A 56,693-nucleotide genomic window follows, 5' to 3' on the forward strand; every position below is an offset into this window, starting at 1 on the left:
ACAATCCGGTGATCATAAGATAAAGCGATATACATCATCGGACGGTTTTCGAAACGCTCTTCATCAATTGCGACAGGGCGCAGTTGAATCTTATGCATGCCCAATATACCGACTTGAGGGCTGTTTAAAATCGGAGTCGACATCAGCGAACCGAAAGTCCCCCCGTTTGTAATCGTGAAGGAACCGCCCTGAAGCTCACTAAGGGTTAATTTATTGTTTCTTGCTTTTTTCGCAAGCTCGCCGATTTCCTTTTCGATTCCTGCAAATGTCAGACGGTCCGCATCCCGTACAACAGGAACGACAAGGCCTTCATCAGCCGCAACAGCAATCCCGATATCGTAGAATTTCTTAACGATGAGCTCATCGCCTTGAATTTCCGCATTCAAAAGCGGATATTTTTTCAGCGCAGCGACGACTGCTTTCGTGAAGAAAGACATAAAGCCGAGCTTCACTTCGTTTTGCTCAAAGAATTGATCTTTGCGGCGTTTTCTGAGATTCATGACAGCCGTCATGTCTACTTCATTAAATGTAGTCAGCATTGCTGATGTCTGCTGTACCTCTACAAGGCGTTTTGCAATCGTTTGTCTGCGGCGTGACATTTTTTGCACATCGACAGGTTTGTCAAAGCTTTGCTGTGCTTTTTGAGCCTGAGGCTGCTGTTTTTGCTGAGGAGCCGGTTTTGATGCCGGTTTTTCGTACGCTTCGACATCCTGCTTGCGCACTCTTCCAAGCGGATCTCCCGTTGGAACCTGAGACAGGTCAATTCCTTTTTCTCTAGCCAGCTTACGGGCTGAAGGAGAAGCGATTGTTCTGGACTTTGCTTCGGTTTGCGCTTCCTCGCTCACCTCTTGCGCCGCTGGTTCGGCCTGTTTCTCTTCTTTCTCGCTATTTTTGCTTTCAGCTTTATCTGAAGGAGCAGGGGCAGAACTTTCACCCGCGCCTTCTGAAATCGTACCGATAATTTCTCCGACCTGGACGGTATCACCCGAATCTTTCAATACCTCTTGAAGTACGCCCGATTCTTCTGCTGTCAATTCAACATTTACTTTATCCGTTTCTAGTTCAAGCAGATATTCACCCTGTTCTACATAGTCACCAGGCTGCTTTAACCATTGGGCTATTGTTCCTTCTGAGATTGATTCTGCTAATTCAGGTACCTTAATTTCCGCCATTTTTTCATTTCCCCCTTAGTTTTTGCGAGTCAAGCTATCAGATACAATACGTTCCTGTTCTTTTTTATGAACTGTCGGATCTCCTTCTGCAGGGCTGGATCGTCTTCTTCGTCCAATATATTGAACGCCTACTCCCTTTGGTGCAATTTCTGTCAAATACGGGCTGATATAACTCCAAGCCCCCATGTTCTGCGGTTCTTCCTGCACCCAAACGATTTCTTTCAGGTTCGGAAGTTTTGCAAATAAATCTTTGATTCCTTTTGCCGGGAATGGATACAGCTGTTCAATTCTCGCAATGTGAAGCCATTCTTTACCGTCTTCTAACTTGTTGAAATGGTCGCTGATGTCTATGGACACTTTCCCGCTGGATAATACAAGTCTGGTTACTTTTTCATAGTCATGAGAAAGTCCGGACTGTTCATAAACAGGCTGGAAGCGGCTTTCGCTGAGCTCCTGCACTTCCGAAACCGTATTCGGATTACGGAGAAGGCTCTTTGGCGTCATAATGACGAGCGGCCTGATTTCTTCACGAAGCAGCATTTTGGCCTGTCTTCTTAAAATATGAAAATATTGTGCGGCGCTTGTCAGGTTGGCAACCGTCCAGTTGTTTTCCGCCGCAAGCTGCAGGAACCGTTCGATTCTTCCGCTTGAGTGCTCGGGCCCCTGGCCCTCGTAACCGTGCGGAAGAAGCATGACTAATCCGGATTTTTGGCCCCATTTCGCGCGTCCGGCAGAAATGAATTGGTCAAAATACACTTGAGCAGCGTTGGCAAAATCTCCATACTGCGCTTCCCACATGACAAGCGTTTCTGGTGAATGCACGTTATAGCCATATTCAAAGCCGAGAACCGATCCTTCAGACAGCGGGCTGTTATGAACCGCAAAAGATGTCTCACAGTCAGTTAAGTGATGAAGCGGCACAAATTCTTCGCCCGTCTCACTGTCATGAAGCACAAGGTTTCTTTGGGCGAACGTTCCGCGCTCAGAATCCTGTCCTGTTAAACGAATCGGTGTTCCGTCTTTTAAAATAGATGCAAATGCGAGTGATTCTGCCAAAGACCATTCCACTTTTCTGTCATCATCGAACGCTTTGGCGCGTCTTTCTAAAATGCGCTTAAGCTTGCCGAAAACGTTAAATGACTCCGGCCAGTTGACCAATTCGCCATTCAGCTTGCGGAGCACATCAAAATCAATGGATGTGTCCACATCAGGAAAACCGTTTGAAACAGGCTCTGGAAGTTCAATTTCAGTAGCGGTCGGTTCCTTTTTAGCCGGCACTTTCTGATAAGCATCCTCAATGCGCTTCGTTACCGATTTTTCGATGTTTTGAACAACTTCCTCATCAAGCACGCCTTCTTTCACAAGCTTTTCAGCGAAAATGTGTTTGACGGTCGGATGCTTTCTGACAGCATCATACAGCATTGGCTGAGTGGTAGACGGCTCATCCATTTCGTTATGTCCGTAGCGTCTGTACCCGATCAAGTCAATCAGAAAGTCTTTGTTGAATGTTTTTCGGTATTCTACCGCAAACTTAACAGCTGAAAGACAGGCTTCAGGATCATCCGCATTCACGTGGACAATTGGAATTTCATAGCCCTTCGCCAGATCACTGGCATATTTTGTTGATCTTGATTCAGCGCTTTCTGTTGTGAATCCGATCATGTTATTGGCGATAATATGAATCGCACCGCCTACTTGATACCCTTTTAAAGAACTTAAATTCAATGTTTCAGCGACAATTCCTTCCCCAGGGAATGCTGCATCTCCATGAATTAAAATGGCAAGCGATTTCGTTTCGTCCTGCACAGGGTATCCGCTTTGTGTTCTCGTTTCCTGTGCCGCTCTTGTGCTGCCTTCAACAATCGGGTTGATAAATTCCAAATGGCTCGGGTTGTTTGCTAACGTAATGCGCGCTGATTTGGTTGCAGCGTCTTGAAGCTCCCGATTCGCCCCGAGATGGTATTTGACATCCCCTGTCCATCCGTAGCTGATTCCGATTGATCCCTCAGACGGGACAAGATCTTTATTCGGCGCATGCTGGAATTCGGAGAAAATGATTTCGTACGGTTTGCCGAGCACGTGCGCCAAGACATTCAGGCGCCCCCTGTGCGCCATCCCGATGTTGACACTTGTCGTACCGGATTTGACAGATTGTGCAATAATGTCATCCAGCACTGGAACAAGTGCGTCCAAACCCTCAATGGAAAAACGCTTCTGTCCGACGAATGTGCGGTGTAAAAACTGCTCAAAGCCCTCTACTTCTGTCAGTCTTTCCAGCACAGCCGACAGCTTTTCAGCTGAGTTCTTCTGAAAGAGCTCGCCGGATTCAATCATCTTTGTCAGCCACTCGCGCTCTTTGAAGTCATGCACGTGGTCAAATTCAAATGAGATCGTTCTTTTATACGTATTTCGTAAATACTGAATGGCTTCTAAACCGTTCGTAATGTTTTTAGGAGCGTCTTTGCAAATTACTGACGCAGGTATTGCTTTTATTTCCTCTTCTGTTAGCCCGTAATCGGATAATGGAAAGAGTTCGCTCTTTTTCCCATCCTTTCTGAGCGGATTGACGGAAGCGTTTAAATGGCCATAGGTTCGGATATCTTCTGCAAGTCTGACTGCGGCTGCGATCTTTTGAATCAGATCGGCTGTAACACGTCCCTTTTCTTCTGTTCCCGAGGCCTCTTTTATATCGTTTGGCGGAGCACCGAGCTCGTCGAACATTTCCTTTAGATCCGGGTCAATGCTGTTCGGATCCTGGGTGTACTGATCGTAAAGCTCCAGCGCATAGCCGAGGTTCGGACCGTAAAAATCTTCCCAATTCATTCGTTGTTTCATACTATTTTGAAACATTTGAATATTACCCCCAACTTAGATAATCAAGTGATTGATTCACTATCTTAAAATAACTTTCGAACGATGTGTCCAAAATTATGTAATAAAAACGCTTCCAACGATATTTTACCACTGTTTGCAATTTGATTCTACCTTGATTGTTCACAAAATAGTAAAAAACCTTCATAAAAAACAAAAAATTTAATCATTTGAAAAAAGGAACGCCAAAAAGCATAGGATCAAGAGTTAACCTATGCTTTTATGGAGCAGTTTTTTCAGCAGCGGATACAGAACATCCGGGAGCTGATCGACATTCGGGACGAATATACTGAATTTTCCGTACATATCCTGAATGGTCTTCATCTGTGATTCTTCTATTTCTGTGTTGGAAAGAAAAACATTTATGACTTCTATTCCTCTTTTTCGCGCTTCAATAACCGCTTCACTTGTATCGACTATTCCGTTTTGTTCATAGCCAAACGCGGCCGGCTCTCCATCCGAGAAAACAATTAAGAACTTTTGCGCCTCGCTGCGCTGCAGCATTTGTTTCGTCATCTGGCGGATCGCATAGCCGTCACGGTTATCTTCCTCAGGCTCGAGCTGCATAATGGCAGGCCCGGCATCTTGTCTTAATGACGATTGGAAAGGAATAACCGTATTGAAATAGTTTGGCTGGCTTGTTTCGGTCGCATCGTTTGTGTCTTCCCAGAAACCGACAATCTGATGCGGAACCGCTACCGATTTCAACGCTTCGTGAAACAGCACGATTCCCCGCTTTGTCTCTTCCATTTTGTCGAACATGCTGGCTGAACAGTCGACCAGCAAAGTAAAAGCTGCGTCAATTTCGGAAGACGGTTCTTGCTTTTTGTAGAAGAGGCGCGGATTCCGCTCAGTGAAGTAACGGAGGAGCTTATTGTTCAGCCGACCGGCATGAAGATCTGTTCTCGGCAATGTTTTTTTATGCTCCAGCGTTTTTTGAATCATTTGTTTCAAACGCTTTTGATATGATTCGATCGTTTTTGCCTGCTGTTTATAAGAAAGCGCTTCTTCACTGGTAGCCGGCTTCGGTTCTTTGTAAATCGAAAATGCATATTTATTTTCTTTTCCGTCGGCCATACCCGCTCCGTTTGGCTGGTCTTTCCGGGACTCCAGCGCTTCCAGCTTGGAATAGTCTTTCCGTTTTGTTTGTCTGGCTGATCCTTGGACTGAACCAAGCGCTTGATCTCCATCGTCGCCTTCCCTTGAAGCGTCTTTTCCTACATCTGATTTTGCGCCGTGTTCAATATCAAATTGAAGGAAGCTCTTAGACGGAGCTTCTGTTTCCCGGTGCCACGTCGGCATTTCTTCTTCATGAATATCCTCGTCGCCGTCTGACTTTTTCGGAAGCGTGATGTCATCACTCAGCTTCGGCGCTTTTTTCTCTTCTTCAAACAATGGCTGTTCTGCAGCTTTTGCGTAATCAAGCTCAGGCAAAAAGAAGTAGGTGTTCAGCATGTCTTTGTCGAGCACCTCTTCAAGCCCGTCCATGAGGTCTTCAACAATTTTCAGAACCTGACGTGTCGAATCTGCTTCATACACACGCAAAAGCTGCTGCTCAATAAACGGTCGCATCAGATCGATATCTTCACGCATAGACGGAAGGGTCTCGAGCGGCGATTCCGCTGTTAGCTTGACATAGATTGCGCAAAAGAGGGCATCCGTAAAAATGCTTCGCTCTAAATTTAAAGTCAGCTGGGTGGAGAAGTGTTTTCTGTACATGTCTTTTCGCTTCGCAAATACATGTTTCGTACCCGGACGCTCGTGTTTGATGCATTCTTCAATTCTGATGTCCTCAAGCAGCATAAACAGCTGCTTTGCAAAGCTTTTGAATGTCAGATGCCGATGAATATCATCCAAAAAGCTCGCAAACTCTTGCAAAGAGCTATATCTCGTTCCGACCGAACGCAAGTAGACGTCGCTTTTTAGGCCCGCTTCCATGTCCTCAGCCGCCCTGTCCTTCCAAAAATGGCTCATATAAATTTTCTTTTCAAAAGGGTTGTAATACGACTGAACGCCATACTCCACTTCTACCGCTTCACTCTTGGTCAGTGTTTTGGCCAAATCAGTGAGCATCATAAATAAAAACGAATCGATTGTGCTGTCGTTAAATTTGATAAATTTCATCGAAGCTCCCTCATTCAAACAGAGTTTCAGCGATATTTCGGACTGCCGCCTTTTCCCGGTCATCATCAAGCTTTTCTACAATTCCCCGCTCAATCGCACGGCGCGGCGGAATATAAGCGGCTAAATCACATGTATCAATTAATGCTCTGATGGATGCCGCCTCCTCAGACACCTGGCCGTTATTGGCCTGGACGATCAGGTCAGAGGAAAGCGTGATAAACCGGTCAATCAATTTCTCATCTTTCAGGGCTGACTGAGACATGAGCACTTGTTTTAGCAGCTCGCCTTTAATATAAGGTACATCAATGATGACAAAACGGTTTTTCAATGCTTCATTCAGCGGAACAGTTCCGACATAGCCTTCATTGATGGCCGCAATGACTCCGAACCCTTCTTTAGCCCGAATGACCTCGCCTGTAAACGGATTTGTCATCATTTTTCTGTAATCTAATACACCGTTTAAAATGGGCAGTGTTTCCGGCTTTGCCATATTGATTTCATCTATATAAAGAAAATGGCCTTCTTTCATAGCTTTTGTGACAGGCCCTGAAACAAACTCGATCGTTGCCTGGCCAGATTGATTTTCAATCGTTTTATAGCCGACTAAGGCTTCAGCGTCCAAGTCCACTGAACAGTTGACACTGTGCATCGGTTTATGAAAATAGCCTGACAATGTTTCTGCCAGCTTTGTTTTTCCTGAGCCAGTAGGCCCTTTCAGCAGGACATTTTTTCCCATGGCTAATGCGATGATGGCGTCAAATAAAATCGCTTCATCCTCCGCCTCATAGCCTGGCGTTCCGATAAGCGACTGAAATTCAGGGGAAATCGGCTGGTCTTTATATAATAAAAGCTTTTGTTGTATCTCTTCAGGCAATGTTACGTGCTGTATTTGAGTTGTCATAGTCTGGTTCCCTTTCCTGTTCATATTCCATAAACGAGTATACTAAAAAAGCCCCTGTATACTCAATACAAAAGGGCTTGGATGATTTTACTGCTTCTCGTTATTTCCGGAAAGGGCTCCGCAGACGATACGCGCACCTGAATTTCCGCTAGGATTTGTTAAATAATCGTCGGCATGTTCATGAATAATAAACGCACTCCCATCATGATCGAGGATATTTAGCTTACTTCCTATTTTCAGTGAGGTGTCCGGCGCATTCATTATGACATCTACTTTTCCATCGGCACCAACTTCAAGGTTTGGCAGATCTCCGGCATGATTCCCCATCGGATTGTTGAAGCCGTGTTCTTTGTTCAGCGGATTAAAATGGCCTCCCGCTGATTCAAAATCCGGCCTGACACATGAACCTTTCTCATGAATATGAAAACCTAGTGAAGCGCCGGGACGCAGGCTGTTAGCTGAAACGTGAATATCGAGGCCTTCGTCATCTGATTCTTTGATTTCTATAAAACCGACTGCTTTGCCTTCACGATTAACCAGCTGGACATGGTGACCAAACGCTGACGTTTCAATCACTTCTTTTTCCGGCACCCGATCAGGAGGATCATGAGGGTTTTTTTGTCCGCATCCCGCAACTCCCAGAGCCGTCAGCAACATCAACAGCAAGAGACGGTACATACTGTCTCCCCCTTGTTTTTTCTAACAGTGTGGTCAATCATTGTCTGATCTAAACAAAAAAGCCTATAAAAAGGCTTTTTACAGCGTGTCGGATAAATCCTCGCATTCATTGCGGCCCTGCCGCGAGCTCAGTCGCTACAATCTAGAGACCCTGCTCAAACGCCTGTGTCACACCGTATCGTGCGGAAGTCGCCTCCGATGCTCACGCTTCAAGGGTTTTCAATTACGATGAAAAGATGACAACATCCTAAACCGAAAACGTTTTAGGATGTTGTCCATACTCGTTTTTAAAAATAGCTTCTTGCGCCCAAATAGCGCTGTTTCCAATATGAATTGCTGAGATTGGAAATGTCGACGCCAGATGAGCTTGCATGAATAAAGTCTCCGCCGCCCAGGTAAACCCCCATGTGAGACGGTCCTGATTTATATGTGGTAAAGAAGACAAAATCTCCAACTGACGGCTGGCTGACTTTTTGCATCACATTCCAATACCCTGCCGTACTTAATCTAGATATCGATGATACTTTGTTAATGAGGTAATAAATGTAACCGCTGCAATCAAAACCGGCAGGCGTGTTTCCGCCCCAGCGGTATGGCACCCCGACATATTTTTTCGCTTCTGTTATCATTCTGTCAATCTTCGAGCCTATTTGAACGTTTGATCCCGAGTTGTCTTTTGGCTTTGTCTGATTTGAATTGTCAGGTTTTGAAGCTCCCGAAATCGTCAGAACCTGCCCGATTTGCAGAACATCAGATGATAATTTGTTTTTATCACGGATGCTTTGCACAGTAACCCCGAGCTGATTCGCGATTTTCCACAGCGAATCGCCTGCTTTCACCTTGTATGTAGCTGTTTTTGAAGAATTGGAGTTTGACGGCTTCTTGGAACCGCTGCTTCCGCTGTTAGATGAACTGTTCCCTTTTATTTTGAGTATCTGCTTAGGGTACAGCGTATCTGATGTTAAGCCATTTAAGGTTTTTAATTCGGCTACTGTCATATGTAAGCTGTTAGCGATTTTCCACAGAGAGTCACCAAGCTTAACTGTATATGTACTTTTTGACGAGCCTGAGGAATTGGAACCGCTGTTTTTTTTCGATCCGTTTGAGCCGCTTGAACTGCTTGTCCCTTTAATCTTAAGCTTTTGTCCGGGCCGAATGAGGTCACTTGTCAGGCTGTTTATACTTTTAAGTTCAGAAACACTCATTTTATGATTTTTAGCAATCATCCACAACGAATCACCATAGGCAACTGTGTATGTTGACGTTTTGCTTGAGTGTGATGGGGATGTCGTGCTTTTTTTGCTGCTCTTAGGAATTTTAAGGCTTTGTCCGGCATAAATCACCGTTGATTTCAATTTGTTTTCGGATTTCAAAGCTGATATCGTCGTATCGTACTGGCGGGAAAGTTTCCAAAGAGAGTCACCGTTTTTCACTTTAATTGTTTTTGCTTCCGCGGGCGCTGCGGCAATCGATGACCCAACAACTGCGGAAACAGCCAAGCCGGCTACAATCTTCTTTTTCATTCAATCAACCTCCTAAACTGTTTATGCGCAAAAACAGTAGTATTTTCTTTCCAAAAATGGGCACACATCAGTTTTATCGTCACTTTTTCAGCAAGTTAAACCCTTTTCAAATAATCGGCAGCCATTTCAGCATCGTTCGACCTTTAGTCCTTCAAACAAACACCTAATATTTTACATGAGCTGCCTATATTTTTTCGAAAGTCTAAGGAACTATTTAAGCGAGGGGTACAAATGATGGGTTTCTTTGATGAACGGAGCAGTTTTGCCTCCTTTCTTGTCTGTTTTTCCTATCAATTCTCTATCGGCGTGTCAAATCCCTTCACGAAAGAATAGAAAGCCTGTCCTATTGTAAGAACAGGCTATTACACTATGCGTTAGCAGATTGCTTTTTGTGTTTCACAAATTCAAGAATACGATCGGCAGCTTTTTTAGAGCCGCCCGCCGCTTGGAGTGATTGTCCAATTTCTTTTGCCTTTTCAGCATATGCACGATTGTTCATTACTTCTTGAATCGTCTCTTTCAGAAGGCTTTCAGATAATTGTTCTTTTTTCAGCACTTTTCCTGTGCCGACTTTTTCCACCTGATTTGCGACGACAAACTGGTCACCTCCCATCGGAATGACAACAAGCGGGGTTTCAAAATACAAACCTTCACTTGTGCTGTTCATCCCGCCGTGAGTCACAAATAAGCTGGCTCTTTTCAGGATCTCTAGCTGAGGGACATACGGGCGTACAATAAAATTTTCCGGAATGTCGTTTAACTCACTCGGTTTCATATGCTTGCCGATGGAAAGCACAACTTTACCGTCAAAGTCTTTACACACTTCTAGGCATTGATTAAAAAACTGCTTTTGATTGTTAAAAATAGTTCCCATTGAAATAAACAGCACGTTTTCATTGTCAATTTGATCAAATGGGATATCTTTGTTTCCGGCTCTTTCCGTAATGGAAGGACCGACAAATACATAGCGATCGCCAAATTTCTCGGCTAATGGCTGAAATTCTCTTGATGTAAAGACAATCGTCAAGTCCCCATCTGCTAAAAAAACATCAAATGGCTTCTTGATCTCTGCTTGAAATTCAGTATTTAAGGTTTCTGAAAGCTGCTGATAAGATTCATAATGAGGCGAATCTTCAAGTGATCCTTTCATGTATGCTCCCATCATTTGCTTCGTAAATTCTTCATTCATTGCAAAGGTTGTACACAATGAAAATCTCGGCAACTTCAACAAATTGGCAATGATTTTACCAGCGAGAAGATGGTGATCATAGATAACATAATCATATGATTCATGTTTGACTTCATCATAAATATGAGTCACGATCTCAATACAGCCTTTCAAAAAGACGCAGATCATTTCTGTGACATCTCTTTCTTCGTCTCCGGTTGCGTTTTTCCCGAAGTGATCCTCCCGAAAATCCTGATACTCACGAAACTCAACATCAAGAGCGTCAATTTTTTCTTTGTATTCCTTCACTGCATAGTAAGTAATTTGTTCTCCCCGGGATTTCAGCTCCTTCATTACACCGATAGACGGATTAATATGCCCTTCACCGGGGAAACCGATCATTAATACGTTAGCCATGCGGCAGCACCCTTCCTATAATAGATGTAATAATTTTATACGGTACTACAAATACAAAATCAGGTAAAGTATTTAACTTAATTAATATTCATCACATATAACTTTTCTACCAGTTTATATTTTCTGATTCAAGCCAAAAAGCATTCAGCGTAAAGTGAATGCTTTAAAAAAGAGGTGGATTCAGTCCTATTGACTCAAGATAGGAGTCATTTTCAGGCCCTTTTATTTATTTTTACGTTCTTGGCGAAATTAATGGATATAATACACCGTCTTTAGCAAACGACATCTTCCCTGTCTCTTCTGAAACAACGAGCACAAGCGCATCCGTATACCCCGACATACCAAGAGCAGCGCGGTGCCGGGTTCCCAAATGGATATCCACTTCCTTTGTTGTCAGCGGGAGGACATTGCCTGCTGAGACGAGTTTGTTTTCTCTCACCAATAAAGCGCCATCATGAAGAGGGTTTCCGGGGAAATAGATGCTCTCAATTAATGAAGCGCTAATTTCCGCATGAAGGGAGGTCCCTTTTTGAATAAAGAGTTCAACCGGGTCCGTTCTTTCTATCACAATTAGAGCACCATGCTTATGTTCTGATAAAGCTTTAATCGCCTTGGCCAGCTCGATGAATGCCGGCGTAAATTGCTCAATGTATGACTGCAAATAAAAGGATGATGCGATGCCCTGCATGTCCTGAAAAATATGCCCTAATTCATCTAACTCACAAAGAAGGCACTGGTCTTTTTCGTGAAGTGTTTTCAAAATTAGCGACGTATCAACCAATATTTCCTCCAAGAATATTTGTATCTTTCCCTTAAATACATTTTCCGACATTTGTTCATAGCGCATGGACCTTCATCTCCTATCAAATTTCCAACTTTTCACGCATGCTTATTTTATTGATGCACATTCTATAGGTAAAGGAGGGATGTAAAGAATGGAAATTCAAAGAATCATTCAGTATATTTTCACCTTTTTAGGCGTGATTTCGCTTTCTTTTATTTATGCCCAAATGTTTAGAAAAACGAAGCCGACAAAAAAAGAATAGGGCCGGCGTTCATTGCTTTTTATACACAAAATGTTATAATTTCTCTCGTTATGAAAAAGAAACGGAGATCAATGTATGAAAGAAACTCAAAACGCCCGGCAAAAGATCAAACAGCTTTTGCACATTTTCATTCCGATATTCATTACCCAGGTAGGGCTTTCTCTTATGACGTTTTTAGATACGGTGATGTCAGGGAGAGTGAGTGCCGCTGATTTAGCCGGTGTCGCCATTGGCTCAAGCCTTTGGACCCCTGTTTATACGGGACTTGCAGGCATTTTAATGGCGGTCACTCCGATTGTCGCTCATTTATTGGGCGCTGAAAAAAAACAGAAGATTCCCTTTACTGTTTTACAGGCTGTATATGTGGCTGCGCTTCTTAGCATCGCCGTTTTAGTGATTGGATATGCTGCAGTTGACCTTATTCTTGGCCGATTACACCTTGAGGCACAAGTGTATGAGGTTGCCAAACACTTTTTAGCTTTTTTATCGCTGGGCATTTTCCCTTTATTTGTTTACACCGTTTTGAGGTCATTTATTGATTCACTAGGAAAAACGAGAGTCACCATGATGATTACACTTAGTTCTCTTCCGATCAATTTTGTATTGAATTACGTATTCATCTTCGGGAAATTCGGGCTGCCGGCCCTTGGCGGCGTTGGCGCCGGACTAGCGTCAGCGCTTACTTATTGGTGTATCTGCATCATCAGTTTTTTCATTATTCATAAATCCGCACCGTTTTCGGAATACGGGATTTTCCTTACAATGTATACATTCTCTTGGAAAGCATGCAAAAATATGCTCAAAATCGGGCTGCCGATTGGGTTTGCCGTCTTTTTTGAAACGAGCATTTTCGCAGCTGTCACGCTTCTGATGAGCCATTTTCATACAGTCACAATCGCGTCCCACCAGGCGGCCATGAACTTCGCTTCACTTTTATATATGCTGCCGCTCAGCGTGTCCATGGCTTTAACAATTGTTGTCGGTTTTGAAGCCGGTGCATCTCGTTTTAAGGATGCACGCTCCTATAGCTTAATCGGCATCATGATGGCAATCGGTTTTTCTTTGTTGACCGCTGCCTGTATCCTTTTATTCAGAGGCCAAATTGCCGGCATGTACACGTCTGACCCTGATGTGTTCCGGCTGACACAGCACTTTTTAATTTACGCACTGTTTTTTCAGCTTTCCGATGCTGTTGCAGCACCGATTCAGGGAGCGCTCAGGGGATACAAAGATGTAAACTATACGCTGGCGGCCGCTTTTGTTTCTTACTGGGTCATTGGCCTTCCTGTCGGTTATGTGGTCGGCACGTATACAAGTCTCGGCGCGTTCGGGTATTGGATCGGACTCATTGCTGGACTCGCCGCCGGAGCAGTTGGACTGTTTTTCAGGCTGGCTAACCTGCAAAAACGTTATTCGCAAAAACAATACATTTAAAAGAGGTGATCAATCATGGCTAAAAATAAGAAATTATACGAATATCTTTCTCAGCATGCGGAGACGATCAGTTCAACATGGTACGAAACAATCGAGGAGGCTGATCCGAATTCCATTTATGCATCAACAGACCCTGCTGTCATTCACAATTTAAAGAACCAGAATCTAGCCTTCAATTATAAGATAAATCGCATTTTCATAGATGATGAGGAGGTATACCTGCCTATACTGAAAGAATGGGCCTTTAAAGTGACACAGGATCAAGAGCATTTAAAGACTCCTATCCACTATATTATCCGGGAGTTTGTCAGAGTGAGAGATTTATATATTTCCTATGTGAAAGAATTTGTCCATCTCAATCAGGACACTGTGAAAGGCGAAGAAGCTGAAGATCTTTATCATTCCCTTATCAAAGCGTTCGATCTTGTGATTCATATTTTTATAGAAGAAATGTACAAAAACACAAGCCTCCAGCTTCAGGCTCAAAAAGACATGATTACTGAATTAAGCGCGCCTGTCATTGTGCTGTTTCACAGCGTCGGATTGCTGCCTTTAATCGGCGATATTGATACCGTACGCGCCAAACTGATTATGGAAAACACCCTGCATCAATGTGCGGAGAAAAAAGTGACGCAGCTGTACATTGATTTATCAGGAGTAGCTGTTATTGATACAATGGTTGCCCACCAGCTGTTCAGCCTGATTGAAGCACTGCGTTTAATCGGCGTTTCCTCCACATTGTCGGGAATCCGCCCGGAAATCGCGCAAACCGCGGTCCAGTTAGGTTTGTCTTTCGAAGAAATTTCCATGAGATCCACCCTCGCGCAAGCGATCGCATCTGACTTAAAACTAAAAAAGGTATAAGGCTTAAGGCCTTATACCTTTTTGATTAATCGTTCCATTGATACGTCCAATATACTTCTTCTTCAAACCATGTTGCCATAATAGGTTCATTGTTTTTCAATTTTTCTTCAAGTTCTCTTAGCATGCCTTCTGTTTGAGTTCTGTGAGCTCGTAACGCATTCAACTTAATATCAGCTACTTCTTTGATATCAAGTACGACATCAGCTTCGCCGAGTACCACTTCTCTGTTGCGAGTAATCGCCATGCAAAGTGTACGCGGACGGTCTTCTTTCTTTTTTCGGTACAATGCACGAATGACCGCTTCCCCGCATGCATCATGGTCAGGATGCACGCCGTGTTCAGGATAAAATGTGACAATTAAACTTGGTTTTACATCATCTATGATCTCTTCCATAATATCAGCTAAATACTCATCGTCTTCAAATTCGAGTGTCTTGTCACGGAGCCCCAGCATCCGCAGGTCATGAATATCCATTTCTTTGCAAGCGTTAATGAGCTCTTGTTTTCTTAAGAGCGGCAATGTTTCCCGATTCGCGAAAAATGGATCGCCCATATTTCTCCCCATTTCACCTAAAGTGGCACAGGCGTAAGTGACGGGAATGTCTTTTTTTCTGTTTAAGGCAATCAGGCCTGCCACTCCGTATGATTCGTCATCAGGGTGAGGCAGGATTACAAGTACGTGTTCTTTCATTATTTTTCACCCTCTTCTTTAAACTGTGAACGGTTTTTCACTGATTTGCAGAGAAATAGCCAGTTTACCGCCCGGCAGGTGTCCGGCCATTAATATACGGTTTTCTTCATCTATCGTGTATTCAGTCAAACCTTCAGCATAAATCCAGCCTTCTTCTGTTTTTAAGCCGACACGGTAAGGCCCGGTTCCTTTGATTTTCGCCTGATGATAGGTGACTTTTGCATTACGAATATATGCAACAACCGTCATGTTTTTTTCGTTTAAGTGTGCTGAATAAGAACCGGTTGTGGTTTCTAAATGGATATATACAGGGCGGTCCGCATATCGTTCTAAAGATGCTTGCACATCTTCTTTTATGATTGCTTTCATTACTGCTCCCCTCTTTCTTCTTTTAAATGCTCTGCACGTTCTGTATGTAATTTGACCAGCTGACATTTCACTGCCGGTTCGAGCCGTGCATTCACAATGCGCTGGATTGCGGCAAAATATTTTTCCAGCATCGGTTTCCGGAGTCTCGGATGTGTTCGTTTATCCAAGAGCTCAAGATCAATCGCCTCTGCTACCGCCTCCGCGTCATCACTTGCGAGAGATCTGTTGTTCCAGAGTGAAGCGTAGGCTTTCACTATCTCTTTATCATTGTCCATCGTCTTGCTCCTTTATGTCTTACATACATGAAATGATTATACATAATATATGCTTCAGCTAAAAGCCAAAGGCCTCAATGGCTTTTTGACGCCCGTTTCCACTTTACTTGTGAAAACGTAAACAAGAGCAGCGCAGCCCATATACAACTGAATGTAAAAGCCTTCGAGCTTGAAAAGGGCTCATGGTAAACAAACAGCCCGATCAGCAAGGTAATGGTCGGTGCAATATATTGCAAAATACCGATCTGATACAGCTGCAGCCGTTTCGCTCCTTCCGCAAACAATAATAGCGGCAAAGCCGTAAACACACCAGCAAAAAAGAGAAGCATCCACATGCCCCCGCTTTCTGCACCCGCTGGCTGAACATGGCCGCTCAGCAGCAAATACCCCAATGCAATCGGCATAATCATAAATGTTTCCAGCGTTAAACCGATGGCGCTCGGCAGGCTGGTTCTTTTTTTGCTTAACCCGTACAGTCCGAAGCTGAATGCGAGCAGAAGCGCGACATAAGGAATGGAGCCGTATTGGAACGCAGAGATGATAACGCCGGCAGCCGCAATCGAAACCGCCACCAGTTGCAGGCGATTCAGTTTTTCCTTTAAAAATAAAATGCCGAGGAGAACGGATACAAGGGGATTAATGTAATAGCCAAGACTAGCCTCAAGCAAAAAACCATGATTGACAGCCCATATGTATACAAACCAGTTAATCGAAATCAGAATAGAAGCGAGAAATAAAGAAAAGATGCCTCCGTTCTTTTTCAATGAGCGCAGCACCTGCCATCCTGTTTTCCATTGCCGCAAGAAAAAAAGTACGATACACATAAAAACAAAAGACCATATCATGCGGTGGGCCAAGATATCAAGAGCCGGCAGCTGTTCGAGAAGCTTCCAATAGAGCGGAAACAGCCCCCACATGATAAAGGAAACGGCTGTGTAGAGAATGCCTTTTTTAGTTTCTGAATTTTGCATTGATATCCCTGCCTTTCTATAGAGCATCTTAGATTATATCACGTGAAGGATCGGGCGGGCATATACTATTTTGTCCGTGAAGAAAGGGTGTGACAACAATGTTTGAATGGAACAAGTACTTTCCTTTCCACAATCAATTTTCCAAGGAAGCATTAAAAAAAGCAGATCCAAAAGAAGTGGAAACGTATGTAAATCGCGTGATGGAAAGCGTGTTCGGCAGTGATTATGCGGCTCAATTTCCTTTCCGCGATCCCCTCCCCAAAAAAGAACAGCACGCCAAATCTGACATTAAATCTGACATAGATCTCTTTGAAACAACAGACCATGTGTTTGTAAAAGTGCCAATCAGTGAAGGCCAGCTGGATCAGGTAAAAGTTAAACACACTTCACACACATTAATGATAGAGAATTTCCCGAATGTAAACCATCCCAAAAAGATAAACCTGCCTTGTTTAGTCAAACGCAAAGGAACAAAAGCCGTCTATAAGGACGGCCTTCTGGAAGTGATGTTCCAGAAGCAGCATGACTACAATATGTCCGAGGTGGAAATATTCCGATAAAAAACGGCCTGCACCGATGCAGGCCGTTTTTGTTAATAGAAACCGGGGTATCCGCCGTATGGCACACCGGCACCAAAACCGTACGGCGCGCCTCCGTAACCGTAAGGGCCAGGCGGATAAGCATAAGGGCGTGGGTAGTTAAACAGTGCACTCCCGAGAAAGCCGCCTAATAAACCGCCGACTAAAGGAGCGCCAAACACAAAAGGACTTCGCGCCGGGTATCCGGCTGCACTTGGATTCCCGCGATAATAAGAATGATGAGGGTACATGATTTTTTCCTCCTTTATGTCTGCCTATATGTAAGGTATTCAACAAAGAAGAAAAACGATTGGGCTATGACCAGAAACCTGTATTGTAACATCATCAGCTCTGTCAAACACACAGCAAAGCCCTGATACTGGGAGAACTGTTGTAAGCGGCGCCCCAGTTAGAAATGTTTTTGGTCATGCTCAAGCCGAAACATACCTTTATCTTTTAAAATCCACCAACATATGCATGACAAGTGATGAAGACCGATTTTATTGATATCCATGTCAACTAAAAATGAAACACAATAAGTGAGACAAACGTAAGTCCTTTTACTTTAATCATGAGAAAACAAAAAAGTGTTGGTTATATAATTGTTACCTTTTGGTCAACTCATCATTCACACTAATTTCCCATCAACGCCTACCAATCATGCTATAGTTCACCTTTTTCCTCTATCACATACCCAAACCACCGATTAGTTATATGTTGATTACATTTTGGTTATATGTTATCGTTTTTATCAAGTAAGCGATTCTTATATCTATGCATTGTCTGAAAGCAAATCAATCAATGTGAAAACAGACAGATTACAACTTCACAAGAGGAGGAATTCACATGCCATTATTACGTTTTGATTTAATTGAAGGCCGTGACGAAAAATCACTGCAATTGTTATTAGATACTGCCCATCAAGCCATGGTCGAAGCGTTTGGCGTTCCGGAAAGAGACCGATATCAAATTGTCCATCAGCATCCGGAAAACGAGCTTATGATCCAGGACACAGGATTAGGGTTTCAAAGAAGCAAAGATCTGGTTATCATCAGTATGACAAGCAAAACAAGAACAGAAAGCCAAAAGGAAAAACTGTATGCCCTGCTGGCTGAAAAGCTCCAAGCCGAATGTGGGATTTCCCCTGAAGATTTAATGGTATCCATTACCGAAAATGGTGACGCAGACTGGAGTTTCGGTCTTGGAGAAGCGCAATTTTTGAATGGAAAACTATAAGATAATGAAAATGGCAAGTTTGCATATCATAACCGGCTCCTTTATAGCAAAAAAAGAGAGAGTTCCAGCAGATACTCTCTCTTTTTTTCGCTCATTTCTTTTTCATCATCAGAACGAAAACAGCCAGCAAGACGGGGATAAGGAGTAATGAAAATGTGGCAGATGGAGCCTGAATTCCTTATTTACATCCAGTTTCGATGCCAATGTCTCTTTAATGAAAGCTAACTGGCTTTTGACCGTGTATATAACATTCAGACAGATAGAGCCCGCTTTGGTGATGTGCATGACGGAATAAATGATTCTATCCATTAACAATAGGTTAGCTGCTAATAACTTTTTCACGGATCGATCTTTTTCAATATTTGTATATCGCCTTCACCTTACCATTACTTTTGCTAATCTGTAGTAAAAGCCACTCTGACAAATATAAAAAGTCATGTAAACGGCATGAATCACCCCTCACATGACTTTACATTGAAACAAAGGCTCTTTCCCGGACGCCTCTTTCCTTATTTCTCTTCTTCGCACACTGTTTCACCGGGCTCGCAAAATTGGTCGGCCCACGCTTGCATCTCTTGGAATACAGCTTGAAGCGCCGTTCCTTTTTCAGTCAGCGTGTAAATAACTTTGACTGGCGTTTCAGGAAGAACCTGCCGCTCGACGATCTCGTTTTGTTCAAGCTCTTTTAGGCGCTCCGCCAGCATTTTTTGGCTGATCATCGGAATTGTTTCCGTAATCTCTTTAAACCGTTTCGGCCCATCCATAAGCACATGGATGATTAGACCGTTCCATCGTTTTCCCAGCAATGAGAAAGCGGATTCCATTTTAGGGCACATTGTATTTCCCACAAGTCCTCATCCCTTCATCTATTGATTGACATGTTTTCCATGATCCATTACAATAATCTTTCAAGTTACATTTAGTAAGCTTCTAACTTTTCTATTATCATACCACGTTTATCCGAAGGAGGAAACACTATGACGAATACTCTGGACGTTTTAAAAGCACGTGCTTCTGTAAAGGAGTATGATACGAATGCCCCCATCTCTAAGGAGGAGCTGACTGAGCTATTGGACCTTGCGACTAAAGCGCCTTCAGCTTGGAACCTTCAGCATTGGCATTTCACCGTATTTCACAGCGATGAAGCAAAAGCGGAACTTCTTCCTGTAGCCTATAATCAAAAACAAATCGTTGAGTCTTCAGCTGTTGTTGCTATTTTAGGCGATTTAAAGGCAAATGAAAACGGCGAAGACGTATATGCTGAATTGGTAAACCAGGGCTATATTACAGATGAAATCAAACAAACTTTGCTCGGCCAAATTAATGGTGCTTATCAAAGTGAACAATTCGCTCGTGATTCCGCTTTCTTAAATGCTTCTTTAGCGGCTATGCAGCTTATGATTGCCGCAAAAGCAAAAGGTTATGACACTTGCGCAATCGGAGGATTTAACAAAGAGCAGTTCCAAAAGCAATTTGATATCAGTGAGCGCTATGTTCCGGTTATGCTCATTTCAATCGGAAAAGCAGTGAAACCTGCCCATCAAAGCAACCGCTTGCCGCTTTCAAACGTTTCAACTTGGCTATAAGGATATGAAAAACCTTAGTCCGCATTCGGACTAAGGTTTTTTTATACAATCGCATCTTTGTACCATTCGCGAGCCTGTTCAGCTTCATGCTGCGTCAGCTGATGGCCCCCATCCTGCCAAAAAACGGAGGCTGACGCCCCGCTGTCACGCAAATAGCGATGAAGCTCATCTGATTCTTCCTTCGTGCAGAGAGGGTCGTATTTTCCGGCACCGATAAAAACAGGAAGTCCTGTCATGTCAGGCAGCTTGATACCACGTATCGGAACCATCGGATGATGGAGAATAGCCCCTTTTAAGATATCTTTATAATGAAAAAGCAGGCTTGCCGCAATATTTGCGCCGTTTGAATAACCGACCGCAATCACTCGGCCACGGTCAAATTGATGCGTTTCTGCTGCCTCGTCGATGAATTCTTTCAGTTCTCTTGTCCGCTCCACGAGATCCTTTTCATCAAAGACCCCTTCACTCAGACGTTTAAAAAAGCGCGGCATTCCATTTTCAAGCACTGAACCTCTGACACCAAGCAAATGGGCATGAGGGTCTATAAACCGTCCTAGCGAAAGCAGATCGTGCTCATTTCCGCCAGTGCCATGTAACAGCAGCAATACGTTGTCAGATGTCCCTTTTTCAAAAATATGGTTCATTGTAAATTCCCCCTTTTATAGTTCAGGCAAAACGTCTGTAATTTGTTTTCGATGTTTCTCCAGCCATTCAGGCAGTTTTAATGAAGTCCCTAGCTCAGCAAACGTTTCATCTGTCATAAAGCCCGGTTCATCTGTGGCGATTTCAAATAAGATACCGCCTTTCTCCCTGAAATAAACGGATGTGAAATATTCTCTGTCAAGGATTTCTGATGAAGGGAGATGATTTTCGGCAAGAATCGGCAGCCATTTCGCCTGTTCCTCTTTCGTTGTCCGAAATGCTATATGGTGCACCGTGCCATAACCTCCCACTCCTCTTTTTTCAGGGTGTAAATGTACGTCAATGATGCCCCCGATGGCCGCTGATGATGTCAGCCTGACAATCTGGTCTTCTACCGCCGCTTTGGTGTATCCGAGGCTTTCGGTTAACAATTGAATCGTCGCCTGCGGGTCATAGGAATACAGCAGCACGCCTTTCATCCCTGTGATCGCTTCATGTTCTGAAATACCGTCAGGCGCCCACCCGCTTTTGCCGCTTTGTTCATCCTCCATGATCGCTAGCGGAAGGCCTTCCGTATCACCAAAAACCAGACCCATTTCACCGAATAACGTTTTCTCCTCGGGATTCAGCCCGTTTTTCTCAAGGCGTTTCCTCCAAAAAGACAGGGAGCCTTTAGGAACTGAAAAGTAGACCCGACCCGCTTGGCCTTTGCCCACCGTTCCCTGTCCGCTTCCCTGGAACGGAAAAAAGGTCATAATGGTACCGGGATCTCCATTATGATTTCCGAAGTAAAAATGATATGTTCCGGGATCATCAAAGTTGACTGTTTTTTTAACAAGCCGAAGCCCAAGCACTTCTGTATAAAACCGCAAATTTTCTTGCGGATCTTTGGCGAATGCTGTGACGTGATGCAAACCTTCTGTTTTCATGTTTCCACTCCTATTTATCTCGACTTCAAGATATTTATTATTTTAAACCTTTATCATGCAGGATGCAAACCATGTGTTTTTGATTGAATAATTAAAAAAATCACTTTTTTCTAATAATGATCTTGTGATCTTTTCTTACAACTGCTATTATAGTGAGCATTATCATGATTCAGGAGGAAAAGAAATGGTTAAAAAAGCATTTATTGTTATTCTCATTCTTTTGCCATTCGTTCAGCTTGCCTTATTGCCGCTTGTGAATCGAATGGAACCGATTATGTTCGGCCTTCCGTTTTTCCACTTCTGGCTGCTGTTGTGGATTATTATTACGCCGTTATGCTCGTTTGGCATATACCAGATGCAAAAAAAAGATGGAGGACTTGAATAATGCAAGGGAATCTGACTGCACTTCTCATTACAGCTATTATCGTATTAAGCGTTGTCTGTATCGGATTTCTCGCTGGAAGAGACAAATCCTCACGCGCCTCAGTGGAAGAATGGTCTGTCGGCGGCAGGCGCTTCGGCGGCCTTCTCGTCTGGTTTTTAGTAGGCGCCGACCTCTATACGGCCTACACTTTCTTAGGATTGACCAGTACTGCTTTTACCGGCGGAAGTGTTGCATTTTTCGCCATTCCTTATTCTGTTTTGGCCTACTTTATCGCTTACTTCTTCCTGCCAAAACTCTGGAATATTGCGAAAATTCACAAATTAACAACACTGGCGGATTACGCCCGGGAACGGTTTGACAGCAAGCTTTTAGCAAGTCTCGTTGCCATTGTCGGTGTGCTCATGCTCATTCCATACATATGTCTTCAGCTGAGCGGCATTCAAGATACGCTCCAGGTTGCCGGCACCGGATATATAAACGTAAAATTCGTTGTGATCATCTCATTTATTCTTGTTGCTCTTTACACATTTTTCAGCGGGATTAAAGGGCCTACATTTACAGCCATCATTAAAGACATTTTAGTGTGGGTCATTATGCTGTTTATGGTGGTGTCCCTCCCTCTCATTCATCTTAACGGCTGGACGCCGATGATTGACACGTTAGTGAAGGAAGCGCCGCAAATGCTGACGATACCGTCAGAAGGGCCAAAAGGCATCCCTTGGTTTATCACAGCATCTATTGTTTCCGCTCTGGCACTTTTTATGTGGGCACATGCCGCTACAGGTGTTTTCACAGCGAAAAGCGCTGATGCAGTAAGAAAAAACAGCATGTTCTTGCCGCTTTATAATATTGTATTAATTTTGGTCATTTTTCTTGGTTTTATCGCCTTTCTTGTCCTGCCGGAAGATACAAATCCAAGACTGGCGCTGCTGCATTTGATTCAAACATCTTACGGCGGTGTGGCGCAAGGTTTTGCATATGCCACAATTGCTCTTGCTTCATTGATCCCTTGTTCTATCATGGCCATCGGAGCATCAAATTTATTTGCCAATAACCTGTATCGGGATTTGATTCATCCGAATGTGTCCCAAAGCAAGCTTACCCTTGTCACACGTTCAATGGTGTTTGTTGTTATCGGCCTTGCGCTTCTGTTTGGCATGCTGTTCCCGACTGCCTTAGTGACACTTCAGCTATTAGGCGTATCAGGCATGGTGCAAATCTTCCCGGCGATTGCTGTCAGCTTATTCTGGAAGCATCAAACGAAAGAAGCGACAGTTATCGGATTATTAGTCGGCCTTGCAGTAACATTTATTGTGTATACCACTCAATCCGCAAATGGCATTTATGAAGGGTTCTGGGGTTTGGCCGCCAACATCATCGCTGTGGTGATTCTGAATCCGCTGTTCGTCAAAAAAGCAGGGTCCAATCCTGTCATTGAAGGTTTATTTGGTAAAAAACAAGAGCCCAATCCAAGTCAGAGAGGCGCATAAAAAACCCCATACGCGGCAGGCGCGTATGGGGTTTTTTACATTTCTTTTTTCAGTGTTTCAATTGCTTTTTCCATTTGCGTATCATTATTCGACAGTTTCTTTTGAAGTTTTGTCATTAATCTCGTTGTTGTCTCGCCAGTCAATACGCCTGTTTCTTTCAGCTTCTCTTTTTTCTGGAACTGTTTGACGACAGATACAAAATCCTGGTCATACGTACTGTTAACTTTTACGTTGTAGCCAAGTGCTTTGAACATTTGCTGAGCGACTTTGACGTTTGTGCCTGAATCACCGGATTTATACGTTTTATCCGCGTCCAAAAACGGCAGCTTCGCGTAATCAGGCAGCTCTGCTTTCACTTGGGGCTTGACCCCTTTTTTATGAATCCATTCACCGTCAGCCGTCAGCCATTTGGCGACTGTCAGTTTGACAGTAGAGCCGTCATCATATTCTTTTGCAGTCTGCACCGTGCCTTTTCCAAATGTCGTTTCCCCGATTAACGGTATGCCTGACGATTCATGGAGGGCAGCGGCCATAATTTCCGCGGCGCTGGCTGTGCCGTCATTGACTAAAACGACGGTAGGTTTGGTTATTGTACGTTCTTTGTCAGCCTTCATGACTTCTTTAGAACCGTTTTTGTATTGAACCTGCATAATGTTTTTTCCTTTATCAATGAACATGTTGCTCATTGTAATCGCCTGTTCCATTAAACCGCCCGGGTTGCCCCTCAAGTCTAAAATATAGCCTTCAGCGCCTTTTTCCTCTAAACTGTCAATGGCGTTTTTCAGCTCTTTTGCCGTTGTTTCAGAGAAAGAAGTAATTTGGATTTCGCCGATATTGTTGTCTTTCATCTCGGAATAGACGGTCTCTACAGGAATGGTATCGCGCTTAATGGAGAGATCGATATGTCCGACACCCGCTCTGTTGAGCTCAAGCTTCACTTTTGTGCCCTTTTTTCCGCGGATTAAAGCGACGGCTTCATTTACATTCATGCCTTTGACGCTTTTTCCGTTCACCTTAAGGATCTGGTCCTTCGGCTTGATCCCCGCTTTTTCAGCAGGTGAACCTTTAATTGGCGACACAATAAGGATTTCACCGTCTTTTTCCTCTACTTGCGCTCCGATCCCTTCAAAGGATGCAGAAATGGTCTCGTCGAATGATTTTGCTTCCTCTTGATCCATATATGTCGAATACGGATCATCCAGAGATTCAATCATTCCTTTAATTGCTCCGTCTACTAATTTGTCATCGTCTGTCTTTTGGTAGTAATCACCTTTGATTTGCTCATACGCTTTATTTAACTTGTCGAACTGACTGTCTCCCGCACGAATTGATTTTTGGCCCAGGATACTGGAATTGCCCGCAATAAATAAAGTAAGCGCCGAAGCGACAACCGCAGTGATCAGCACTATAAAAAACAGTTTAAATTGCCGTTTCAATTAAACACCACCTTTTTCTTCTTACAATATTATCATGGACGAATTCTTATTCGTCAACTCGGAGCAAAAAAGAATGAGAAACGCCCTTCTTTCGCTTTTCATAAACCCTATGTCTTTATATGACATATGATAAAAAAAAAGGAGGATTCGATATTGAGCCGATATTTAGAAATGCTGTCCTTATTCGGTGTCGCAGGAGCGCATCCGGGCGGACTGGCTTTTTCAAAAGCGGTCTTGCAAAAAGCCGCGCCCTCCCCGGATCAGCCGATTCTTGATGCTGGATGCGGAACAGGACAAACAGCGGCTTATTTAGGCCATTTGCTTTATCCTGTAACAGTTGTTGATAAAGACCCTATCATGCTTGAGAAAGCGAAAAAAAGATTTGCAAATGAAGGTCTCGCCATTCCATCATATCAAGCCGAACTGGAACGCCTCCCGTTTTCTTCCGAGTCCTTTTCATGCGTATTGTCCGAGTCAGTCCTCAGTTTTTCCCATCTGTCATCCTCTCTTCAGGAAATGTCAAGAGTATTGAAGCCCGGCGGGATGCTGATTGGTATTGAAGCAGCTTTAAAAAAACCGATGCCGCCCGCAGAAAAAAAGCAAATGATGGATTTCTACGGTTTTACTTGCTTACATGAAGAACTCGAGTGGCATAAACTCCTGAGAACCTATGGCTTTCAAAAAACGGAAGCGATATCACTTCTTCCGGACGACATGGAATTTGAGCCAACCACAGAAATGGATTTATCGCAAACGATTGCCCCTATCTATTACGATACACTTCAAACACATTATGAACTCATGCAGATCTATAGTGAGTACATGGGACATTGTATCTTTATTGCATATAAGTAAAACGGCGTATCACCCCCTGTTTTCGTCCAACCTTTTTATCCTGTCTATCATATGCTGATAGAAAGTCAGTATAGGAGGGAAACAAGATTGGAGAGATATTACCATCTTTGCAGGAACCACCAAGGTAAAGTCGTCAGAATTACTGAAAGAGGCGGAAGAGTGCACGTCGGCAGAATTACCCGTGTCACAAGAGACAGGGTTTATATAACTCCTGCCGGCGCGGGTCCTAGAGGTTTCGGTTACGGATATTGGGGCGGCTATTGGGGATACGGAGCAGCTTACGGTATTTCCCTCGGTTTAATTACAGGAGTGGCTCTGGCTGGTTTATTCTTCTGGTAAACATAGACTTATTGTCTGTGCAAGCGCCAGATTCATCAAACACAATGAAGCCCGCTTATCAAATTGTAAGCGGGCTTTCTATTTAGATTTTCTTCACTTTTTCAAAATACTCTTCCAGCGTTAAATCATTGTCGTGGATGACTTTTGCGGCCTTTTTGCCTACATAGCGCAGGTGCCATGGCTCATATTTGTATTTCGTAACATCTTCTTTATTTTTTGGATAGCGAATGATAAAACCATATTTATAAGCATTATCTTGCACCCATTTTCCATCTGCCGTGCTTCCAAACGCTTCATTAATCTGAAAGCCATTGCTCCGGCTTGAGATGTCCATCGCTAAGCCTGTTTGGTGCTCGCTTTCACCCGGGTAAGCAACCGCTTCCCTTGCCTTCTTTTCCCCTTTTAAGTTTACTTCATTGTTAAAAATGACTTTCTGTCTGTCATACGCGCGGTATCCCGAGACAGCTGCCAGTTCATAGCCTTCCTTTTTCGCAGCATCGAACATCGTCTTTAATGCGCCGGCCGCTTCCTTCCTGATGTAACGTTTTTGAATCTTTTCTTCAAAAGAAAACTCAACATCAGGTATAACAAGATCACTAGGTTCATAGTTTTCAGGCAAAGCGTATTCTTTATTGACCAAAGCGAGTATATTTTCTGGATTTTGAATAGTTTCCAGACCATCTACTTGTTTAGTATCATTGAAATATTTGCTTTCCAATGAAAACTCATTGTCCTGCTTGTTTTCTTTTTTGCTGTCAGCTGTTTTTTGTTCTGTTTGCTTCGTTTCTGCTGTGGTTTTCGTATCCTTTTGAGCATCTCCGTTTGACATGCTGCAGCCGGCTCCGACTAATGCCGTCACACTCAGAGCGGCTGCCAGCGAGAACCACTTACCGGTCTTTTTCATACTCCATTTCCTTCCTTTTATCAATCGTTTCCGCATTCATAAAGAAGAGGCTGCCGGCATCCAGCACGCCTCTTGATTTATTTTATTGTGATACGGAATGTAAAGCCACTTCTATCATATCATGAAATGTGGTTTGACGCTCTTCCGCTGTTGTTTCTTCTCCTGTTAGTACGTGGTCACTCACAGTGAGAATTGACAGCGCTTTTCTTCCGTGCTTCGCTGCTAATGTATACAATGCAGTTGTTTCCATCTCAACGCCGAGCACGCCGTATTTTGCAAGCTTTTCGATTTGCGAATCGTCGTTATAGAACTGATCAGCTGTAAATACGCTTCCTACAGTTACCGGCACGCCTTTATCCTTTGCGGCATCATAAGCATTTTTTAAAAGCTCGAAATCTGCGCATGGGGCAAAATCAATGCTTCCAAAAGCAACCCTGTTCATTTGTGAATCAGTTGAGGAGGTCATAGCCAAAATGACGTCCCGCACCTTGACATCTTTACGGATAGCGCCGCAAGAACCTACTCTAATTAAGTTTTGTACGTCATAGCTTTGAATTAGTTCATTCACATAAATCGAAATAGAAGGAACGCCCATTCCCGTGCCTTGCACGGATATTTTCTTGCCTTGATATGTACCCGTAAATCCATACATGCCTCTGACTTCATTGTAGCATTCTACATCTTCAAGATACGTTTCAGCAATAAATTTTGCTCGGAGAGGATCTCCCGGCAAAAGCACTGTATCCGCAATCTGTCCTTTTTCAGCACCTATATGTACACTCATCTCTTATCCTCCTAAATCTAAATTATCATCCAGTCCGTTCATTTTACAACGAATGTCATGATGAGACAAACTTCAGCATTGATTATAAAGGAATATAGTGAAAAAAGAAATGCTCTGAGGCTGTTCGGGGACTTCCTGTGAAAAACGGGATAAACGAGGTGTTTATTTGAAAACCTAACCGCAGGAAGGAGGGATAAGACATGGGTAAAAAACAGCGCAACCGGATTACCGGCCAAAAAAAGAACAATCACATACCTGCAAAAGATGTCATTGCAGCTGAAGAGGCGCACGGGAAAGAATATTCCGCTGCCAAACGCAAGCCTTAAACTGCAGAAAACTGCGGAAGTCCGCAGTTTTCTTTTTGTTATGTCGTTTGCACAATCAGACGATTGATTTTCCTCCATCCGGCGGGAAGCAGCTTGTAATATGTCTTGCCTTTTCTGCCTTCATCAATCAGAATCACGTCTCCTGTGGCAACAAATCTCGCATCATAATCACTTGGAACGGTGTCAAATACATTAAACAAAGAGAATGCCCTTTTCAGCACATCTTGATGACCGCTCCCGTTCAGTTCAGTTCGATAGACGGCTCTGTAGCCTTTTTTTTCGCCAAACCGAGGTGTTTGAAATATTGTCACGTCATAAGAACAAGACTTCTTTTTAAACACGGATAACATCATCAAGATCCCCTCCCTTTTATTTCTATAACATATTGGCGTTTTTGCCGCGTTTTCCTCTCTCTATTTTTGTCGAAACCGCTTCATCTTTTCGTCAAAATCTTTTACTAGGAAAAACAGAAGCAGGCCGAGACTAAAGCCTCCTAGCACATCGGTCACAAAGTGAACCCCCAAGTATACTCTGCTTATGCCGACCAAAACTGTGATCACGCCGGCTATGGTGTATACGATTTTTTTATGTTTGGACAAAAACGGAATGTGTTTCACTAAAAAGTAGGCTAAGACAGGATAAACACAGGCAGCATTCATGGAGTGGCCGCTCGGAAAGCTGAAGGATGATTCATGTACCAGCGGAGCAAAATTAGGCCTTACTCGTTCGATCCATTCTTTTAAGACTTTGTTTAATAGCCGATCCGCACCGAATATCAAGAGCATCAAAAGGCCGTCTCCTGTTTTTTTGTAAAAAAACAGGCCCGCTCCAATGATTACGATAAGAGGGAGCAGAATAGAAGAAGCACCAAGATGCGTAACCCCTGTCATGACCTCATTAAGCCATGGCTGACGGGTCAAAACAGCTGCCTTGCTTATCGCTTCATCCGCTGATTGAACAGCATTTGTATGAATGGCCGCAGCTAGAAAAAGAAAGAAAAGAAACAGGCTAACGGGCTTGTACAACATGTAAACCACCTCAATTATCACAAAATTCATAGAACACGAATAATAAAACCGGAGCTGACCACTCCGGCTTCAAGCTTCAATCATCTTCATCCAGCTCTTCATCTATCATACATTTTTCTATCAAATAATCAAAGGTAATGTCAGCGATTTCAAACAGCTCATCCTCACTCGGTATGTAGCCCCGTCGCGCAAGCTCTCTGTAAAAAAATTCAGCGATTTCTTCCGTATCAATCACAAGATCTATTTCTTTCATCTCCGTACCGCCTCCTTTTTTATGTTTTATGAAAAAACAGGCTGAATTATACCCGGTGTTCTAAACAATTCTTTCAATCATATACATTGAATAAAAAACAAGCCATGGGAGGCTGACAGGAATGATTGCTAAAATGATGGAAGCACTGGACGGAGAAAGATTCGATATCATCATGGAAAAAACGCTTAAAGGAATGACGCATGTGATGATGTGGGGCTGTCTGCCTTATTTTTTATATGTCTTGATCTGCATGTTCACAAACTAACTGAAATGCTCTTTTAAACTTTCCAGAACAAACATCATCATATCCTTATATTCTTCATCTCGAAACATGTCATACAGAATTTTGTAGTCGTTATAAATATCGAGAAGCTCATCAACAATTGATACAGCAAGGATGTGAAGGGTATCTTGATCTTCATCATCGCCTTCAAACTGAAGAAGAGCAGACGATGCAATATCTTCGCCGATCTCATGGCCAGTTTCTCCGACATAGTGGACAAACAACAGCTGGTGTACAAACTGGTCCATTTCATATTTTCTCAGCACCAGCGTGAGATCCTCTTCCTCCGTTTCAAGCCACTCTCCATCCTTTAAACGGGTCAGCTCATAAATGATATCTTCCCAGCCATCTTCTAAATATCTCCAAATTTCTGTTCTGTGGCCGATAATGCGAAAGAGTTCTTTTCCATAATCTTTTACATAAACAACATCCCCAATAAGGAATTCATACTCAATATCCAGCTTTTCCATGTCGACAATGACACCCTCATAATCTTTGTACAGCTGAATGGACGATTCAAAGTATAAGACTTCATTATGATTGACTTCATAAAGATAGTGATGATCAATTTGGTGTACTTTTGTGATGGTGCCGACTGTTCCATACATAATGACGACTACAACATCCCCTACTTGGAATTTCGGTTTATTTTGCTTCATGGTGTCTCCCCCTCGCCGCAACATTTCTCATACGCTATCGTATGCCGGGTGACACCAATTCGCATGGGCATGAAAACCAAAGGAAATATCCAATTATGGTTAGATTAGGACATAAAAAAATCCGCAGGAATCTGCGGACGAAACAGTTATTATCTGCCGTGAACTTCAGCCTCGTATTGATCCCAAGCTTCATCAAACGTCGCCATCGTGTGAAGGTAATCAGCGTTCAGCTCCAAATATGAACTGATTTCATGATAATCGGTTGAGGTTTTCGGAAAGCTGTGATCCTCATACGCCTGATTGGCAAATTCACTGATGCTGTCCTGAGGCTTCGGGTGTCTATATTTCAATAAATAGTGATAAAAGGATTTCATGGGTTTCCCCTCCTGATGTCTGTCTTTTGTTGTTCTATTATACAGTTCAAGTGTAAAAATACAACAAAAGAATACCGAAACATCATTCAGGAGAAGTCAAAATAGTTGCGTTTCAGGATCCTTTCTGTCTCCATGAGCTGTTGGTAGGTCAGGCTTTGAGGCAGTTTTTTTGTTTGAATCAAAAGCAGCTGATCCTCAATCACCTTTATTGTGGCTTCCTCCTGATAGGTCATTCCGCAGGAAGCACACACCATGGCGGGGGTGTCAGTCAGCTCTATGGCTCTTGTTCCGTCAGGGAGCTCCCAGTACACCGTGTTCCTGCCGGGTACTGCTTCAAGCTCGCCGCACCATTCGCATGTTTTCATGAAGAATCCCCTCCGTTTTCAGCCTCTTTCTGTTTTTTCTGTTGCGCCAAAAATTTCTTTTCTTTAAGCTGATCTCTTTTCTCACGCCGGTCTTTTAATGTTTCATGCTCCGGATTCGCTGTAAACGCTTCCCGCCTTTTGATTCTGGCTACGTTTTCCGGTGTAAATGAAACCTCTTTGTCAGCAAAAATGGCACTCAGTCCAATTGGCTCCTTTTTGTCAGCGATGTCAGGAAAAACGGATGCAAAATAGGCGTCAGCCTGATTAGGAATGTAATTCTCCGGTTCTGGATATGACGTAATCACACCTTCAAAATTTCTTAAGATGACTTTGTCAGGGCTTTGCGACAGGACATAGTTTGGCTGCAGGGCGATTTTTCCACCGCCGCCCGGTGCGTCAACGACAAAGGTCGGAACCGCATAGCCCGAGGTATGGCCACGCAGCCCTTCAATAATCTCCAAACCTTTGGAAACAGGAGCTCTGAAATGTCCGATCCCCTCTGACAGATCACATTGATAAATATAATACGGACGGACTCTGATTTTTACCAAGTCGTGCATGAGTTTTTTCATGATGGGAATCGAATCATTAATACCGGCTAACACGACGGCCTGATTTCCGACCGGCACTCCCGCATTCACCAGCTTTTCACAGGCCTCAACGGATTCCTCTGTCATTTCGATGCTTGTATTGAAATGGGTGTTCAGCCAGACTGGATGATATTTTTTCAAGATCTCGCACAGCTGATCGGTAATGCGCTGCGGAAAGACGACCGGAGCCCTCGTTCCGATTCTAATGACTTCCAGATGCGGAATGCTGCGCAGCTCTTTTAAAATGTATTCTAAAATTTGGTCATTGATTAGCAGTCCGTCACCGCCTGAAATTAAACAATCGCGGATTTCAGGTGTTTCCCGGATATAAGCAATTGCAGCATCAAGCTGTTTTTTAGGAACTCCCATTCCGATTTGTCCGGAAAAACGCCTTCTTGTACAGTAGCGGCAGTACATGGAACATTGATTGGTGACAAGAAACAGCACACGATCGGGATAGCGGTGTGTCAGTCCAGGTACCGGTGAATCTTCATCCTCATGGAGGGGATCTTCCAGATCGTATTTTGTTTTGTGCATTTCTTCAGAAAGAGGTACAGACTGCATGCGGACCGGGCATCTCGGGTTATCGGGGTCCATTAAAGAAGCATAATATGGTGTAATATTTAAGGGGATCGTTTTGGTTGAAATTCTGACGCCTTCCTCTTCATCCTCGGTCAAGCGAATGACTTTTTTCAAATCATCTAACGTTCTTACCGTATGTGTAAGCTGCCAAAGCCAATCGTTCCATTTCTCTTCCGGAACGTCCTTCCATAATTCTATCTCCTTCCAATGCCGTTTCGGTTTATACCATTTGCTCTCCAAATGAATTCCTCCTCGTGCATCTTTTTGACTTACAGGTGCTTGCACCAAATATTCATGTTTTCAAGACCTTCCGCTATATAGCAATTATTAATCAGCCTTCCGCCATACTGATAACCGGAATGATACAATACAGCATTCATCCCAAAAGAAGCAGCCCGGGCGAGAGAAAACACGTGAAAGATTGCTTTCTCGGCCATTTCTTTTTCTAATGCCTCGATTAAAAAGCTTGTCAGCGAATGGCCTCGATATTCCGGAAGCACAGCGCAGTCGGTTATTTCTGCATGCCCGAGCTCTGGATTGATGTCTGCGCTTGCTGCGCTGATCAGGCGGTCATGATCAAACATGACATAATACATCACATTTTCATTCATCGTCTTTTCAATGTATGCGGGATCAAATACAGGGGTCGGGTACGTACGGAATACTTTTTTAAACAACATCGAAAGCTGATACATGTCGTTTATTTCCGCTTTTCTCATCGTAAAGTTTGGACTGTTTCCGCTACGGGGGTGAGGTGCTGTGCGGTATAAAGCTTCGATCATCTCCTGTTCCTTTATATATGAATCTGTTTGCCTGCGTTTTTCTGTGAGGTAACGCGCCATGACACAAGCCGAGTGGCCGAGATAATAGCCCTCGAGAAAACCCTCCGGCGCAAACAATTGTCTGGCAAGCACAGCTTCATCTTGCTGTTTCGTATAGACGATGATTTTTTCCGCATCCTCTTCTTTTGCCGCTGCCACGATATCAGGCAGGGCCTGCTCAATAGCGCCGTCATAACGGACAACTCTTATTCGCCTATTAAAGCTGTCATGGTCCAGAACAGCAGTGACACCATTACTTATTATCGACTTGAGCATCCTCATTCTCCCCCTCCCCGCCTGTATGAAGCCCGCACCAATCGATCACAAAAAGAGCGATAATCTTAGCAGATTCTATCATGGCTTCAATCTCAATGTATTCATTTGCTTGATGAGCTGTTTTTGTTTCTCCGGGCCCGAAAACGATCACAGGCGTATCGCCTGCATGGTATAAAAGCCCTCCATCCGTTCCCCATGGCGAGGCTTCGATGATCGGCTCTGTCTGTTTCATTTTTTGATAGGCTGATTGCAGCACTGAAATCAAAGGATGGTCATTAGGCAAATCGTTCGGAAGCCATTGAGCGCCGAACCATTCAACTTTAATCGGATGGCGTTTAAACCATTCATCACGGTAATCTAAATCCTTCAGCCAGTTTTCCAATTCAAGTTTTACTGCTTCTGGCTTCTCATGGGGCGCAATTCCGCATCTCCCTTCTATGACGACACGGTCTGCAACTGAAGAAGGCCACGCTCCGCCTGAGATGGTGCCGATATTCACCGGTACAGGTATTGGGACATTGTCGTACAGCGGATCTGAGATTCTGGCATTGCGGACTTTTTCCAGCTCCTGTATGGCTCTGATCACATGCATGCTTTTTTCAATCGCGCTTACCCCTTCATAGCGTGTGCCTCCATGTGCCGCTAATCCCTTCACTGTGATCCGAAACCACATCGACCCCTGCTGCTTTATAAAAAGTTTCATGTTCGTCGGTTCCGGAATCAGCGCCCCGTCAGCACGATACCCTCTCATGATGGCAGACAGTGTTCCCGCTCCGCCGCACTCTTCATCGACAACACTTTGAAATAACACATCACCTTTCAATTTGACATCACAGGCGTTCAGGGCTTCTAAAGCAAAAAGAAGGGCTGTGTTGCCTCCCTTCATATCCGTTGAGCCGCGGCCATATATTTTACCGTTTTCTTCGACAGCTTGAAACGGTTCATGCTTCCAATCCTTCACGCTTCCTTCAGGCACAACATCGATATGGCCGTTTAAAATCAGCGACCGCCCCCCGCCCGCTCCCGTTTTTTTTGCAACGATGTTCGGACTCTCATGAAAATCGGAGCGGTCTGATTTAAAGTAGGGATGCTGTTTTAATTGCTTTAGGCTTGGCTCCCACACGTCAATGTCCATATGAAATTGCCGCAGTTTTTCCAGCACAACAGCTTGGGCATTAAATTCTGAACCCAATGTGCTTTTTTCTCCAATCAGCCTTTTGAGAAGACGAATGGCTTTGGCCGAATGCTGATCAAGCCACTCGATTACTTTTTTCTCAATGTCTTGCATCCTCATTCCCCCTTTAAGAAAAAGGCATATCTATTTTGATTTCAGCTTCAGTCAGCCTTGTCACCTCGGTGATTGTCGAGCCATTCATCAGCTCTTTTAAAATGAAATGACGGCCATCGACCTCAAGAACCGCTTTTTCAGTAATGATCATATCTACACAGCCTGCCGCCGTTAACGGGAGCGTGCATGTTTCTGTTAATTTGGGCCTTCCCTTTTGATCTGTATGACTCATGACGACAACCACTTTTTTCGCTTTTTGGGCCAGTTCCATCGCACCACCCATACCCGGCACCTTTTTTCCCGGGACAAGCCAATTCGCCAAATCGCCTGACTGGCTGACCTGCAGGGCACCTAAAATGGTAATGTCAATTTTGCCTCTTCTGATCATCGCAAAAGACACCGTTGTATCAAAATAAGACGCTCCGTTAACAGCGCGGACCGGAAATCCAGCCGCGTTGCATAAATGTTCATCCTCATCTCCCTTTTCAGGGCTTTCGCCAATTCCGAGCACACCGTTTTCAGCCTGCAGCATGACCTGCATACCAGGCGGCAAAAAGTTTGGCACCAAAGATGGGATGCCAATACCGAGATTCACAATCATGCCCGGCTTGATTTCAGAAGCGGCCCGTTTTGCGATCTGTTCTCTCTCTGCTACTCCCAAGCCCATTTCCACTTCACTCCTTCGCTTCTCACAACCCCCTCGACAAAAACCCCCGGTGTAACAATCCTTTCTTCTGAAATCTCTCCCATCGGGACGATACGCTGAGCTTCGGCAAAGGTTCTCCTTGCGGCCATCGCCATAAGCGGATTCATATTGCGCGCTGTTTTGTCATACGTTAAATTGCCAAATTCATCTGCAATGTGCGCATTGATGAAAGCAAAATCAGCCGTCAGCGCCTCTTCAATCAAATATCGCTTTCCTGCCATAGACATGATGTTCTTTCCCTCACAAACCATTTGATTATCAATCCCCACGTCAGTTAAAATGCCGCCGAGCCCCGCTCCACCGGCGCGAATCCGTTCTGCAAGCGTTCCCTGGGGTGAAAATTGAACCTCTAACGTCCCGTCTGTCATTTGTTTTCCCGCTACTGGATTAGAACCGATATGCGATGCGATCAGGGTTTTGACTCGTTGATTGACAATAAGCGGCCCGATCCCTATTTCCGGAAACCCGGCATCATTGCAAATAACGGTTAAATCCGTTACACCGCTGTCTAATATAGCTTCAATCAATGAAGGAGGTGAGCCGACTCCTCCAAAACCGCCAAACATTAGGACCGATCCGTCCTGGACATCTGCAATTGCCGTTTCGATGCTGATTGTTTTTTGAAATGGCGCCATTTGATTTCAATCCCTTTTCAGTTTTTTTCAATCGCTGCAACTGTTTCTGAAAAAATTGATATGAGTTCTTCAGTCTCACAATCTGAAATGGTAAAAGGCGGTGCAATAATGACAGCATCTCCTTCCCCGCTGTCTATTCCCGCTTTGGCAGGATAAACAATCAGTCCGCGTTTTTTCGCCTCGGCTACAATACGCTGGGTAATAGCCTGCTCTGGCGAAAAAACGTTCCTCGTGTTCTTGTCAGCTACAAATTCTATGCCTAATAGCAGTCCTTTCCCTCGTACATCACCAATGATGCTGCTTTGAGAAGCTGCCTCAATAAGCTTCTTTTTCAGCACAGCTCCCTTTTTTTCTGATTGCTTGATCAAGCCGTGCTTTAACACATACCGCAAAACTTCCAGAGCCGCTTTGGCTGAATAGGGATGTGCACTATATGTGTGGCCGCTCATAATCACACCCGAACCTTGTTTTATCGTTTCAATAATAGGATCTGATACAACGGCAGCAGCAATAGGCGCATACCCCGCACCAAGGCCCTTACCCAGTACAGCTATATCAGGAACGGTGTGCCAATGCTCTGTCGCGAGCATCCTCCCTGTTCTTCCAAGACCTGTCATCACTTCATCTGCAATAAAGAGTATTTCGTGTGTGCGGCATACCTCACTTAATCTCTCATAATATCCCGGTGGCGGAGTTATCGCTGCACCTGCGGCACCGATAATAGGCTCAGCCACAAAGGCGGCGATAAATTGGCTTCCGATTCTTCTGATGGCCGTTTCCAGTTCATCAGCGGCAGTTTGAACAATTTCTTCTGCCGTCCTATCATTCAGCCGATACATGTGGGGAGCTGAGGTAGCGGGATATCGCTCAATGAGATGGGTGAATCGGTATCTCCTCTCATAAAAACCAGATAATGAAAGCGCTCCCAAAGTTATTCCGTGATAACTGCTCCACCGCGACAAAAAGATGGATTTTTGGGTTTGCTTTTTTTCCTGCCAATACTGAATGGCGATTTTCATCGCTGTTTCTATGGCTTCTGATCCGCTGTTGACAAAAAAAGACCAATTCACGTCTCCCGGCAGCTCCTGCGCTAAGAGAGCGGCTAATTGCTCGGCAGGCTCGCTCGTAAACTGTGAGCGGTAAGCAAAAGACACCTGATCAAGCTGTTCTTTCAGCCTCTCAGTCACATGACGAACCCCGTGGCCGATATTGCATGTCACCGCACCTGATGAGCCGTCAAGATATCTTTTTCCGGTCTGATCATAAACATATGAACCCTTCGCATGACTGACAACCGGATAGGCCGAACTAAGCTCCGGCTTAATCAAATAACTGCTCATGTTTCCACCTCAAAAACCCTTTTGACATATTATATGAGTGTCCAAATTGCGGCATGACGTTCACTGAAAAACTTTTCTCACAAAAAAGAGCCTTCCTGAATGGAAAGGCTCTTTTAAAAATTCATATTTAGCCAATAAAAGCGGCTCCGACAATAATTAATAAAATGAACAAGACAACAATCAATACAAACGTATTTGTCCCGCAGCCAGTTCCGTAACCGTATCCAGCGTATCCATGCATGCTGTTTTCATCCTTTCTTATCACGATATACGGCATGTTATGCGGGCCAAGTCCCAAATGGTTGGTACAAACGCCTATTTTAGGAAAGGAAATAATGAAAAACAGTGTGTATCCGCTCATATTTTTTAAATGTCAGCTTTTCGTAAAAATGGGTTGCACCGTCAGTGCTTGTAGCCACTAAATAGGCCGCTTCCATTCCGAGCGATTTTGCGATAGACAGCATTTCTTTCACTAAGATGCTGCCATAGCCCTTCCTTTGAAACTGATCCAAAATGGCAACTTCTTCGATTTTAGCCGTTTTTTCTTGCGGATGGATGAAAAGTTCGCCGCACCCAATGGGAACCTTCTGTGATGGATCGCTGTAACAAACAACAAGGATGACCGTACCCGTTTCATAAAAGGGATATTTTCTTTTTAATTTTTGTTCAGCGATCGCTTCCCCGATATAAATGGAATCATAAATTTTCATGATAGAAGATCCATCACTGAGACTTTTAGCCGTCCCCCATGCCGTTAACGGATGCCCCATCTGCCCTTTCCAATCACTAAGCTTCATGTCGTACAACAGCTCATCCTCGACAACAAACCCGCTTTTGACAAGGGATTGCTTCAACCCGAGCGGAAAAACATGCTGCGGCGCCGCTTTTAAATGGAGATAATTTGCATGAAGCAGCTTTGGTACGGATGGCAAAAAGTCCAATAACCGCTTCAATGGAAACGTATCATGGAGCTGAACAAAGTTATGAGAAAAAATGTGCGGCAGCTTCGGATCTCTATATACGCTGTAATGATCAAACGAAGCCGATTCAGACGTTAACAATATATATTGATGTTCTGTTTTTGAATAGTCTCCTGTCATGAACGTCTCCTTTTTATGGCCTGTGCCTTTACTCAGCTGCAATATTCAATTTCTTTATAATCTCATCGTACACCGGATAAAACGGCTTTCCAATTGGAAATTGCTGAATATTTCGGAAAGAAGCGGGGATTGGCTTATGATATAAAAAGAATTTCCTTACTACTTGTTCACGAATTGGGTGAAAGACGCCGTTTAGAAACAAAAACGGCTCGCGTTCTATGAAAAAAAGCCTGCGTCCAGGCGGATTTTCGATCAAACCAGATCGTTCCCGCGTAATTGGCAGCCCTTCTGGCAGCGCCTTCAGTTCTTCTTCTCCAATGGTCACTATGTCTTTTCTTTTAAATTGATAAAACTGAAAAGCATACTGATCAGCAATTCGTCTTTTTTTTCCGGCTTCGATATAGAATATTGCAGGGTGGTCAGCTCCCTTTACTAAAATGTAGTTCGGAATGTTTAACATTTTCCCAATGTTATATTGGAATAAATACGGATCTGGAACGGCCACAGTCCGATTTAGATACAAAGAACCCCACCTTTCCCCGACAGGATGCCTCACACCCATATCAAAAAAATACACGTTTTGATCTGATCCTTTTACAAAAGATCCGTCAATCAAATCGGCGGGCAGAAACCGATACGCATTTTGAAACGAATCGGGGGTTTTATAGGTTGTATCTAATACTTCATTTATCGGCAGAAACGGAGCAAAGTTGTTCATTCTGGCCCAAAAAATTGAGTCGCCATGATTCCAATGCTTCATATCATCATCCCAATAGCTTCCATATTTATGGCGAATACGATCAAGTAACGAACGGCGATGCATAACTGAGCAATGATCGACTTGAAAAGCAGCCTGATGAAGCACTGTATTGGCATTTCTATAAAAATGGGAGATTGCCTCTCCCCTTTCGTTCACCTGTACAACTTTTTGTTTTGAATAAACAGCCTGCGCCTCAGGATGATGTGAAAACATCTCTACCATACGGCTCAGCCGATCAGGATGATAAACAGTGTCATCAGTGAGATAGGAAATGAAATCGCCGTCGGCAAATGGGAGTGCACTGTTAATTAATGTGGCATAACGAGTGGTTTTTAATCGATCTGCGGGATGTACGAAACTATTTTCATAACGAACGCGAGGGTCATGAAGGTATTTATGAATCACTGCAATTGTTTCATCATTAGAATGATCATCCATGATCAAGAGCTCCCATAGTTCATGCGTTTGCTTCATGACGCTTTCGATCGCTTTTTGCAGATAGTAAGGTTTATTATAACTCGTTAAAATAATGGACACTTTCTCTCCCAATATACAGCCCCCCTATCATCACACATCAAAACGGCTCCGCAGCAAGCAGAGCCTCTGTCATCATTTAAAAAGCACCCCAGCTTACAATACTTGAGAGTGCGACATGAGATCTCGTATGATTTAACGGGTTTTGAAAAATAACCAAATCACTCAGAACCTCTTTTATGATGACGTTTTGAAGCGTCTCCCCATTTATCAGATGAACGGTTGAAACCGGTACGCCAAGCTCTTTTGCAAATACGAGCTGGCGCCTGAGATCAGATGGATGCTCAGTAGACGATTGGCGAATAAGCAAAATCAGCAAAAGCAAAATAAAATGCAGTTCATCTTGGTTTTCTTCTTGATTCACGTGGTTCTCAATATCCAAACATTCCCTCTCCTTTACCCTTATGCTCTGTTTCACAATATGACTGATTTCGATTTATGGTATAGGCTATGTCCACTCATTTAAAAAATCAGCATTTTCCTTAAATATATGAAAAATAGGTCAGGTACGGCATTCGACTCATACCAAATGGCGGCCTGAAGAATATGATTAACATGAGTTCACTATTGAATAGGAGGTGTGTGTAATGAGCTCTGAAAACGCAGAGTTAAAAAAGGATTTGATTAAAACCCTTTTAAACCCTTTATTTCCAACTGCAACAGAAGGAGGAGAAAACGTGGAAAACCATCTTAAAGACTTGCTTGAAGCTGCAATCGATCAAAAAGTAGATCAAAGTGAAATGATTACGGCTGAATCTACTTCCCTTCCGGCAAGATGGATTTTTGCCAGAATTACGCCAGGCACTACAATCAGCATCGTAACTGATTCAGGTGACATGATCGGGCCAGTTGTTTTCGTTGCTTTTGATCAAATTCACGGCATCGTATTTGTAACACAGGAAAGCTCCGTCACGCCAGAAGGGCAAGCTACAACATTAATTGATGTCGACAAAGTAGAAAGCGTCACATTCTTTTCATAACATCTGATGAAAGTGTTGTATATCCAGTCGGGATACGGAGGAATATACAGTTATTTTGACCGCTGGGCTGAAGAATGTTTTCGTCATACTCATACAGAGTACATGTCTGCAGATATTCCGGAACCAGAATCTCTGGAGAACATCGAAGCGTTTCAGCCGGACTTCGCACTCATGATGGTTGGAGACCGCGTTCCTCACGACTGGCTGATCTGGTTAAAGGGTAAGGATATTCCCGTATATGTTTGGCTGACCGAAGACCCATTTTACATTGATATCAGTCTTCAGGTGATAAAGCACGCTGACGCCATATTAACGATTGAACAAAATGCCGCTCTCTATTATCAGGAGCTTGGCTGCCAGCACGTCTATTATGTTCCGATTCCAGTGAATCACCGGCTGTTTAAAAAAATGGACACAGATGATTCTTTTCATTCAAATCTGCTTATCATCGGCTATCCTTACCCTAACCGGGTTCAGCTTATGAAAGAAGCGGTGCATCTGCCTTTCACCGTTCGGGTTATCGGAAAGGAATGGAGAAAATACCTGCCGAATAAAGTGCTCAAACAGCCGCATATCGATGTCGTCAGCACATGGGTTCCGCCCGAACAGGCCGTCCATTATTATAACGGGGCAGACATCGTGATGAATGCGCATCGGCCCTATCATTTTGCTTTCAATCAAAATCATATCCGCCTCCAAAATGCCAGTTTTAATAACCGGACGTTTGATATAGCTGCATGCGAAGCATTTCAATTAACAGATTTACCCGCGGCACATCCTTTTTCATCCTTTATTTCTTATCACAGCATGAACGACTTTAAGGAAAAAGCCGCTTTCTATATCAACCACCCTGAGGAACGTCAAAAAGCAGCAGCAGCCAATTACAAAGAGACCGTGCCCGCATATACGTTTGATGAGCTTCCTGCAAAACTAAAGGCAATCCATCTGGCGCTTTCTTGAAAAATCGTTCATTGTGATGAACGATTTTTTCTGTACAGAAAAAAGCAGCCAAACAAGCTGCTTTCCAGATTGTTGACCAAATGCTGAAACGGTTTGGTCTTAGCGTTTGGTCAACTTTTTTCGTGGTGGAAAACCCTCGCTGTCTAGGAATAAAGAGTATTGGGCGCAGCGAATAGAAATTCGTGAACATCAACGCGCGGGACTGACAACGAATGGCTTGTCGACACGCTGAAAGCCAGCTGAATGTGCTTCTCTTTCTTAGCCGTCAGAACGGTCCTTCAGCTTCCTCGGATTCACCTGTTTATGAAAATCAGGCTTTCCTCCGAGATGCTGTGCAATCTGTTCCCATGACACAATTTTGAAGTTCTGATTGACGGCTTGTCCATTGTCAATATTTTCACCGTCCTGCGCCACAAAAATCCCGTACGGATATTTTGGGCCGAGTCCGAAACCGAGAACATCAATACCGTCCGTGTCACTAGTGCCGTCTATCTTTTCGCCATCTGCAATGTCAAAATTGGCTATGTAGCGATTGCTTCCCTGACGTTCATACATTGCATAGCTGTTATTTCCCTGACTTGAGGCCATGAGATATCCTTTGCCGTATGGCGCATAATAGATCGTCAGTCCTTCAATGTCAGCTGTCAAGCGTTCTCCTGTGGCGCGGTCGACAACCCGTTCCTTTGATCCTCCGTCTGGCTCAGCATGAAATTTCCAGATGGCTTCATTTTCCTCTGCTATATACAAGTTCCCGTACTCATCATCAGCAACAAGGCCTTCTGTCTGTGAATTCAATTTAAATTCACGCACTAATTTCCCCGTTACATAACCCTTTCCATTATCAACAATTTCATATTGCTCGAATTCTCCCTGTTTGCCCGTCACTAATGCGTAAAATGCTCCTGTTTTCTGGCTGTGATACAGGCTGAACCCGTATACCTCGGAAATATCAGTTGAAATAGGATGGTGGGGGTCTGTAATGCTTTTCAACTTTCCTTTATCTCCGTCAATTGCATAGACTTCGATTGTATTTTTTCCTTCAGATCGGTTAGAGGCGGCAGCAATATCAATTTTTTCGCCGTTCAAAGGAAAATCATAACGCAGATCGACATTATTAAGCTTTCCAAACTCATAAGATTGAAGCTGTTTGCCGTTTAAATCATACACAACGAGTCCCGACTTCTTATTTGTCGTGATCAACTTGCTTTTTTCCGGATGCTTTTCATGAACCCAAATGGCCGGGTCATCTGCTGCGTCATCTCCAGAAGCGACAGGATCGGTCTCCGTTTGCGCCGTCACTTTAAAATGATGTTCCGCTTTCACATGATGTGCAGACACCGAGTGAGTTGTCAGGCTAAGCAATATACCCGCAGCAGTGCTTAGCAGCATTGTTTTTGAAACTTTCATTTTGTACCCTCCTCCTTATCACTATCGCTTCTATTGTAAAATATATACAGGTGTTCAACCGTGAGGAAAATGAACCTTTTTTTGTAGTGTTTCTGCCTCATAAATCACTTTTCCCTATGAAGCACGTGAAATGGCTCCGTCAGAATTGTTTTTACGGCGCGAGAGTAAGATCATTATGAATATTTAGTACAACATTTATTTAGTTTACTTTATTGTCTGATTGCCCTTGATATGGATTTTCTATAAAAAAAAACACACTTTGTGAGTTGATCATTCCCATACATTTTTTTGAAAAGTAGGCGGCGGATAAACGGCTTTCATTTGAACTCGTAAATGCGCACGACCACAGATGAGTATCACCGTTCTGTCATGTGAAAACATACATTAAAGCCATCCGGACCAATCTCATCGGCGGACAGGATGTGGCGGGGCTGCCCTTTTAAACCGGGGCCCGCATGTTATGGGTAAACCTGTATCGCCTATGAATACAATGGGTGCCACCAAGCTGTTATCTGAAAATCTGAAACCCCCACGTCCATAACAGAGAAACTGTGTTTTGGTCAGTAGGCTTCGGAAATGTTCCAGCTCCAAAGGATTCGGCCATTCCAATTTTATTTGCACAAAAGATGGAGCGTGATCCGCTAAAATCTCAGGCAAGAACATGACGCGGAGAAGCTTTTATTTTAAAATGAAATCATTGAAGAAGAATATGTATGCATCGCAGCACGGGCGGCCCGCAGTGGAAACCAAAACGTCCAGGTGAAAAGCAACACAAAGAAGGAACGCCCCTACATGAAATTGATTCTCTGTATAAATGGCGCAAGCTTTAGACGATACTTCCAGAGCCTGAAAAACATCCTGATTTTCGCAAAGCCAATCTGCCAAATATCAATAGATTAAGCCCCTCTCATTAAGAAAGACAGAATTGCCCAATGAAAAAAAGGCAAAAAAAAGCCTGTCTATCCAGTAGGCAGGCTTGTTTTTTGTTTTATTTTTCAAAAAGATGCAGATAGCTTTCGTATCCTTCTTCTTTCAGCTTATCCTTCGGCACAAACCGCAGCGCCGCTGAGTTTATGCAGTAACGAAGCCCGCTTGGCCCCGGTCCGTCGTTAAATACATGGCCAAGATGAGAATCAGCCGTACGGCTTCTCACTTCTGTGCGAATCATGCCGTGGCTCGCGTCTAGTTTTTCTTCCACTTCTTCTTCTTCAATCGGCTTTGTAAAGCTTGGCCAGCCGCAGTGGGAATCAAATTTATCCTTGGATGTAAACAATGGCTTGCCTGACACAATGTCAACATAGAGCCCTTCTTCCTGATGATCCCAAAATTCATTTTGAAACGGCGGCTCTGTGCCGTTATTTTGCGTCACTTCATATTGCATGCGGTTTAGTGACTTGATTTTTTCTTCTTTATTGTACCCCATTTATTTCGCCCCCCAATGCTCACTGATAAATCCTGCTCGTCCAGACCCCGTCCGGTAGCGCTGATAATGTCCAGGATTCTTTTTATAAAAATGCTGATGGTAGTCTTCCGCTTCATAGAAAGGTTCAGCTTTTAAAATGTCCGTTACAATCGGATCCTTAAAGATGCCGCTATCTATCAGACGCTGCTTGGAAGCCTCCGCAAGCTCCTTTTGTTTATCATTATGATAAAAAATGGCTGCACGGTAGGAGCTGCCGCGATCCGCAAACTGGCCGCCGGCATCTGTCGGATCGATTTGCTGCCAAAATAATTCAAGCAGCTTTTCATAAGGAAACACATCAGGCTGAAACGTGATTTGAACGGCTTCACGATGTCCTGTCGTTTCACTGCACACCTCTTCATACGTAGGGTTTTCAGTATGGCCGCCTGTATACCCGGACACCACTTTTTCAATCCCCGGCTGTTCGTCAAAAGGTTTGACCATACACCAAAAACAGCCTCCTGCAAATGTGGCGATTTCTTTTTTTTCAGACATACTGGTGCCTCCTTTGTTCATACGTGGTATTATTATATTATAGCATGTAAAAATAGAATGAAAATGATTCTGCTTTTCATAAAATCTATAGATTTTAAGCAATATGCTTATGTAATGGAGGTACAAATTTGAAAGTAAGAACACAGATGATGTACGATATGGAAAATTTACTCCGTAAAGTCTTTAAACAAATACGCAACGAAATCAATGAAATTCTCGATAAAGAGCTGTCACGGAATGAATTCACCATTCTGCGGATCCTCAGTGAACAAGGCCCTAAAAAGGTCACCGAATTTGCGCCTATTTTAGAGGTATCAGCAAGCCACATTACAGCTGTGACTGATGCGCTGGTGGAAAAGGAATGGATTACGAGAATCAGATCGAAGGAAGACAGGCGCATCATCCGCATTCATATCACCGAAGCGGGTGAAAAAGTCCTTCAGCATTTCAACGAGAAAAAAACAGAATATTTCTTTAAACGCTTTGACTGCTACACCGATGCCGAACTTGCCTCATTAATCGAGCTCTTCAGCAAACTTGATAAAAAGCGATGAAAAAAAGCACATACCGCTATACATGGGTATGTGCTTTTTGCAGCGCTTCACTTATTTTTCAGCGAACAGTTTCATTGTTTTCCATCGCCCGTATCTGTAATACAAAAACGCCGCACAGCTGCTTAATAAAAAACTCATTCCGATTCCGAGCCCGATTCCTTTCTGTCCAAACCAAGCTGAAAATAGAGCCGTGAAAGGATATCTCAAAACCCAAAACGATATCAAATTTAAAACCAGCACCTGCAGCATCGCTCCTGCGGCTCTGACGATTCCGTTCAGCACGAAATTAATCCCGATAAAAGGATAAAAAAACGCGATCCATCGCAAATATTGATCACCAAACGCGACCGCATCAGGGTCGCTGATAAATAACTTTATCAGGTATTTACCAAATACCCAAATCATGACTGCAATCACCATCATGCAAGAAATAACAGCCATCACACCAAGCTTCGCAATCGTTCCCACTCTTTTATGGTTCCCGATCCCGATATTTTGCCCCGCCATACTGTTGACTGCCGTACCGGCAGCCATAGCCGGAAGCGTGATGATGCTATCGAGCCGCTGCACCGCGCCGAAGCCTGACACCACATGCTCTCCGTAGGAGTTGACAACACTCATAATCGCCATCATACCGCCTGTAATCACCATCATCTGCAAACCGGCTGGAATTCCGAGTTTCAAAATCAGCGCGGACTCTTCCCACTTGGGCACTCGCGGTATAGAGAACGGCACGAGCTTGTGTTTGAGGACATAAAACAACCCGTACACAAACGCAATCCCCTGTGACAAAATTGTCGAATAAGCTGCTCCCGCTATTCCCATGTGCAGCACAGAAATAAAGAGCGGCGCCAACACAGTATTCAGCACAACGGCAAATGCAATAAACCGGAGAGGTGTCTTGCTGTCGCCGAGGGCCCGAAGCACCGTGCTGATAAAGTTATAACCAAACAAAAATAAAATGCCGATAAATTGAATTTGTAAATAGGTCTCAGCAAGCGGTATCATCGACTCCGGCGTTTTTAGAAGACGAAGCAAAAGCTCTGACAGGAAAAAACCGGCCGCACCGAATCCGATGCTTAGGCCTGTTAATAAGACGACAAAAGCGTTGATATACGACGCCATTCCTTTTTTATCATCTTTACCCTTTTGCTGTGACAAAATCGTTAATGTCGCGTTGTTTAGGCCTAAAATAAAAGACAGCACGGTTAAAACAATCGTGCTCGATACCGCGGCAGCCCCAAGAGCCTTTCCCCCCAGTAAATTGCCGATCCACAAACTGTCTATCAATTGAAAGGAAACCTGCAATGCGTTTCCGAGCATAATTGGCATTGAAAACAACACAAGCTGTTTCAGCACGTTCCCCTGCGTAAAATCGTATGCTTTCATTTTTTCTCCTTGTAGTCTTACATTATCGCTTTGATCACACGAAAAAAGAGACGTTGTTTGCTGTCTCTTTTTTCATGACTTATCGGTTTTTTTTCGGTCTCTCATACCGAAAGTAAACACCATCACACTTAGGAACAAGGCACAATAGGAAATGTTCAAATACATTTGATCCATATCTTCAGCGGCCAGATGGTGATAAGCAAGCCAGCCGAAATACAGGGAAAATGTAAAGGATAATAAACTGAAATACTGATAAATCCGTTTCATTTTCAGTCACCTCTATTGTTTAGGATGGTAATAGGAAAACTCAATTTCATCTTTTTCTAAATTTATTTTATCCGCTTTGACATACATTCCATTCGTTAAAGGCATTTCTGACAGACGCACTTCAATGCTTTTGTCGCCGGGATGAACGTGGACAAATGACGGCAATTCGTAAAAGCTGTCCATATAATTTAACACAAAGCTAATCGGTATACTCAATTTCCCTAACGAAAATTTCGTAACATTCAGCTCCACATCGCCATTTTTTTTCACAGTCGGCTCAAAAGCGACAAGCGCATCAATGGACGTGGAAAAAGCCTTGATTTTCCCCGCGACATGGACATCATCATCGATCTCTACTTTATAATCAAGCTTGTTTGATGCTTTGTCTTTTAAATATGAATTCACAAACGCAGCTAAAGATTCTTTTGTGCTTGTCACTTGAAATCCATACTCGCTCTTCGTTGAATCCTTCACCTGAGCTTGTTTTCCCGGCAGCATGACTAGTGTCACAAACCCAGCGGCGAGAATCAGATTGATGGCAAGCAATATAAAAAACAGTCGTTTCCACTTATTCATGTTGTCACCCTACTCTTTCGGTAATCCTTCTTTTTCAATGGCTTGATAAACACGCTTCGCGATAAGGGAATAACCCGTACCATTAGGATGAAAATCATCATCCTCTGAAATTCTGCTGCTGTCGCTTTTTTGATTGAATAAATCTTCAATATAAATGATTTTCGCAAACTTATCTTTTTTCAGCTCTTTTTCAGCTATTTCGTTCCAATCAGTAACAACACCGTTTATTTCATTTAATTCAGATAACGTAAATGTAAACGGATTATACATGCTGACATAAATCAGCTCAGCGTGATCATTCAGTTCCCGAATTTCAGAAATGATTTTTTTAAAACGCTTTTCATATGGTTTTTCCGCTTCCTGAAATGGTTCCATGGTTAATTGCAGGAAGTTTTGGTGAAGGACTTTCATCAAATCATTGCCGCCAATTGTAAAAAAGACATAATCAGCGTCCTTTATGCCTTTTTGAACCTTTTTATCTTTTAATTTCTCTAATAAATCATCAGAACGGTTCCCTTTTACGGCATAATTTTTTACGTCTACTGTTTTGACTTGTTTATCTGACCGGATAGAATCCGCAACCATGCCGACATATCCCTTACCCGCGGGATCTCCGACACCTTCTGTCAGCGAATCTCCGACAGCCGCTATTACAATGTGCTCTTTCGTTTTCGGTTCATTAGCTTTTTGTTTTCCCTCAGATGCTGTACGTATGCTCGTACAAGCAGTAAGAAGCAAAATCAAACTGGCCATGAGTGAAAAAATGCGCAGCTTCAATCTTGTTGCTCCTTCCCATTCTACTAGTGGAAAGTGTATCATGTTTTAGAAGATTTGCAAATGCCTAGTCTCCTTGCTTACTTGAGTGTGCTGGCTGATTTCACATCCGCGATAATATCATCGTACGGTGTATTTTCCACTCCATTGTAATCTTTTAGCACCTTACCGTCCGGACCCACCAAATAAAAGGAAGATTGATGAATGACTTGGTCTTTTCCCTCTGGTTTTTTCACTATCGCTTTGAAACTTTTAAGCGCGAACGCCTCAATCTCACTTTGGCTGTATCCCGTGAGGAAATCCCAGTTGTCAAAAGATAGCGGATAATTCGCCGCGAATTTCTTCAGCTGTTTTGGCTTATCGTTTTCCGGGTCAACACTAAAGGATACGATCCGAACATCTATATTCTCGGCTTTTAGTTTTTTTTGCAAATCGGTCATATGAGCAGTCATCGGCGGACATACAGTTTCACAATTAGTAAAAATAAAATCCGCCAGCCATACTTCTCCTTTTAAACTCTTTAATGAAACATCCTTGCCGTCTTGGTTTTGAAATGTAAAAGGCTCCACCTCGTAATTAAGCGGATCTGTAATTTGTTGTCCTCCGCAGGCACACAAAAGCAGAATAAACAGCCCTGCTATTAAACCTTTGATTACCTTCATGACATTCACCCTTTCCAGCCGGTAAAAGCTCTTGCCTGCTATATCCTCTATTTATATCTTATATATTCGGTACAGGCAAAAAAAATCCTGCATGTCTCCCAACCAACGGTTTCAAAGGGAGACACACAGGTTTAAGCAGCATATTACGCGTTGTACTTTAACACCTCTTGATGAAAAACAGCCTGATAATCAGCCCATTTCATCCGGCGCTTCATATCTTGTCGGAAAGAATACACTTTTGTCCTGCTGTTTGATGAAAACACTTCTTTTAAGTAGAACTGCAAATGGTGATGTAACATAAAGAAATAGTGCTCATCTTCCTTTAATACAGGTATCTCTGTCACTTTCACCTGAATCCCGTCACTGCGTTTGAACTCTAGGCTTTTGAGTAACAAGCTATCAATCCTCTTTTTTGTTTTTCTTCTATTATATACAATGCCGGCCGGGTTGTCTGTCATTTTACGCGGTTGTGTGAAAATTTAGATCAGCAAATGAAACAAGTCCTCATCCTTATTCACTTCTACATAATGAAACGCTTTTTTGTTCATTCGTTCAATCAGCGGCCCATAATCGGCCTTGTTCTGCAGCTCGATGCCGACAAGAGCAGGTCCGTTGCTTTTATTATTTTTCTTCGTATACTCAAACCGTGTAATGTCATCATTCGGCCCGAGGACTTCGTCAAGAAATTCGCGGAGTGCTCCCGCTCTTTGCGGAAAATTGACGATAAAATAATGCTGAAGTCCTTCAAAAATCAAGGATCGCTCCTTCATTTCCTGCATTCTTCCGATATCGTTATTGCCCCCGCTAACTACACACACCACATTTTTGCCTTTCAATTCATCCTTGTACAAATCAAGCGCCGCGACAGAAAGAGCACCGGCCGGTTCAGCAACAATCGCACATTCGTTATATAATTCAAGAATGGAAGTACATACTTTCCCTTCTGGGACAAGGAGAATGTCATCCACGACTGATTCCAGAGTCTGGAATGTTTCCTCCCCAATTTTTTTAACAGCTGCTCCATCTACAAATTTATCAATTTTATCAAGTGTGACGACATGCCCCGCTTTGTTTGATTCAAAATAGGATGCCGCTCCTTCCGGCTCAACAGCAATCAACTTTGTTTCTGGAGACACATTTTTCAAATAAGTGCCTACCCCTGAGAGGAGGCCTCCCCCTCCGACACTTGCAAAAAGAAAATGCGGTTCTGTATCAATATCGTTTAAAATCTCTACCGCCAGCGTTCCCTGGCCGGCCATCACATCCGGATCATCGAACGGATGGATAAACGTCCGCAATTCCGCCTCACAACATTCAACAGCGCTTTTATACGCATCGTCAAACGTATCACCTGTCAAAATAATATCGATAAATCCTTTTCCAAACAGTTCAACTTGAGAAATTTTTTGTCTCGGCGTTGTCGACGGCATAAAGATTTTCCCATGAATGCCAAGATGTTTACATGAGAACGCTACACCTTGAGCATGGTTTCCGGCACTGGCACATACAATTCCGTTCTCCGTCTGCTCGCTGGAAAGCTGTTTCATTTTATGATAAGCCCCTCTGAGCTTAAAAGATCTGACAACTTGCAAGTCTTCACGTTTCAAATAGATATTGCATTCATATCTCTCAGAAAGTCTTTCGTTCCTTTGCAAAGGTGTGTGGATCACAATATCCTTCACGTTTTGATGAGCTTTCAAAATGTCTTTCACTTGGATGAGAGAGTTTTCTTTAAGCAACGGTTTCATGTACAGATTCCTTTCTTGTTTTAAATCCCTATTTAATATGCCATTATAACACGAATATTCAAAAAATAAGACAATTATTTTTATTAACAATTAAAAAAATACAGACTACGATTACAATTTCTCCAGATAACATCCCCGTCACCAGCATTTTAGCAGGCCTAAAGAAAAAGAAGATCGAAAATAAAAGGTGTTTTGGGGTAAAAGACGTGTTATAATAAAACCAATTAGAACCAAAAGGAGCCAATTGATGAATAGCGCACCAGCACTCAACACGTTTCATAATCTGATCGGGGAACATCAAACATTCCTAGAAGCAAAACGAATCGCCAAGCAGTTCTCTTTAACGGAGCTCCCTGTCCTCATAACAGGAAAAATCGGAACAGGGAAAGATCATGTTGCACAAGCGATCCATCAGGAATCCTCGAGATACAGCGAACCTTTTATTAGCGTCAATTGCAGCATCCATTCAGAAGAAAGCCTGATGCGTGAGCTTTTTGGCTATGACGGTAAATCAGGTGCGTTTCAAAAAGCAGCACAAGGAACCCTTTTTCTTGATGAAGTGTGGCGCATGCCTGCTTCTGTACAAGCTCAACTGTTAAAAGTTTTAGATTCAAACACCGAGTTACCGCGGATGATCTGTGCCGCCACAGACGGATACGCGGAACATGCATTCAGACAAGACTTATTTTACAGGCTGAATATATTAACGCTCACACTGCCCGAGTTGTCTGAACGAAAAAGTGATATACCGCTTTTGGCACAATATTTTCTTACAAACTCCGGGCGGCAATTGTCCGTTGATCCCTCAGTCTTTTCGATGCTTGAGCGGCACACATTTGAAGGCAATGTCAGGGAATTAAAAAACGCCGCAGATTATATGGCGGCAGTCTCAAACGGGGGAACGATTCATCCATATGACCTGCCTCCATATATTAGGGGCACATTTGACGGAAAAGCGTCGAAGAAAAAAGAGAAGCTGCTGACTTTAATGGAAAAAGCCGAGTTTTTATTTATTTTGGAAACAATAAAAGTGTTAAACGAAAAAGGAGAACCAGCCAGCAGACGGTTCATCTCGGAACACAGCAAAAACACCCAAACCTCGTTATCTCCGCAGCAGGTCAGGAGCCGTCTCGATTATTTGGAGAAAAAAGATTATGTCACAAAAAGCCGCGGACGCGCCGGCACTAAAATTACGTTAGAAGGTTTAAGCTTTCTGGAAACGCTAAAAAATCAAATGATCTAGCGATCGAAAGGAGAATGCACTTGTTTACAATCAAAGAAGAGATCGCCAATGCCATTACACACGGTATCGGTGTGCTCCTATCCATACCGGCATTAGTGTTTCTGATCATATTTGCGGCTCAATACGGCTCCTCATGGGACATTGTCAGCTTTACAATATTCGGTGTCTCTATGCTGCTGTTATATGTAAGCTCCACACTGCTCCATAGCATCACACATAAAAAGACGAAAGATATTTTGGAGATTATTGATCATAGCGCCATTTATGTACTGATCGCCGGAACCTATACACCTTTTTTGCTGGGGCCGCTGAAAGGAACACTCGGCTTCACCCTGCTGGTTATCGTATGGTCTCTTGCCTTAGGCGGAATCGTTTTTAAAATTTTCTTCGTGAAACGCTTCATCCTTTTGTCAACCTTCGTGTATTTGATTATGGGATGGCTGATGATTATCGCGGTTAAGCCTTTATACGCTTCACTGAGCGGAGCGGGATTCAGCCTTCTTTTTCTCGGCGGCATTTTATACTCTGTCGGCACTATTTTTTATATTTGGAAAAAGATCCCCTTCCATCACGCCATTTGGCATAGCTTTGTATTAGGCGGAAGCGCGGCGATGTTTTTCTGTGTCCTGTTTTATTGTGTGAAAGTCCCGTTTATTTCGTAACAGAAAAGCGCAGTCTTAAAGACTGCGCTTTGTTATGCACGTAATTGTTTTTCATTTGCAGGTATATAAGCTTTTGAAAAGGACAATTCGATATTTCCCGGTTTTAAACGTTTAAAAAACGACCCCTTTTGCAGGTCAGCTGTGCCTTTCGTTTTCACCATCACCAACGGAAGTTGATAGCGGGCCGCAAGTTCTACAGGGTCTATACAACCATCTAACGCAAGAATCAGGCTTTGACCTTTTTCCAGCTGTTTCGTCACATCTTCGTATACTTTTTCTGAATCGCCGCCTGAAATCACATCCATCCGATCTAGCCATTGTCCGATAAAGGGCAAGCGAAATACTTTTGGATCGGCAATAAAGCCGGCCGGTTCCTCAATATACCCAGCAATCAAGGCCAGTTCAGCCAAACGCAAATGGGGATGCACATACAAAACAGGGCCATGCGGTATTGGCTCAGGCTGGTGGATCGTCACAACTGAACCGGTGATGCCGATGCAGCCTTCCAAAAACGCCTTTGGCTGCTCGTAAACAAGAGTCATCTGTTTTTTGTATGACAGACGGGGGTCAAGCATCGTTTGATTAAATAACTGTTTCATATTTTTGAGCAGCATATACACAATATAAACCACTAGCCAGCTGTAGCGAATCAATTATAATCCTCCCGTTTCAGAAGAATTATTTTTTTCATACACCAGAAATTCGTAATCATATCGGTTTTTTTCGTCCTTTATCCCCTGCTCAGAAGAAATGAGCTTCCAATTGGTTTCATCAAATTCAGGGAAATGGCGGTCACCCTCAAATTCGTGATGAATTTTCGTCATATAAAGCCTGTCCGCGTAAGGAAACAGCGCTGTATAGAGCTGAGCCCCTCCGATCACAAAGCATTCCTCAGGGCCCGAACAAATGTCCAGCACATCCTTTAAGGAACTGACAACCGTGCATCCCGGAAATTCTGAAGCCGGCGCTGATGTGACGACAATATTTTTTCGGTTTGGAAGCGGGCGCCCAATCGATTCAAATGTTTTCCGGCCCATAATGATGGAATGGCCCGACGTTACTTTTTTAAAGTATGCAAGATCATTTGGCAAACGCCACGGCAAATCATTGTCTTTGCCAATCAGCCTGTTGGCATCCATTGCAAAAATGAACGAAATCATACGCTCACCGCCCCTTTAATGTGAGGATGCGGATCATAATCCTCGATGATAAAGTCCTCAAACGCAAAATTGAAGATGGAATCAACCTCTCTGGCGAAACGAAGCTTTGGAAGCGGGCGAACGTCTCTTGTCAGCTGTAAGTTGATCTGTTCAATATGATTTTGATATATATGAACATCGCCAAATGTATGAATAAACTCGCCCGGTTCAAGCCCAGTCACATGAGCAACCATCATGGTTAACAAGGCATAAGAAGCAATATTAAACGGCACACCGAGGAAAACATCAGCAGAGCGCTGATACAGCTGACAGGACAGCTTCCCGTCAGACACGTAGAATTGGAACAAGCAATGACACGGCGGCAACGCCATTTTATCAATTTCACCAACATTCCATGCGCTGACGATTAAGCGTCTGGAGTTCGGATTTGTCCTAATATCTTCTATAAGGCGGGAAATTTGATCAACAGTTTCCCCGTCAGCTCCCTGCCAAGAACGCCATTGTGAACCATATACAGGTCCGAGCTCGCCGTTTTCATCAGCCCACTCATTCCAGATCCGCACTCCGTTTTCCTGCAAGTACCGTACATTGGTATCTCCTTTTAAAAACCAAAGCAGCTCATGCGCAATCGATTTAAAGTGGAGTTTTTTTGTGGTCAGCATCGGAAAGCCGTCCTGTAAATGAAATCTCATTTGATATCCGAAGGTGCTGACTGTGCCGGTCCCTGTCCGGTCTCCCTTTTCTTCGCCATGCTCTAAAACATGTCTGCATAAATCCTTATACTGTTTCATTTTTTTCATCCTTTAAAAGTAGTCTTATAGTAGTGTAACACAATAAAAAATCATTTCTGAACCCAGAAATGATTTTTTTATCAGTCATCTGACAACAGGCTTTTCATCCTGTTCTTTTTCTTCATCTTGCAGATCCTGATGCGTATGGGCAATTCTGCTCGCAGCCGCTGCTGCAAGGGCTGCCACAATATCATCTAAAAAGGTATGAATACCGTCTGGACTCTCATCAAGTTCTTTAATGATTCCTGTCTTCTCTTTATCCAGATAACCGAAGTTGGTGAGGCCGATCGACCCGTATACATTCACGATTGATAGAGGGATGATTTCATCTATGCCGTAAAGCGGTTCATCCGTTTCAACGAGGTGCTGCAGCGGTTCCGGAAGAAGTTTCTGCTCAGCGAGCTGATCAAGCGCAAGGCCTGTCAAAACAGCATGGATAATTTCACGTTTGTTCAGCACTTTTTCTACATTCTCCATACATACACTGAGCGGCAGATTTGGATTGTATTTTTCCTGAAGTTTTTGAACAATCTGTGCAATATCTTCAATCATAACGCCACGTTTGTTCAGCATATCTTTTGTTATATCGACCATTTCATTCATTGTGTACTTTTTCATGTCAAAGGCATCTCCTTTACGCACTCATCCAGTTGGGAGGCGTGTTGCGGTCCCAGTAAATGCTCCCAAGCTCATGATGTGATTGAAATCCATCTTCTGCTGTATGATAATGAAAATTAAACCAGTACCCCTCATGTGGGGGGTGGTCTCTGCGCACATGGAATCTAAGGAGATCTTCTCCAGTCGTCCGATTGTAAACGTTGAAAATTTTCTCCGTTTTGCCAGCTGAAGGCGTGCTCGAGATCACAACATCTTGATACGCCTCATCATCTTGCAATGTCGTTAAATAATCACTAATCACATTTTCGATTTTCGGAAGGATCTCTTTCCGATAGTCATCCTCAATGACCGGAGCGATTTTGCTGCCGAATTTCAATAGAGACTGATCCTGAGCGCTGTCAAAGAGCTGTTCCTTGTACGTTTGAAAAAGCAATTCAGGATCTCGCCTGTCTTCCGACTCACCATCGTACAGGTCATGCTCATCATAAAAAGCGGTGTAATCGTTCTGCTCAAGACTGCTCGGCTGTCCAGAGGGCTTGTCCGCCATAAGAGCAGCCGGAGGAGATACGAGCCCGAACGTTACGATGGTAAATAAAACCACAAGGGTCTTTCTCATCCACAATTTCATGACTGCTTATTCCTCTCTATATTTATATATTTCTCTTATTTTAGCACATCCGAAACATGCAAGTCATGTACGATATGAAACGAATATGCAAATTAGGCTATTCGTTACTTTGCCGTTTGTGTAAAAACGCTTACAATATTCCATGAAAGGAGGCTTTCTATATGATTGACGCTCTGTTTGCCACAGTTTCACTCTTAACATTGTTATACTTTGTCGTCATGGAAGTCACCGATTAATAGAAAGCCCGTGATTCATCACGGGCTTTCAGATTGTTGACAAAGTCATAAAACGGTTTTCGTTTTATGACTTTGTCATCTTTTCAGCGTGATTGAAAACCCTTGAAGTCTAGGAAGGACGAGCATTGGAGCACAGCGAATGTAGCAATTCGTGAGCACCAACGCGCAGAACTGACAACGAATGCAAGGGTTTGTCGACACGCTGAAAGCCCTTGATTCATCACGGGCTTGTTTTACTTGCGGCTTGAATGACGCCATAATGGAACAGCGCCGTTTTTCTTTTGATGACGTTAAAACCAAACTGTTCAAATCGCGGGCTTTTCCAGTGGTCTTTCAGCACAACCCTTTTTCTAGAAACGCGTACCGCTTCTTTGATCCATCCTTCATCCAAAAGCGAATCCTCTGCCAAGTCCCGTAAAGGCGCGATGCCATCAGACGTCTCTACAGGCTCATGAAACATTGGGTCGAAATAGATCACATCAACAGAGTTGTC

67 protein-coding genes (2 of these 67 only partly in view) are annotated in these 56,693 nt (G+C 43.4%); 16 read left to right on the forward strand and 51 right to left on the reverse strand.

From position 1 onward, the window contains the following. From odhB to cdaS, 8 genes are all read right to left on the reverse strand, one after another. On the reverse strand, positions 1-1,172 hold the 5' portion of the coding sequence (gene odhB / locus M1D98_RS10125) for a 2-oxoglutarate dehydrogenase complex dihydrolipoyllysine-residue succinyltransferase (RefSeq protein WP_268535592.1). Its footprint begins 82 nt before the window's first position; the window shows 1,172 of its 1,254 coding nt (coding positions 1-1,172); the start codon lies at positions 1,170-1,172; its stop codon lies beyond the left edge, outside the window. A 15-nt stretch (positions 1,173-1,187) separates the two neighbouring features. After that, positions 1,188-4,022 (reverse strand): 2-oxoglutarate dehydrogenase E1 component, encoded by a 2,835-nt coding sequence (gene sucA, locus M1D98_RS10130; protein WP_268535593.1) that lies wholly within the window; start codon positions 4,020-4,022, stop codon positions 1,188-1,190. Positions 4,023-4,250: 228 nt separating this feature from the next. Beyond that, positions 4,251-6,167: a VWA domain-containing protein gene (locus M1D98_RS10135; RefSeq protein ID WP_456279568.1), complete on the reverse strand. Its 1,917-nt coding sequence runs from the start codon at positions 6,165-6,167 to the stop codon at positions 4,251-4,253. A 10-nt stretch (positions 6,168-6,177) separates the two neighbouring features. Further along, positions 6,178-7,092, reverse strand: a complete 915-nt coding sequence (locus tag M1D98_RS10140; protein ID WP_082246417.1) for an AAA family ATPase — start codon at positions 7,090-7,092, stop codon at positions 6,178-6,180. 63 nt (positions 7,093-7,155) lie between these two features. Then, positions 7,156-7,746, reverse strand: a complete 591-nt coding sequence (locus M1D98_RS10145) for a superoxide dismutase family protein (protein WP_435576602.1) — start codon at positions 7,744-7,746, stop codon at positions 7,156-7,158. A 287-nt stretch (positions 7,747-8,033) separates the two neighbouring features. Further along, entirely contained in the window at positions 8,034-9,269 is a 1,236-nt protein-coding gene (locus M1D98_RS10150; protein WP_456279569.1) for a LysM peptidoglycan-binding domain-containing protein, read from the reverse strand. A 367-nt stretch (positions 9,270-9,636) separates the two neighbouring features. Beyond that, positions 9,637-10,854 carry a macrolide family glycosyltransferase gene (locus M1D98_RS10155; RefSeq protein ID WP_456279570.1) on the reverse strand — a complete coding sequence of 406 codons (1,218 nt, stop codon included), beginning with the start codon at positions 10,852-10,854 and terminating at the stop codon, positions 9,637-9,639. A gap of 232 nt (positions 10,855-11,086) precedes the next feature. Then, on the reverse strand, positions 11,087-11,701 hold the full coding sequence (gene cdaS / locus M1D98_RS10160) for a sporulation-specific diadenylate cyclase CdaS (RefSeq protein WP_456279571.1): 615 nt from the start codon (positions 11,699-11,701) through the stop codon (positions 11,087-11,089). 274 nt (positions 11,702-11,975) lie between these two features. Here cdaS and M1D98_RS10165 point away from each other — a divergent pair, with 274 nt between their 5' ends. Together M1D98_RS10165 and rsbRC are read left to right on the forward strand one after the other, a co-directional pair. After that, complete coding sequence (locus M1D98_RS10165; protein ID WP_121642731.1) at positions 11,976-13,334, forward strand: MATE family efflux transporter; 1,359 nt, start codon at positions 11,976-11,978, stop codon at positions 13,332-13,334. Positions 13,335-13,349: 15 nt separating this feature from the next. After that, on the forward strand, positions 13,350-14,198 hold the full coding sequence (gene rsbRC, locus M1D98_RS10170) for an RsbT co-antagonist RsbRC (RefSeq protein WP_121642732.1): 849 nt from the start codon (positions 13,350-13,352) through the stop codon (positions 14,196-14,198). Between the two features lie 25 nt (positions 14,199-14,223). Here rsbRC and bshB2 read toward each other — a convergent pair whose 3' ends face one another. The 4 genes from bshB2 to rarD all read right to left on the reverse strand — a co-directional run bounded on the left by bshB2 (position 14,224) and on the right by rarD (position 16,504). Beyond that, complete coding sequence (gene bshB2, locus M1D98_RS10175; protein WP_268538940.1) at positions 14,224-14,889, reverse strand: bacillithiol biosynthesis deacetylase BshB2; 666 nt, start codon at positions 14,887-14,889, stop codon at positions 14,224-14,226. An 18-nt stretch (positions 14,890-14,907) separates the two neighbouring features. Continuing rightward, a complete protein-coding gene (locus M1D98_RS10180) occupies positions 14,908-15,258 on the reverse strand; it encodes a YojF family protein (protein ID WP_010328022.1) in 351 nt (116 codons plus the stop codon). Continuing rightward, a complete protein-coding gene (locus tag M1D98_RS10185; protein WP_121642734.1) occupies positions 15,258-15,533 on the reverse strand; it encodes a hypothetical protein in 276 nt (91 codons plus the stop codon). The genes M1D98_RS10180 and M1D98_RS10185 overlap by 1 nt, the downstream gene beginning before the upstream one ends. A 74-nt stretch (positions 15,534-15,607) precedes the next feature. Continuing rightward, on the reverse strand, positions 15,608-16,504 hold the full coding sequence (rarD, locus tag M1D98_RS10190; protein WP_121642735.1) for an EamA family transporter RarD: 897 nt from the start codon (positions 16,502-16,504) through the stop codon (positions 15,608-15,610). Between the two features lie 98 nt (positions 16,505-16,602). Here rarD and M1D98_RS10195 point away from each other — a divergent pair, with 98 nt between their 5' ends. After that, complete coding sequence (locus tag M1D98_RS10195; protein WP_121642736.1) at positions 16,603-17,064, forward strand: Hsp20/alpha crystallin family protein; 462 nt, start codon at positions 16,603-16,605, stop codon at positions 17,062-17,064. A gap of 32 nt (positions 17,065-17,096) precedes the next feature. On the opposite strand, the gene M1D98_RS10200 is transcribed toward M1D98_RS10195, so the two are convergent. Continuing rightward, positions 17,097-17,333 (reverse strand): hypothetical protein, encoded by a 237-nt coding sequence (locus M1D98_RS10200; RefSeq protein ID WP_010328025.1) that lies wholly within the window; start codon positions 17,331-17,333, stop codon positions 17,097-17,099. A gap of 595 nt (positions 17,334-17,928) precedes the next feature. Here M1D98_RS10200 and M1D98_RS10205 point away from each other — a divergent pair. Next, positions 17,929-18,318 (forward strand): tautomerase family protein, encoded by a 390-nt coding sequence (locus M1D98_RS10205; protein WP_010328026.1) that lies wholly within the window; start codon positions 17,929-17,931, stop codon positions 18,316-18,318. A gap of 509 nt (positions 18,319-18,827) precedes the next feature. Here the strand turns inward: M1D98_RS10205 and yodB are convergent. Continuing rightward, positions 18,828-19,166, reverse strand: a complete 339-nt coding sequence (gene yodB / locus M1D98_RS10210) for a transcriptional regulator YodB (RefSeq protein WP_003220087.1) — start codon at positions 19,164-19,166, stop codon at positions 18,828-18,830. Between the two features lie 129 nt (positions 19,167-19,295). Between yodB and M1D98_RS10215 the strand changes: the two genes are divergently transcribed. Beyond that, complete coding sequence (locus tag M1D98_RS10215) at positions 19,296-19,904, forward strand: nitroreductase family protein (protein ID WP_010328028.1); 609 nt, start codon at positions 19,296-19,298, stop codon at positions 19,902-19,904. Positions 19,905-19,945: 41 nt separating this feature from the next. On the opposite strand, the gene M1D98_RS10220 is transcribed toward M1D98_RS10215, so the two are convergent. After that, positions 19,946-20,548 (reverse strand): alpha/beta hydrolase, encoded by a 603-nt coding sequence (locus M1D98_RS10220; RefSeq protein ID WP_010328029.1) that lies wholly within the window; start codon positions 20,546-20,548, stop codon positions 19,946-19,948. A gap of 15 nt (positions 20,549-20,563) precedes the next feature. Further along, on the reverse strand, positions 20,564-21,475 hold the full coding sequence (locus M1D98_RS10225) for a ring-cleaving dioxygenase (protein ID WP_456279572.1): 912 nt from the start codon (positions 21,473-21,475) through the stop codon (positions 20,564-20,566). Between the two features lie 184 nt (positions 21,476-21,659). Between M1D98_RS10225 and M1D98_RS10230 the strand changes: the two genes are divergently transcribed. Both M1D98_RS10230 and M1D98_RS10235 read left to right on the forward strand, forming a co-directional pair. After that, the gene (locus M1D98_RS10230) at positions 21,660-21,860 is read left to right on the forward strand and encodes a DUF3311 domain-containing protein (protein ID WP_039074198.1); all 201 of its coding nucleotides are present in this window, start codon (positions 21,660-21,662) and stop codon (positions 21,858-21,860) included. Then, positions 21,860-23,350 (forward strand): sodium:solute symporter family protein, encoded by a 1,491-nt coding sequence (locus M1D98_RS10235; protein ID WP_456279573.1) that lies wholly within the window; start codon positions 21,860-21,862, stop codon positions 23,348-23,350. Before M1D98_RS10230 ends, M1D98_RS10235 begins: the two co-directional genes overlap by 1 nt. A gap of 35 nt (positions 23,351-23,385) precedes the next feature. Here M1D98_RS10235 and ctpA read toward each other — a convergent pair whose 3' ends face one another. Then, positions 23,386-24,786 (reverse strand): carboxy-terminal processing protease CtpA, encoded by a 1,401-nt coding sequence (gene ctpA / locus M1D98_RS10240; RefSeq protein WP_456279574.1) that lies wholly within the window; start codon positions 24,784-24,786, stop codon positions 23,386-23,388. A 153-nt stretch (positions 24,787-24,939) separates the two neighbouring features. Here ctpA and M1D98_RS10245 point away from each other — a divergent pair, with 153 nt between their 5' ends. After that, positions 24,940-25,641, forward strand: coding sequence for a class I SAM-dependent methyltransferase (locus tag M1D98_RS10245; protein ID WP_010328034.1), 702 nt, complete (start codon positions 24,940-24,942; stop codon positions 25,639-25,641). Positions 25,642-25,728: 87 nt separating this feature from the next. Beyond that, positions 25,729-25,980: a hypothetical protein gene (locus M1D98_RS10250; protein ID WP_121642740.1), complete on the forward strand. Its 252-nt coding sequence runs from the start codon at positions 25,729-25,731 to the stop codon at positions 25,978-25,980. Positions 25,981-26,062: 82 nt separating this feature from the next. Here the strand turns inward: M1D98_RS10250 and M1D98_RS10255 are convergent, their stop codons facing one another. Both M1D98_RS10255 and deoD read right to left on the reverse strand, forming a co-directional pair. Next, positions 26,063-26,884, reverse strand: coding sequence for a M15 family metallopeptidase (locus M1D98_RS10255; protein ID WP_456279575.1), 822 nt, complete (start codon positions 26,882-26,884; stop codon positions 26,063-26,065). A gap of 82 nt (positions 26,885-26,966) precedes the next feature. Next, positions 26,967-27,668, reverse strand: a complete 702-nt coding sequence (deoD, locus tag M1D98_RS10260; protein ID WP_121642742.1) for a purine-nucleoside phosphorylase — start codon at positions 27,666-27,668, stop codon at positions 26,967-26,969. A 200-nt stretch (positions 27,669-27,868) separates the two neighbouring features. On the opposite strand from deoD, the gene M1D98_RS10265 reads away from it, so the two are divergent. Continuing rightward, positions 27,869-27,994: a hypothetical protein gene (locus tag M1D98_RS10265; protein WP_003218142.1), complete on the forward strand. Its 126-nt coding sequence runs from the start codon at positions 27,869-27,871 to the stop codon at positions 27,992-27,994. Between the two features lie 38 nt (positions 27,995-28,032). Here M1D98_RS10265 and yodL read toward each other — a convergent pair whose 3' ends face one another. The 3 genes from yodL to M1D98_RS10280 form a co-directional block, all read right to left on the reverse strand. After that, positions 28,033-28,347, reverse strand: coding sequence for a shape determination protein YodL (gene yodL / locus M1D98_RS10270; RefSeq protein WP_010328037.1), 315 nt, complete (start codon positions 28,345-28,347; stop codon positions 28,033-28,035). 60 nt (positions 28,348-28,407) lie between these two features. Further along, positions 28,408-29,019 carry a phosphatase PAP2 family protein gene (locus tag M1D98_RS10275; RefSeq protein ID WP_456279576.1) on the reverse strand — a complete coding sequence of 204 codons (612 nt, stop codon included), beginning with the start codon at positions 29,017-29,019 and terminating at the stop codon, positions 28,408-28,410. 79 nt (positions 29,020-29,098) lie between these two features. Beyond that, positions 29,099-29,275, reverse strand: a complete 177-nt coding sequence (locus M1D98_RS10280; RefSeq protein ID WP_003241581.1) for a YozD family protein — start codon at positions 29,273-29,275, stop codon at positions 29,099-29,101. Between the two features lie 121 nt (positions 29,276-29,396). Here M1D98_RS10280 and M1D98_RS10285 point away from each other — a divergent pair, with 121 nt between their 5' ends. Then, a complete protein-coding gene (locus tag M1D98_RS10285; protein WP_121642743.1) occupies positions 29,397-29,540 on the forward strand; it encodes a hypothetical protein in 144 nt (47 codons plus the stop codon). Here the strand turns inward: M1D98_RS10285 and M1D98_RS10290 are convergent. From M1D98_RS10290 to cgeC, 13 genes are all read right to left on the reverse strand, one after another. Continuing rightward, positions 29,537-30,217 (reverse strand): hypothetical protein, encoded by a 681-nt coding sequence (locus M1D98_RS10290; RefSeq protein ID WP_121642744.1) that lies wholly within the window; start codon positions 30,215-30,217, stop codon positions 29,537-29,539. The two genes, M1D98_RS10285 and M1D98_RS10290, sit on opposite strands and share 4 nt — an antisense overlap. A 149-nt stretch (positions 30,218-30,366) precedes the next feature. Next, the gene (locus M1D98_RS10295) at positions 30,367-30,591 is read right to left on the reverse strand and encodes a YozE family protein (RefSeq protein ID WP_010331315.1); all 225 of its coding nucleotides are present in this window, start codon (positions 30,589-30,591) and stop codon (positions 30,367-30,369) included. 86 nt (positions 30,592-30,677) lie between these two features. Further along, on the reverse strand, positions 30,678-30,956 hold the full coding sequence (locus tag M1D98_RS10300; RefSeq protein WP_268524210.1) for a YokU family protein: 279 nt from the start codon (positions 30,954-30,956) through the stop codon (positions 30,678-30,680). Continuing rightward, positions 30,953-32,368, reverse strand: coding sequence for a lysine 2,3-aminomutase (kamA, locus tag M1D98_RS10305; protein WP_268538930.1), 1,416 nt, complete (start codon positions 32,366-32,368; stop codon positions 30,953-30,955). The genes M1D98_RS10300 and kamA overlap by 4 nt, the downstream gene beginning before the upstream one ends. A 29-nt stretch (positions 32,369-32,397) precedes the next feature. Beyond that, on the reverse strand, positions 32,398-33,225 hold the full coding sequence (gene ablB, locus M1D98_RS10310) for a putative beta-lysine N-acetyltransferase (protein WP_435576595.1): 828 nt from the start codon (positions 33,223-33,225) through the stop codon (positions 32,398-32,400). Next, a complete protein-coding gene (locus tag M1D98_RS10315; protein ID WP_435576594.1) occupies positions 33,203-34,519 on the reverse strand; it encodes a peptidase in 1,317 nt (438 codons plus the stop codon). Before M1D98_RS10315 ends, ablB begins: the two co-directional genes overlap by 23 nt. Before the next feature lie 7 nt (positions 34,520-34,526). Next, positions 34,527-35,180, reverse strand: coding sequence for a 3-oxoacid CoA-transferase subunit B (locus tag M1D98_RS10320; protein ID WP_010331320.1), 654 nt, complete (start codon positions 35,178-35,180; stop codon positions 34,527-34,529). After that, positions 35,165-35,854 (reverse strand): CoA transferase subunit A, encoded by a 690-nt coding sequence (locus M1D98_RS10325; protein WP_010331321.1) that lies wholly within the window; start codon positions 35,852-35,854, stop codon positions 35,165-35,167. Before M1D98_RS10325 ends, M1D98_RS10320 begins: the two co-directional genes overlap by 16 nt. A 17-nt stretch (positions 35,855-35,871) precedes the next feature. Continuing rightward, complete coding sequence (locus M1D98_RS10330; RefSeq protein WP_326138626.1) at positions 35,872-37,194, reverse strand: aspartate aminotransferase family protein; 1,323 nt, start codon at positions 37,192-37,194, stop codon at positions 35,872-35,874. A gap of 127 nt (positions 37,195-37,321) precedes the next feature. Beyond that, positions 37,322-37,435 (reverse strand): YjcZ family sporulation protein, encoded by a 114-nt coding sequence (locus tag M1D98_RS10335; RefSeq protein WP_039074280.1) that lies wholly within the window; start codon positions 37,433-37,435, stop codon positions 37,322-37,324. A 79-nt stretch (positions 37,436-37,514) separates the two neighbouring features. Then, on the reverse strand, positions 37,515-38,294 hold the full coding sequence (locus M1D98_RS10340; protein WP_010331324.1) for a GNAT family N-acetyltransferase: 780 nt from the start codon (positions 38,292-38,294) through the stop codon (positions 37,515-37,517). Positions 38,295-38,322: 28 nt separating this feature from the next. Further along, complete coding sequence (locus tag M1D98_RS10345; protein WP_435576592.1) at positions 38,323-39,603, reverse strand: glycosyltransferase; 1,281 nt, start codon at positions 39,601-39,603, stop codon at positions 38,323-38,325. Positions 39,604-39,667: 64 nt separating this feature from the next. Continuing rightward, on the reverse strand, positions 39,668-39,970 hold the full coding sequence (gene cgeC, locus M1D98_RS10350) for a spore maturation protein CgeC (RefSeq protein WP_121642750.1): 303 nt from the start codon (positions 39,968-39,970) through the stop codon (positions 39,668-39,670). A gap of 205 nt (positions 39,971-40,175) precedes the next feature. Here cgeC and cgeA point away from each other — a divergent pair, with 205 nt between their 5' ends. Beyond that, entirely contained in the window at positions 40,176-40,568 is a 393-nt protein-coding gene (gene cgeA / locus M1D98_RS10355) for a spore crust protein CgeA (RefSeq protein WP_010331326.1), read from the forward strand. A gap of 6 nt (positions 40,569-40,574) precedes the next feature. Then, positions 40,575-41,528 carry a CgeB family protein gene (locus tag M1D98_RS10360; protein ID WP_026014583.1) on the forward strand — a complete coding sequence of 318 codons (954 nt, stop codon included), beginning with the start codon at positions 40,575-40,577 and terminating at the stop codon, positions 41,526-41,528. 258 nt (positions 41,529-41,786) lie between these two features. Here M1D98_RS10360 and M1D98_RS10365 read toward each other — a convergent pair whose 3' ends face one another. From M1D98_RS10365 to msrA, 3 genes are all read right to left on the reverse strand, one after another. Beyond that, positions 41,787-42,935 (reverse strand): phytase, encoded by a 1,149-nt coding sequence (locus M1D98_RS10365; protein ID WP_435576591.1) that lies wholly within the window; start codon positions 42,933-42,935, stop codon positions 41,787-41,789. A 988-nt stretch (positions 42,936-43,923) separates the two neighbouring features. Next, positions 43,924-44,358, reverse strand: coding sequence for a peptide-methionine (R)-S-oxide reductase MsrB (gene msrB, locus M1D98_RS10370; RefSeq protein ID WP_010331329.1), 435 nt, complete (start codon positions 44,356-44,358; stop codon positions 43,924-43,926). Beyond that, positions 44,359-44,892, reverse strand: coding sequence for a peptide-methionine (S)-S-oxide reductase MsrA (gene msrA / locus M1D98_RS10375; protein ID WP_010331330.1), 534 nt, complete (start codon positions 44,890-44,892; stop codon positions 44,359-44,361). Positions 44,893-45,020: 128 nt separating this feature from the next. Here msrA and M1D98_RS10380 point away from each other — a divergent pair, with 128 nt between their 5' ends. Continuing rightward, a complete protein-coding gene (locus tag M1D98_RS10380) occupies positions 45,021-45,446 on the forward strand; it encodes a MarR family transcriptional regulator (protein ID WP_039074221.1) in 426 nt (141 codons plus the stop codon). A 51-nt stretch (positions 45,447-45,497) separates the two neighbouring features. Here M1D98_RS10380 and M1D98_RS10385 read toward each other — a convergent pair whose 3' ends face one another. The 7 genes from M1D98_RS10385 to ilvA all read right to left on the reverse strand — a co-directional run bounded on the left by M1D98_RS10385 (position 45,498) and on the right by ilvA (position 50,862). Beyond that, positions 45,498-46,835, reverse strand: a complete 1,338-nt coding sequence (locus M1D98_RS10385) for an MATE family efflux transporter (protein WP_456279577.1) — start codon at positions 46,833-46,835, stop codon at positions 45,498-45,500. Positions 46,836-46,907: 72 nt separating this feature from the next. Next, a complete protein-coding gene (gene ypmT, locus M1D98_RS10390) occupies positions 46,908-47,102 on the reverse strand; it encodes a protein YpmT (RefSeq protein WP_003218204.1) in 195 nt (64 codons plus the stop codon). A 12-nt stretch (positions 47,103-47,114) separates the two neighbouring features. Beyond that, positions 47,115-47,678 carry a YpmS family protein gene (locus tag M1D98_RS10395; RefSeq protein WP_121642754.1) on the reverse strand — a complete coding sequence of 188 codons (564 nt, stop codon included), beginning with the start codon at positions 47,676-47,678 and terminating at the stop codon, positions 47,115-47,117. 9 nt (positions 47,679-47,687) lie between these two features. Then, complete coding sequence (locus M1D98_RS10400) at positions 47,688-48,455, reverse strand: SGNH/GDSL hydrolase family protein (protein WP_121642755.1); 768 nt, start codon at positions 48,453-48,455, stop codon at positions 47,688-47,690. 77 nt (positions 48,456-48,532) lie between these two features. Beyond that, positions 48,533-49,114 (reverse strand): SCO family protein, encoded by a 582-nt coding sequence (locus M1D98_RS10405; protein WP_121642756.1) that lies wholly within the window; start codon positions 49,112-49,114, stop codon positions 48,533-48,535. 143 nt (positions 49,115-49,257) lie between these two features. Next, positions 49,258-49,509, reverse strand: coding sequence for a DUF2535 family protein (locus tag M1D98_RS10410; RefSeq protein ID WP_010327975.1), 252 nt, complete (start codon positions 49,507-49,509; stop codon positions 49,258-49,260). An 84-nt stretch (positions 49,510-49,593) separates the two neighbouring features. Next, positions 49,594-50,862, reverse strand: coding sequence for a threonine ammonia-lyase IlvA (ilvA, locus tag M1D98_RS10415; RefSeq protein WP_121642757.1), 1,269 nt, complete (start codon positions 50,860-50,862; stop codon positions 49,594-49,596). A gap of 247 nt (positions 50,863-51,109) precedes the next feature. Between ilvA and M1D98_RS10420 the strand changes: the two genes are divergently transcribed. Together M1D98_RS10420 and trhA are read left to right on the forward strand one after the other, a co-directional pair. After that, a complete protein-coding gene (locus M1D98_RS10420) occupies positions 51,110-52,105 on the forward strand; it encodes a sigma 54-interacting transcriptional regulator (RefSeq protein ID WP_456279578.1) in 996 nt (331 codons plus the stop codon). Positions 52,106-52,125: 20 nt separating this feature from the next. Then, positions 52,126-52,767, forward strand: a complete 642-nt coding sequence (trhA, locus tag M1D98_RS10425) for a PAQR family membrane homeostasis protein TrhA (protein WP_121642758.1) — start codon at positions 52,126-52,128, stop codon at positions 52,765-52,767. Positions 52,768-52,799: 32 nt separating this feature from the next. Here the strand turns inward: trhA and M1D98_RS10430 are convergent, their stop codons facing one another. The 6 genes from M1D98_RS10430 to M1D98_RS10455 form a co-directional block, all read right to left on the reverse strand. Then, positions 52,800-53,420: a lysophospholipid acyltransferase family protein gene (locus tag M1D98_RS10430; protein WP_010327971.1), complete on the reverse strand. Its 621-nt coding sequence runs from the start codon at positions 53,418-53,420 to the stop codon at positions 52,800-52,802. Continuing rightward, positions 53,421-53,927, reverse strand: a complete 507-nt coding sequence (gene dfrA / locus M1D98_RS10435; RefSeq protein ID WP_456279579.1) for a dihydrofolate reductase DfrA — start codon at positions 53,925-53,927, stop codon at positions 53,421-53,423. Next, a complete protein-coding gene (locus tag M1D98_RS10440; protein WP_268530467.1) occupies positions 53,924-54,718 on the reverse strand; it encodes a thymidylate synthase in 795 nt (264 codons plus the stop codon). The genes dfrA and M1D98_RS10440 overlap by 4 nt, the downstream gene beginning before the upstream one ends. 84 nt (positions 54,719-54,802) lie before the next feature. Further along, positions 54,803-55,336, reverse strand: a complete 534-nt coding sequence (locus tag M1D98_RS10445; RefSeq protein ID WP_010327968.1) for a phosphatidylglycerophosphatase A family protein — start codon at positions 55,334-55,336, stop codon at positions 54,803-54,805. A gap of 16 nt (positions 55,337-55,352) precedes the next feature. After that, positions 55,353-55,964 carry a YpjP family protein gene (locus M1D98_RS10450; protein WP_010327967.1) on the reverse strand — a complete coding sequence of 204 codons (612 nt, stop codon included), beginning with the start codon at positions 55,962-55,964 and terminating at the stop codon, positions 55,353-55,355. 456 nt (positions 55,965-56,420) lie between these two features. Then, positions 56,421-56,693: the end of a class I SAM-dependent methyltransferase gene (locus M1D98_RS10455; protein ID WP_268557445.1), read on the reverse strand. The gene runs 513 nt beyond the window's last position; only the last 273 of its 786 coding nucleotides appear in the window; its start codon lies beyond the right edge, outside the window; the stop codon is at positions 56,421-56,423.

Source organism: Bacillus sp. K7 (assembly GCF_053903245.1).

Coding starts and splice junctions, on each gene's coding strand:
- M1D98_RS10200 (WP_010328025.1), bottom strand. CDS start 17,333: ATGTACCCTCATCATTCTTATTATCGCGGGAATCCAAGTGCAGCCGGA.
- rsbRC (WP_121642732.1), top strand. CDS start 13,350: ATGGCTAAAAATAAGAAATTATACGAATATCTTTCTCAGCATGCGGAG.
- deoD (WP_121642742.1), bottom strand. CDS start 27,668: ATGAGTGTACATATAGGTGCTGAAAAAGGACAGATTGCGGATACAGTG.
- bshB2 (WP_268538940.1), bottom strand. CDS start 14,889: ATGAAAGAACACGTACTTGTAATCCTGCCTCACCCTGATGACGAATCA.
- M1D98_RS10290 (WP_121642744.1), bottom strand. CDS start 30,217: ATGAAGCAAAATAAACCGAAATTCCAAGTAGGGGATGTTGTAGTCGTC.
- M1D98_RS10360 (WP_026014583.1), top strand. CDS start 40,575: ATGAAAGTGTTGTATATCCAGTCGGGATACGGAGGAATATACAGTTAT.
- M1D98_RS10265 (WP_003218142.1), top strand. CDS start 27,869: ATGGGTAAAAAACAGCGCAACCGGATTACCGGCCAAAAAAAGAACAAT.
- M1D98_RS10140 (WP_082246417.1), bottom strand. CDS start 7,092: ATGAACAGGAAAGGGAACCAGACTATGACAACTCAAATACAGCACGTA.
- M1D98_RS10185 (WP_121642734.1), bottom strand. CDS start 15,533: ATGGACAATGATAAAGAGATAGTGAAAGCCTACGCTTCACTCTGGAAC.
- M1D98_RS10150 (WP_456279569.1), bottom strand. CDS start 9,269: ATGAAAAAGAAGATTGTAGCCGGCTTGGCTGTTTCCGCAGTTGTTGGG.
- sucA (WP_268535593.1), bottom strand. CDS start 4,022: ATGTTTCAAAATAGTATGAAACAACGAATGAATTGGGAAGATTTTTAC.
- ablB (WP_435576595.1), bottom strand. CDS start 33,225: ATGCTCAAGTCGATAATAAGTAATGGTGTCACTGCTGTTCTGGACCAT.
- M1D98_RS10340 (WP_010331324.1), bottom strand. CDS start 38,294: ATGACAGGAGACTATTCAAAAACAGAACATCAATATATATTGTTAACG.
- M1D98_RS10330 (WP_326138626.1), bottom strand. CDS start 37,194: ATGAGCAGTTATTTGATTAAGCCGGAGCTTAGTTCGGCCTATCCGGTT.
- dfrA (WP_456279579.1), bottom strand. CDS start 53,927: ATGATTTCGTTCATTTTTGCAATGGATGCCAACAGGCTGATTGGCAAA.
- msrB (WP_010331329.1), bottom strand. CDS start 44,358: ATGGGGTACAATAAAGAAGAAAAAATCAAGTCACTAAACCGCATGCAA.
- msrA (WP_010331330.1), bottom strand. CDS start 44,892: ATGTCTGAAAAAAAAGAAATCGCCACATTTGCAGGAGGCTGTTTTTGG.
- M1D98_RS10155 (WP_456279570.1), bottom strand. CDS start 10,854: ATGGCTAACGTATTAATGATCGGTTTCCCCGGTGAAGGGCATATTAAT.
- M1D98_RS10405 (WP_121642756.1), bottom strand. CDS start 49,114: ATGAAGGTAATCAAAGGTTTAATAGCAGGGCTGTTTATTCTGCTTTTG.
- M1D98_RS10215 (WP_010328028.1), top strand. CDS start 19,296: ATGACGAATACTCTGGACGTTTTAAAAGCACGTGCTTCTGTAAAGGAG.
- M1D98_RS10180 (WP_010328022.1), bottom strand. CDS start 15,258: ATGAAAGCAATCATAAAAGAAGATGTGCAAGCATCTTTAGAACGATAT.
- M1D98_RS10195 (WP_121642736.1), top strand. CDS start 16,603: ATGTTTGAATGGAACAAGTACTTTCCTTTCCACAATCAATTTTCCAAG.
- M1D98_RS10255 (WP_456279575.1), bottom strand. CDS start 26,884: ATGAAAAAGACCGGTAAGTGGTTCTCGCTGGCAGCCGCTCTGAGTGTG.
- cgeA (WP_010331326.1), top strand. CDS start 40,176: ATGAGCTCTGAAAACGCAGAGTTAAAAAAGGATTTGATTAAAACCCTT.
- M1D98_RS10205 (WP_010328026.1), top strand. CDS start 17,929: ATGCCATTATTACGTTTTGATTTAATTGAAGGCCGTGACGAAAAATCA.
- M1D98_RS10280 (WP_003241581.1), bottom strand. CDS start 29,275: ATGAAAGAAATAGATCTTGTGATTGATACGGAAGAAATCGCTGAATTT.
- M1D98_RS10440 (WP_268530467.1), bottom strand. CDS start 54,718: ATGAAACAGTATAAGGATTTATGCAGACATGTTTTAGAGCATGGCGAA.
- M1D98_RS10285 (WP_121642743.1), top strand. CDS start 29,397: ATGATTGCTAAAATGATGGAAGCACTGGACGGAGAAAGATTCGATATC.
- M1D98_RS10225 (WP_456279572.1), bottom strand. CDS start 21,475: ATGAAAACAGAAGGTTTGCATCACGTCACAGCATTCGCCAAAGATCCG.
- M1D98_RS10235 (WP_456279573.1), top strand. CDS start 21,860: ATGCAAGGGAATCTGACTGCACTTCTCATTACAGCTATTATCGTATTA.
- M1D98_RS10385 (WP_456279577.1), bottom strand. CDS start 46,835: ATGAAAGCATACGATTTTACGCAGGGGAACGTGCTGAAACAGCTTGTG.
- M1D98_RS10300 (WP_268524210.1), bottom strand. CDS start 30,956: ATGAAAACATGCGAATGGTGCGGCGAGCTTGAAGCAGTACCCGGCAGG.
- ypmT (WP_003218204.1), bottom strand. CDS start 47,102: ATGAAACGGATTTATCAGTATTTCAGTTTATTATCCTTTACATTTTCC.
- M1D98_RS10145 (WP_435576602.1), bottom strand. CDS start 7,746: ATGTACCGTCTCTTGCTGTTGATGTTGCTGACGGCTCTGGGAGTTGCG.
- M1D98_RS10420 (WP_456279578.1), top strand. CDS start 51,110: ATGAATAGCGCACCAGCACTCAACACGTTTCATAATCTGATCGGGGAA.
- rarD (WP_121642735.1), bottom strand. CDS start 16,504: ATGCAAAATTCAGAAACTAAAAAAGGCATTCTCTACACAGCCGTTTCC.
- M1D98_RS10365 (WP_435576591.1), bottom strand. CDS start 42,935: ATGAAAGTTTCAAAAACAATGCTGCTAAGCACTGCTGCGGGTATATTG.
- M1D98_RS10135 (WP_456279568.1), bottom strand. CDS start 6,167: ATGAAATTTATCAAATTTAACGACAGCACAATCGATTCGTTTTTATTT.
- M1D98_RS10220 (WP_010328029.1), bottom strand. CDS start 20,548: ATGAACCATATTTTTGAAAAAGGGACATCTGACAACGTATTGCTGCTG.
- M1D98_RS10295 (WP_010331315.1), bottom strand. CDS start 30,591: ATGAAATCCTTTTATCACTATTTATTGAAATATAGACACCCGAAGCCT.
- M1D98_RS10230 (WP_039074198.1), top strand. CDS start 21,660: ATGGTTAAAAAAGCATTTATTGTTATTCTCATTCTTTTGCCATTCGTT.
- M1D98_RS10450 (WP_010327967.1), bottom strand. CDS start 55,964: ATGAAATTGTGGATGAGAAAGACCCTTGTGGTTTTATTTACCATCGTA.
- M1D98_RS10445 (WP_010327968.1), bottom strand. CDS start 55,336: ATGAAAAAGTACACAATGAATGAAATGGTCGATATAACAAAAGATATG.
- ilvA (WP_121642757.1), bottom strand. CDS start 50,862: ATGAAACCGTTGCTTAAAGAAAACTCTCTCATCCAAGTGAAAGACATT.
- M1D98_RS10165 (WP_121642731.1), top strand. CDS start 11,976: ATGAAAGAAACTCAAAACGCCCGGCAAAAGATCAAACAGCTTTTGCAC.
- M1D98_RS10395 (WP_121642754.1), bottom strand. CDS start 47,678: ATGAATAAGTGGAAACGACTGTTTTTTATATTGCTTGCCATCAATCTG.
- M1D98_RS10325 (WP_010331321.1), bottom strand. CDS start 35,854: ATGGCGCCATTTCAAAAAACAATCAGCATCGAAACGGCAATTGCAGAT.
- M1D98_RS10335 (WP_039074280.1), bottom strand. CDS start 37,435: ATGCATGGATACGCTGGATACGGTTACGGAACTGGCTGCGGGACAAAT.
- M1D98_RS10320 (WP_010331320.1), bottom strand. CDS start 35,180: ATGGGCTTGGGAGTAGCAGAGAGAGAACAGATCGCAAAACGGGCCGCT.
- M1D98_RS10315 (WP_435576594.1), bottom strand. CDS start 34,519: ATGAGGATGCAAGACATTGAGAAAAAAGTAATCGAGTGGCTTGATCAG.
- yodL (WP_010328037.1), bottom strand. CDS start 28,347: ATGATGTTATCCGTGTTTAAAAAGAAGTCTTGTTCTTATGACGTGACA.
- cdaS (WP_456279571.1), bottom strand. CDS start 11,701: ATGCGCTATGAACAAATGTCGGAAAATGTATTTAAGGGAAAGATACAA.